The sequence below is a fragment of the Serratia ureilytica genome, assembly GCF_013375155.1.
GTDB classification, from domain to species: domain Bacteria; phylum Pseudomonadota; class Gammaproteobacteria; order Enterobacterales; family Enterobacteriaceae; genus Serratia; species Serratia ureilytica.
Genome location: NZ_JABXOF010000008.1, coordinates 225,440 through 280,038, shown reverse-complemented (window position 1 = coordinate 280,038; position 54,599 = coordinate 225,440). Strand labels below are relative to the sequence as shown.

At 60.1% G+C, this 54,599-nt stretch carries 59 protein-coding genes and 1 tRNA gene (1 of these 60 cut by a window edge); 38 read left to right on the top strand and 22 right to left on the bottom strand.

All coding sequences use genetic code 11. From position 1 onward, the window contains the following. Nucleotides 1–192, top strand: partial view of a class II glutamine amidotransferase gene (locus HWW83_RS16580; protein WP_019454310.1) — the 3' end only. The gene continues 612 nt to the left of window position 1, outside the view; only the last 192 of its 804 coding nucleotides appear in the window; its start codon lies beyond the left edge, outside the window; the stop codon is at nt 190–192. On the opposite strand, the gene dpaA is transcribed toward HWW83_RS16580, so the two are convergent. Beyond that, nucleotides 127–894, bottom strand: a complete 768-nt coding sequence (gene dpaA / locus HWW83_RS16575) for a peptidoglycan meso-diaminopimelic acid protein amidase (RefSeq protein ID WP_033641973.1) — start codon at nt 892–894, stop codon at nt 127–129. The two genes, HWW83_RS16580 and dpaA, sit on opposite strands and share 66 nt — an antisense overlap. A gap of 552 nt (nt 895–1,446) precedes the next feature. On the opposite strand from dpaA, the gene HWW83_RS16570 reads away from it, so the two are divergent. Genes HWW83_RS16570 through nqrM form a run of 8 tightly spaced genes read left to right on the top strand, consistent with a single transcriptional unit; the run spans nt 1,447 to nt 8,556 of the window. Continuing rightward, on the top strand, nt 1,447–2,796 hold the full coding sequence (locus tag HWW83_RS16570) for a Na(+)-translocating NADH-quinone reductase subunit A (protein WP_042783737.1): 1,350 nt from the start codon (nt 1,447–1,449) through the stop codon (nt 2,794–2,796). 3 nt (nt 2,797–2,799) lie between these two features. Continuing rightward, a complete protein-coding gene (locus tag HWW83_RS16565) occupies nt 2,800–4,041 on the top strand; it encodes an NADH:ubiquinone reductase (Na(+)-transporting) subunit B (RefSeq protein WP_016928991.1) in 1,242 nt (413 codons plus the stop codon). Further along, entirely contained in the window at nt 4,031–4,825 is a 795-nt protein-coding gene (locus HWW83_RS16560) for a Na(+)-translocating NADH-quinone reductase subunit C (protein ID WP_033641975.1), read from the top strand. The genes HWW83_RS16565 and HWW83_RS16560 overlap by 11 nt, the downstream gene beginning before the upstream one ends. Beyond that, on the top strand, nt 4,818–5,447 hold the full coding sequence (locus tag HWW83_RS16555) for an NADH:ubiquinone reductase (Na(+)-transporting) subunit D (protein WP_004930232.1): 630 nt from the start codon (nt 4,818–4,820) through the stop codon (nt 5,445–5,447). Before HWW83_RS16560 ends, HWW83_RS16555 begins: the two co-directional genes overlap by 8 nt. A 6-nt stretch (nt 5,448–5,453) precedes the next feature. Further along, nucleotides 5,454–6,050, top strand: a complete 597-nt coding sequence (nqrE, locus tag HWW83_RS16550) for an NADH:ubiquinone reductase (Na(+)-transporting) subunit E (RefSeq protein WP_004930235.1) — start codon at nt 5,454–5,456, stop codon at nt 6,048–6,050. A gap of 15 nt (nt 6,051–6,065) precedes the next feature. Next, nucleotides 6,066–7,289 (top strand): NADH:ubiquinone reductase (Na(+)-transporting) subunit F, encoded by a 1,224-nt coding sequence (gene nqrF, locus HWW83_RS16545; protein WP_033634097.1) that lies wholly within the window; start codon nt 6,066–6,068, stop codon nt 7,287–7,289. After that, nucleotides 7,290–8,321 (top strand): FAD:protein FMN transferase, encoded by a 1,032-nt coding sequence (locus HWW83_RS16540; protein WP_149542540.1) that lies wholly within the window; start codon nt 7,290–7,292, stop codon nt 8,319–8,321. A gap of 7 nt (nt 8,322–8,328) precedes the next feature. Further along, nucleotides 8,329–8,556: a (Na+)-NQR maturation NqrM gene (gene nqrM / locus HWW83_RS16535; protein WP_016928987.1), complete on the top strand. Its 228-nt coding sequence runs from the start codon at nt 8,329–8,331 to the stop codon at nt 8,554–8,556. 32 nt (nt 8,557–8,588) lie between these two features. Here the strand turns inward: nqrM and HWW83_RS16530 are convergent, their stop codons facing one another. Then, complete coding sequence (locus tag HWW83_RS16530) at nt 8,589–9,479, bottom strand: glycerophosphodiester phosphodiesterase family protein (protein WP_149542541.1); 891 nt, start codon at nt 9,477–9,479, stop codon at nt 8,589–8,591. A 183-nt stretch (nt 9,480–9,662) separates the two neighbouring features. Here HWW83_RS16530 and dinB point away from each other — a divergent pair, with 183 nt between their 5' ends. Then, nucleotides 9,663–10,724: a DNA polymerase IV gene (gene dinB / locus HWW83_RS16525; RefSeq protein ID WP_033641978.1), complete on the top strand. Its 1,062-nt coding sequence runs from the start codon at nt 9,663–9,665 to the stop codon at nt 10,722–10,724. 42 nt (nt 10,725–10,766) lie between these two features. Here dinB and pepD read toward each other — a convergent pair whose 3' ends face one another. Next, a complete protein-coding gene (gene pepD / locus HWW83_RS16520; protein WP_042783741.1) occupies nt 10,767–12,227 on the bottom strand; it encodes a beta-Ala-His dipeptidase in 1,461 nt (486 codons plus the stop codon). A 338-nt stretch (nt 12,228–12,565) separates the two neighbouring features. On the opposite strand from pepD, the gene gpt reads away from it, so the two are divergent. The 8 genes from gpt (at nt 12,566) to HWW83_RS16480 (ending at nt 19,412) form a co-directional block, all read left to right on the top strand. After that, entirely contained in the window at nt 12,566–13,024 is a 459-nt protein-coding gene (gene gpt, locus HWW83_RS16515; RefSeq protein WP_025301674.1) for a xanthine phosphoribosyltransferase, read from the top strand. Between the two features lie 141 nt (nt 13,025–13,165). After that, entirely contained in the window at nt 13,166–14,413 is a 1,248-nt protein-coding gene (gene frsA / locus HWW83_RS16510; protein WP_176589431.1) for an esterase FrsA, read from the top strand. 60 nt (nt 14,414–14,473) lie between these two features. After that, nucleotides 14,474–14,875, top strand: coding sequence for a sigma factor-binding protein Crl (gene crl / locus HWW83_RS16505; RefSeq protein WP_033641981.1), 402 nt, complete (start codon nt 14,474–14,476; stop codon nt 14,873–14,875). Nucleotides 14,876–15,114: 239 nt separating this feature from the next. After that, complete coding sequence (proB, locus tag HWW83_RS16500; RefSeq protein WP_033651028.1) at nt 15,115–16,218, top strand: glutamate 5-kinase; 1,104 nt, start codon at nt 15,115–15,117, stop codon at nt 16,216–16,218. Between the two features lie 9 nt (nt 16,219–16,227). After that, on the top strand, nt 16,228–17,481 hold the full coding sequence (proA, locus tag HWW83_RS16495; protein ID WP_176589430.1) for a glutamate-5-semialdehyde dehydrogenase: 1,254 nt from the start codon (nt 16,228–16,230) through the stop codon (nt 17,479–17,481). A 190-nt stretch (nt 17,482–17,671) separates the two neighbouring features. Then, nucleotides 17,672–17,747: transfer RNA gene (locus HWW83_RS16490), tRNA-Thr, on the top strand. Nucleotides 17,748–18,009: 262 nt separating this feature from the next. Then, nucleotides 18,010–18,789: an alpha/beta hydrolase gene (locus HWW83_RS16485; protein ID WP_089196618.1), complete on the top strand. Its 780-nt coding sequence runs from the start codon at nt 18,010–18,012 to the stop codon at nt 18,787–18,789. A gap of 404 nt (nt 18,790–19,193) precedes the next feature. Further along, entirely contained in the window at nt 19,194–19,412 is a 219-nt protein-coding gene (locus HWW83_RS16480; RefSeq protein ID WP_033641985.1) for a TM2 domain-containing protein, read from the top strand. A gap of 50 nt (nt 19,413–19,462) precedes the next feature. Here the strand turns inward: HWW83_RS16480 and HWW83_RS16475 are convergent, their stop codons facing one another. Beyond that, nucleotides 19,463–19,996 (bottom strand): hypothetical protein, encoded by a 534-nt coding sequence (locus tag HWW83_RS16475; protein ID WP_122016489.1) that lies wholly within the window; start codon nt 19,994–19,996, stop codon nt 19,463–19,465. A gap of 502 nt (nt 19,997–20,498) precedes the next feature. On the opposite strand from HWW83_RS16475, the gene HWW83_RS16470 reads away from it, so the two are divergent. Beyond that, entirely contained in the window at nt 20,499–21,596 is a 1,098-nt protein-coding gene (locus HWW83_RS16470; RefSeq protein WP_122016488.1) for a hypothetical protein, read from the top strand. A gap of 3 nt (nt 21,597–21,599) precedes the next feature. Here the strand turns inward: HWW83_RS16470 and HWW83_RS16465 are convergent, their stop codons facing one another. From HWW83_RS16465 to HWW83_RS16440, 6 genes are all read right to left on the bottom strand, one after another. Beyond that, nucleotides 21,600–22,304 carry a hypothetical protein gene (locus HWW83_RS16465; RefSeq protein ID WP_047572518.1) on the bottom strand — a complete coding sequence of 235 codons (705 nt, stop codon included), beginning with the start codon at nt 22,302–22,304 and terminating at the stop codon, nt 21,600–21,602. Nucleotides 22,305–22,320: 16 nt separating this feature from the next. Further along, nucleotides 22,321–23,496, bottom strand: a complete 1,176-nt coding sequence (locus tag HWW83_RS16460; protein WP_176589429.1) for a hypothetical protein — start codon at nt 23,494–23,496, stop codon at nt 22,321–22,323. Further along, on the bottom strand, nt 23,493–24,779 hold the full coding sequence (locus HWW83_RS16455) for a hypothetical protein (protein ID WP_176589428.1): 1,287 nt from the start codon (nt 24,777–24,779) through the stop codon (nt 23,493–23,495). Before HWW83_RS16455 ends, HWW83_RS16460 begins: the two co-directional genes overlap by 4 nt. 53 nt (nt 24,780–24,832) lie before the next feature. Beyond that, nucleotides 24,833–25,357, bottom strand: coding sequence for a cytochrome b561 (cybB, locus tag HWW83_RS16450; protein ID WP_176589440.1), 525 nt, complete (start codon nt 25,355–25,357; stop codon nt 24,833–24,835). Between the two features lie 269 nt (nt 25,358–25,626). Next, the gene (locus HWW83_RS16445; protein ID WP_033641991.1) at nt 25,627–27,228 is read right to left on the bottom strand and encodes an ABC transporter substrate-binding protein; all 1,602 of its coding nucleotides are present in this window, start codon (nt 27,226–27,228) and stop codon (nt 25,627–25,629) included. 128 nt (nt 27,229–27,356) lie between these two features. Further along, nucleotides 27,357–27,737 (bottom strand): winged helix-turn-helix transcriptional regulator, encoded by a 381-nt coding sequence (locus tag HWW83_RS16440; RefSeq protein WP_046688317.1) that lies wholly within the window; start codon nt 27,735–27,737, stop codon nt 27,357–27,359. A gap of 84 nt (nt 27,738–27,821) precedes the next feature. Between HWW83_RS16440 and HWW83_RS16435 the strand changes: the two genes are divergently transcribed. Continuing rightward, nucleotides 27,822–28,589, top strand: a complete 768-nt coding sequence (locus HWW83_RS16435) for an NAD(P)H-dependent oxidoreductase (RefSeq protein ID WP_176589427.1) — start codon at nt 27,822–27,824, stop codon at nt 28,587–28,589. Here the strand turns inward: HWW83_RS16435 and HWW83_RS16430 are convergent. Continuing rightward, complete coding sequence (locus HWW83_RS16430; protein ID WP_016928938.1) at nt 28,586–28,834, bottom strand: hypothetical protein; 249 nt, start codon at nt 28,832–28,834, stop codon at nt 28,586–28,588. The two genes, HWW83_RS16435 and HWW83_RS16430, sit on opposite strands and share 4 nt — an antisense overlap. 192 nt (nt 28,835–29,026) lie before the next feature. On the opposite strand from HWW83_RS16430, the gene HWW83_RS16425 reads away from it, so the two are divergent. From HWW83_RS16425 to feaR, 3 genes are all read left to right on the top strand, one after another. Then, nucleotides 29,027–29,431 carry an Exc2 family lipoprotein gene (locus HWW83_RS16425; protein WP_176589426.1) on the top strand — a complete coding sequence of 135 codons (405 nt, stop codon included), beginning with the start codon at nt 29,027–29,029 and terminating at the stop codon, nt 29,429–29,431. A gap of 233 nt (nt 29,432–29,664) precedes the next feature. Next, a complete protein-coding gene (locus HWW83_RS16420) occupies nt 29,665–30,306 on the top strand; it encodes a DsbA family protein (RefSeq protein WP_033651040.1) in 642 nt (213 codons plus the stop codon). 139 nt (nt 30,307–30,445) lie between these two features. Further along, on the top strand, nt 30,446–31,345 hold the full coding sequence (gene feaR / locus HWW83_RS16415) for a transcriptional regulator FeaR (RefSeq protein WP_069099977.1): 900 nt from the start codon (nt 30,446–30,448) through the stop codon (nt 31,343–31,345). Between the two features lie 33 nt (nt 31,346–31,378). On the opposite strand, the gene HWW83_RS16410 is transcribed toward feaR, so the two are convergent. Both HWW83_RS16410 and leuE read right to left on the bottom strand, forming a co-directional pair. Continuing rightward, a complete protein-coding gene (locus tag HWW83_RS16410) occupies nt 31,379–32,878 on the bottom strand; it encodes an aldehyde dehydrogenase family protein (RefSeq protein ID WP_060659902.1) in 1,500 nt (499 codons plus the stop codon). 159 nt (nt 32,879–33,037) lie between these two features. Beyond that, nucleotides 33,038–33,676: a leucine efflux protein LeuE gene (gene leuE / locus HWW83_RS16405; protein ID WP_004940625.1), complete on the bottom strand. Its 639-nt coding sequence runs from the start codon at nt 33,674–33,676 to the stop codon at nt 33,038–33,040. 237 nt (nt 33,677–33,913) lie between these two features. Here leuE and ada point away from each other — a divergent pair, with 237 nt between their 5' ends. Further along, complete coding sequence (gene ada, locus HWW83_RS16400; protein ID WP_069099948.1) at nt 33,914–34,969, top strand: bifunctional DNA-binding transcriptional regulator/O6-methylguanine-DNA methyltransferase Ada; 1,056 nt, start codon at nt 33,914–33,916, stop codon at nt 34,967–34,969. Then, nucleotides 34,966–35,673: a 2OG-Fe(II) oxygenase gene (locus tag HWW83_RS16395; RefSeq protein ID WP_176589425.1), complete on the top strand. Its 708-nt coding sequence runs from the start codon at nt 34,966–34,968 to the stop codon at nt 35,671–35,673. Before ada ends, HWW83_RS16395 begins: the two co-directional genes overlap by 4 nt. Here HWW83_RS16395 and tehB read toward each other — a convergent pair. Further along, the gene (gene tehB, locus HWW83_RS16390) at nt 35,668–36,531 is read right to left on the bottom strand and encodes an SAM-dependent methyltransferase TehB (RefSeq protein WP_176589424.1); all 864 of its coding nucleotides are present in this window, start codon (nt 36,529–36,531) and stop codon (nt 35,668–35,670) included. The two genes, HWW83_RS16395 and tehB, sit on opposite strands and share 6 nt — an antisense overlap. 178 nt (nt 36,532–36,709) lie before the next feature. On the opposite strand from tehB, the gene HWW83_RS16385 reads away from it, so the two are divergent. After that, nucleotides 36,710–37,813 carry a DUF1615 domain-containing protein gene (locus HWW83_RS16385; RefSeq protein ID WP_042783757.1) on the top strand — a complete coding sequence of 368 codons (1,104 nt, stop codon included), beginning with the start codon at nt 36,710–36,712 and terminating at the stop codon, nt 37,811–37,813. 52 nt (nt 37,814–37,865) lie between these two features. Here HWW83_RS16385 and HWW83_RS16380 read toward each other — a convergent pair whose 3' ends face one another. Beyond that, nucleotides 37,866–39,545 carry an alpha-keto acid decarboxylase family protein gene (locus tag HWW83_RS16380; RefSeq protein WP_033642005.1) on the bottom strand — a complete coding sequence of 560 codons (1,680 nt, stop codon included), beginning with the start codon at nt 39,543–39,545 and terminating at the stop codon, nt 37,866–37,868. A gap of 1,047 nt (nt 39,546–40,592) precedes the next feature. Between HWW83_RS16380 and pagP the strand changes: the two genes are divergently transcribed. The 3 genes from pagP (at nt 40,593) to HWW83_RS16365 (ending at nt 42,113) form a co-directional block, all read left to right on the top strand. Continuing rightward, nucleotides 40,593–41,183 carry a lipid IV(A) palmitoyltransferase PagP gene (pagP, locus tag HWW83_RS16375; RefSeq protein ID WP_033642007.1) on the top strand — a complete coding sequence of 197 codons (591 nt, stop codon included), beginning with the start codon at nt 40,593–40,595 and terminating at the stop codon, nt 41,181–41,183. A 126-nt stretch (nt 41,184–41,309) separates the two neighbouring features. Next, complete coding sequence (locus HWW83_RS16370) at nt 41,310–41,798, top strand: YjjA family protein (RefSeq protein ID WP_033651046.1); 489 nt, start codon at nt 41,310–41,312, stop codon at nt 41,796–41,798. A gap of 51 nt (nt 41,799–41,849) precedes the next feature. After that, a complete protein-coding gene (locus tag HWW83_RS16365) occupies nt 41,850–42,113 on the top strand; it encodes a putative hemolysin (RefSeq protein WP_019454261.1) in 264 nt (87 codons plus the stop codon). Between the two features lie 35 nt (nt 42,114–42,148). Here HWW83_RS16365 and HWW83_RS16360 read toward each other — a convergent pair whose 3' ends face one another. After that, on the bottom strand, nt 42,149–42,766 hold the full coding sequence (locus HWW83_RS16360) for a hypothetical protein (RefSeq protein ID WP_033642009.1): 618 nt from the start codon (nt 42,764–42,766) through the stop codon (nt 42,149–42,151). A 106-nt stretch (nt 42,767–42,872) separates the two neighbouring features. Then, nucleotides 42,873–43,562 (bottom strand): ZIP family metal transporter, encoded by a 690-nt coding sequence (locus tag HWW83_RS16355; protein ID WP_033651048.1) that lies wholly within the window; start codon nt 43,560–43,562, stop codon nt 42,873–42,875. Nucleotides 43,563–43,700: 138 nt separating this feature from the next. On the opposite strand from HWW83_RS16355, the gene HWW83_RS16350 reads away from it, so the two are divergent. Together HWW83_RS16350 and HWW83_RS16345 are read left to right on the top strand one after the other, a co-directional pair. Continuing rightward, a complete protein-coding gene (locus HWW83_RS16350; protein WP_033642011.1) occupies nt 43,701–44,483 on the top strand; it encodes a DeoR/GlpR family DNA-binding transcription regulator in 783 nt (260 codons plus the stop codon). 2 nt (nt 44,484–44,485) lie between these two features. Further along, nucleotides 44,486–44,869, top strand: a complete 384-nt coding sequence (locus HWW83_RS16345) for a VOC family protein (RefSeq protein WP_089194336.1) — start codon at nt 44,486–44,488, stop codon at nt 44,867–44,869. On the opposite strand, the gene HWW83_RS16340 is transcribed toward HWW83_RS16345, so the two are convergent. Next, the gene (locus HWW83_RS16340) at nt 44,870–45,778 is read right to left on the bottom strand and encodes a LysR family transcriptional regulator (protein WP_043135578.1); all 909 of its coding nucleotides are present in this window, start codon (nt 45,776–45,778) and stop codon (nt 44,870–44,872) included. Between the two features lie 125 nt (nt 45,779–45,903). Between HWW83_RS16340 and HWW83_RS16335 the strand changes: the two genes are divergently transcribed. From HWW83_RS16335 to HWW83_RS16315, 5 genes are all read left to right on the top strand, one after another. After that, on the top strand, nt 45,904–46,785 hold the full coding sequence (locus HWW83_RS16335) for a pirin family protein (protein WP_176589423.1): 882 nt from the start codon (nt 45,904–45,906) through the stop codon (nt 46,783–46,785). A 116-nt stretch (nt 46,786–46,901) separates the two neighbouring features. Continuing rightward, nucleotides 46,902–47,528 carry an isochorismate family cysteine hydrolase YcaC gene (gene ycaC / locus HWW83_RS16330; protein WP_004928476.1) on the top strand — a complete coding sequence of 209 codons (627 nt, stop codon included), beginning with the start codon at nt 46,902–46,904 and terminating at the stop codon, nt 47,526–47,528. Between the two features lie 151 nt (nt 47,529–47,679). Then, nucleotides 47,680–48,009: a hypothetical protein gene (locus HWW83_RS16325; protein ID WP_033651052.1), complete on the top strand. Its 330-nt coding sequence runs from the start codon at nt 47,680–47,682 to the stop codon at nt 48,007–48,009. Between the two features lie 75 nt (nt 48,010–48,084). Further along, nucleotides 48,085–48,537, top strand: coding sequence for a thiol-disulfide oxidoreductase DCC family protein (locus tag HWW83_RS16320; RefSeq protein WP_033642016.1), 453 nt, complete (start codon nt 48,085–48,087; stop codon nt 48,535–48,537). 86 nt (nt 48,538–48,623) lie between these two features. Continuing rightward, entirely contained in the window at nt 48,624–48,875 is a 252-nt protein-coding gene (locus HWW83_RS16315; protein WP_033642017.1) for a hypothetical protein, read from the top strand. On the opposite strand, the gene HWW83_RS16310 is transcribed toward HWW83_RS16315, so the two are convergent. The 3 genes from HWW83_RS16310 to HWW83_RS16300 all read right to left on the bottom strand — a co-directional run bounded on the left by HWW83_RS16310 (nt 48,866) and on the right by HWW83_RS16300 (nt 51,152). Then, nucleotides 48,866–49,414, bottom strand: a complete 549-nt coding sequence (locus HWW83_RS16310) for a GNAT family N-acetyltransferase (protein ID WP_060659894.1) — start codon at nt 49,412–49,414, stop codon at nt 48,866–48,868. The two genes, HWW83_RS16315 and HWW83_RS16310, sit on opposite strands and share 10 nt — an antisense overlap. A 95-nt stretch (nt 49,415–49,509) precedes the next feature. Beyond that, entirely contained in the window at nt 49,510–50,241 is a 732-nt protein-coding gene (locus HWW83_RS16305; protein WP_033642019.1) for a DUF2076 domain-containing protein, read from the bottom strand. A gap of 107 nt (nt 50,242–50,348) precedes the next feature. Next, on the bottom strand, nt 50,349–51,152 hold the full coding sequence (locus HWW83_RS16300) for a helix-turn-helix transcriptional regulator (protein WP_033642020.1): 804 nt from the start codon (nt 51,150–51,152) through the stop codon (nt 50,349–50,351). A gap of 117 nt (nt 51,153–51,269) precedes the next feature. On the opposite strand from HWW83_RS16300, the gene HWW83_RS16295 reads away from it, so the two are divergent. Then, nucleotides 51,270–52,040 carry a class I SAM-dependent methyltransferase gene (locus HWW83_RS16295; RefSeq protein ID WP_089196630.1) on the top strand — a complete coding sequence of 257 codons (771 nt, stop codon included), beginning with the start codon at nt 51,270–51,272 and terminating at the stop codon, nt 52,038–52,040. A gap of 56 nt (nt 52,041–52,096) precedes the next feature. Here the strand turns inward: HWW83_RS16295 and aqpZ are convergent, their stop codons facing one another. Then, a complete protein-coding gene (aqpZ, locus tag HWW83_RS16290; protein WP_033642023.1) occupies nt 52,097–52,792 on the bottom strand; it encodes an aquaporin Z in 696 nt (231 codons plus the stop codon). 425 nt (nt 52,793–53,217) lie between these two features. Between aqpZ and HWW83_RS16285 the strand changes: the two genes are divergently transcribed. Beyond that, nucleotides 53,218–54,579 (top strand): esterase-like activity of phytase family protein, encoded by a 1,362-nt coding sequence (locus tag HWW83_RS16285; RefSeq protein ID WP_129993209.1) that lies wholly within the window; start codon nt 53,218–53,220, stop codon nt 54,577–54,579. Nucleotides 54,580–54,599: the final 20 nt, after the last annotated feature.

Genomic DNA, 54,599 nt, shown 5'->3' with positions numbered 1-54,599 from the left:
CTGGATCAGGACGTGGAGATCGATTTTCAGCAGCAGACCACACCGAACGATGTGGTCACGGTGATCGCCACCCAACCGCTGACCGCCAACGAAACCTGGCACAAGATTGAGCCAGGCGAGTTCGCGTTATTTCACTTCGGTGAGCGGCTTGTTCTGAGCGAAGGGATTGGTGTTGGGCGTCGGGCTGGTTGACGCGTACTGCGTCATCTGGCCGCTGCTCATCAACGGTTGACCCAGCACATACTGGCCGTTGTCCACGGTCATCATCGGCGGCTGGTGGTTCTTCGCGAAGTAATCATAGCCCGGCTTCAGCTGGCGCCAGAAGGCGATATAGCTGGATGACGCATGGCGCTTCAGGTTCTGTTCGGTCATGCGGAACGGGTAGATGCTGATGTCGACGCGGCTTTGGCCATAGGCGAAGGCGGCTTCGACGTAGCGATAGATCTCATCCATATAGGTGTTGGTCATCGCGTAACAGCCGATCGATTTACATTCGCCGTGGATCATCAGATAAGCGCCGGAATAGCCCTGCGACTTATCGTAATCATTAGGGAAACCGATATTGATCGCCCGATAATACTTGCTGTCGGGTTTCAGATGGCGCGCGTCAACGCTATAAAAGCCTTCCGGACTTTTAAAGTCGCCTTCACGACGTTTAGGACCCAGCCCGCCGGAGAAATTACAGATCGGGAACGTATTGACCAAGCGGAATTCATTGCCCATTTTGGCATACAATTCCAGCTTGCGTTCCTCTTTGAAGATCTGAATATAGACCGGCGACCCCAATAATTGCTGTTTAACTACCGGCGCTTCGGGTACCTGCTCGCTGGCGCTGCAGGCCGTGATCATCGGCATAGAAACAAGCATCGCAAACAACAGCGCGATTTTGCTCATTATTATTCCTGCTTATATTTATCTGCCGGCGCAATGAGATTGGCCAGCGTGCCACTGATTATTGTTTTTACTGCTGCAAAACACCGCCAGATTACCAGCGCGTTTATTTTTAGCAATACGTGATATGTATAAAAAAACGACAAAGCTCGATAAAAGTGAAATGACCGGCAGATTTTAACGATAAGTAGTGAAAAACAGGCGAAATTTAATTGCGTTTGCTTGACACAAGTCACGACGGAACGCAGAACAATGTTGCGAACAATGTTAATATTCTCTCTTCAATTTAACGCGCTGTGGCGATTGAAGCGGCAGGAGTTATTGCATATAACCCGGCCGTTTTGATGGTTATTTGGCTACATGCCGTTAACACATCGACTGTCGCGCAAACAACGGAAGGGGGATTCAAGGGAATGCGCGTTACCCCAGTTTTTCACTGCGAGAAAGTTCATGTTGGGCGTGCCGTTGTGCGCACTGCCCGGCAATCCTGGCATCGTCAGCACCCGCCTCTGGGGCCGGTCAGACGTGTAAACCAAACTACATCGTATAAATCCTATGATTAAGATCAGAAAAGGGTTAGATCTGCCGATAGCCGGAGCCCCGGTTCAGGCGATCCAAGATGGCCCGAACATTCAGCATGTCGCCCTGCTTGGGGAAGAGTATGTCGGAATGCGTCCCTCCATGCTGGTGCAGGAAGGCGATACCGTTAAGAAAGGCCAGGCGTTGTTCGAAGATAAGAAAAACCCCGGGGTTTTCTTCACGGCTCCCGCCAGCGGCCGCATCGTCGCGATTAACCGCGGCGAGCGGCGCGTCTTGCAATCGGTGGTGATTGCGCTGGAAAACGGCGGCGACGATCAGCTCGAGTTTGCGCATTATCCGTTGGGTGAACTCAGCCAACTGCCGCGCGAACAGGTCGAAAGCGAACTGATCGCCAGCGGCCTGTGGACCGCGCTGCGCACCCGCCCGTTCAGCAAAACGCCAAGCCCCGGCAGCGAACCGCGCGCCATTTTCGTCACCGCGATGGATACCCAACCGTTGGCCGCAGATCCGCAAGTGATCATCGCCGAACAGCAGGCGGCGTTCAACGCCGGGCTGGTGGTCTTGGCGCGTCTGACGGCGGGTAAGGTACACGTATGCCACGCCGCCGGCGCCTCGGTTGGCCAGCAGAGCGGCCCGCAGATCGCCTACAGCGAATTTGCCGGCCCGCATCCTGCCGGGCTGGTGGGCACCCACATTCACTTCCTTGAACCGGTCAGCCTGAAGAAAACCGTTTGGCACATCGGTTACCAGGACGCGATCGCCATCGGCACCCTGTTCACCACCGGGAAGCTCGATACCCGCCGGGTCGTGGCGCTGGCCGGGCCGCAGGTGGCGCAGCCGACGCTGCTGCGCACCCGCCTGGGAGCCAGCCTCGATGAGCTGACCGCCGGCCGCCTGAAAGAGGGCGAGAACCGGGTGATCTCCGGTTCGGTGCTGAACGGTATGCAGGCCGCCGGGCCGAACGCCTGGCTGGGCCGTTTCCACTCGCAGGTGTCGGTGCTGGAAGAAGGGCGCGACAAAGAGCTGTTCGGCTGGATCGTGCCGTCGCCGAACAAGTTCTCCATTACCCGCACCACGCTGGGCCACTTCCTGAAAAACAAACTGTTCGCCTTCTCGACCACCACTAACGGCGGCGAACGCGCCATGGTGCCGATCGGCAACTATGAGCGGGTGATGCCGCTGGATATTTTGCCGACGCTGCTGCTGCGCGATTTGCTGGCGGGCGACAGCGACAGTGCGCAGGCGCTGGGCTGCCTGGAGCTGGACGAGGAAGATCTGGCGTTGTGCACCTTCGTTTGCCCCGGCAAGTATGAGTACGCGCCGGTGCTGCGCGAGGTGCTGACCAAGATTGAGCAGGAAGGATAACCGATGGGCCTGAAGAATTATTTTGAGAAGATAGAGCATCACTTCACGCCGGGCGGCAAACTGGAAAAGTGGTACCCGCTGTATGAAGCGACCACCACGGTGTTTTATACCCCCGGCACGGTGACGCGCGGCGCTTCGCACGTGCGCGACGCCATCGATTTGAAACGCATGATGATCCTGGTGTGGCTGGCGGTGTTCCCGGCGATGTTCTGGGGCATGTACAACGTCGGCCAGCAGGCGATCCCGGCGCTGCACCATCTGTACAGCGGCGACGCGCTGCAACAGGTGCTGGCGGGCGACTGGCATTATCGCCTGGCGCAGTGGCTCGGCGCCTCGCTGGCGGCCGACGCCGGCTGGGTCAGCAAGATGGTGCTGGGCGCCTGTTACTTCCTGCCGATCTACGCCGTGGTGTTCGTCGTCGGCGGCTTCTGGGAAGTGCTGTTCGCCATTATCCGCAAGCATGAGGTCAACGAAGGCTTCTTCGTCACTTCTATCCTGTTCGCGCTGATCGTGCCGCCGACCCTGCCGCTGTGGCAGGCCGCGCTGGGCATCACCTTCGGCGTGGTGGTGGCCAAAGAGATCTTCGGCGGCACCGGGCGCAACTTCCTCAACCCGGCGCTGGCCGGCCGCGCCTTCCTGTTCTTCGCCTATCCGGCGCAGATCTCCGGCGACTTGGTGTGGACCTCCGCGGACGGTTTCTCCGGCGCGACGCCGCTGGCGCAGTGGAGCGCAGGCGGGGCGCACAGCCTGAGCAACGTGGCCACCGGCCAGTCCATCAGTTGGCTGGACGCCTTCCTCGGCAACATTCCCGGCTCCATCGGTGAAGTCTCCACGCTGATGATCCTGATCGGCGGGGCGATTATCCTGTTCGGCCGCGTGGCCTCCTGGCGCATCGTCGCCGGCGTGATGCTCGGCATGGTGGCTTCCGCCCTGTTGTTCAACGCCATCGGTTCGGACACCAATCCGATGTTTGCCATGCCGTGGTACTGGCATCTGGTGCTGGGCGGCTTCGCCTTCGGCATGATCTTTATGGCGACCGACCCGGTTTCCGCCTCCTTCACCAACAAGGGGAAATGGTGGTACGGCATTCTGATCGGCGTGATGTGCGTGCTGATCCGGGTGGTCAACCCCGCCTATCCGGAAGGCATGATGCTGGCGATCCTGTTCGCCAACCTGTTCGCGCCGCTGTTCGATTACCTGGTGGTGCAGGCCAACATCAAGCGGAGAAAAGCCCGTGGCGAATGAAGCGAAAAACGACGGCATCGGTAAAACGCTGCTGGTAGTGCTGCTGCTGTGTCTGGTGTGTTCAGTGGTGGTGGCGGGCTCCGCCGTCGGCCTGAAGTCCAAACAGCAGGAGCAAAAGCTGCTCGACAAGCAGCGCAATATTCTCGACGTAGCCGGCCTGTTGCAGCCGAAAATGGAGAGCGAGCAGGTCAAGCGCCTGTACAGCGAGCGCATCGAACCGCGCCTGGTGGATCTGAACAGCGGCGAATTTGTCGCCGGCAAGGCGGCGGCGTTCGATCTGGGCGCCGCGCTGCGCGACGACGCCAAAAGCGTGGCGTTGCCCGCGGGCGACGATCCGGCTGGCATCAAGCGCCGCAGCAACCAGGCGGAAATCTACCTGGTGCGCGATGAAAGCGGCCAGGTGAACAAGATTGTGTTGCCGGTATACGGCACCGGTCTGTGGTCGATGATGTACGCCTTCGTGGCATTGGATAACGACGGCAACACGGTCAAGGGCATCACTTACTACGACCAGGGGGAAACGCCGGGGCTGGGCGGTGAGGTCGAGAACCCGTCCTGGCGCCAGCAGTGGGTCGGCAAGCAGCTGTTCGACGACAACGGCCAGCCGGCGATCCGCGTGGTGAAAGGCGGCGCGCGTCAGGGGGACGTACACGGGGTGGATGGCCTGTCCGGCGCCACGCTGACCTCCAACGGCGTGCAGCATACGTTTGATTTCTGGTTGGGCGAGCACGGCTTCGGCCCGTTCCTGAAAAAAGTTCGTGAAGGAGCGTTGAAAAATGGCTGATTCCAAAGAGATAAAGCGGGTCCTGCTGGGGCCGCTGTTCGACAATAACCCGATCGCCCTGCAGGTGCTGGGCGTCTGTTCGGCGCTGGCGGTGACCACCAAGCTGGAAACGGCGGTGGTGATGACCATTGCGGTGACGCTGGTGACCGCGTTCTCCAGCTTCTTCATCTCGCTGATCCGTCATCATATTCCCAACAGCGTGCGCATCATCGTGCAGATGGCGATCATCGCCTCGCTGGTGATCGTGGTCGATCAGCTGTTGCGCGCCTATGCGTTCGAGATCTCCAAGCAGCTGTCGGTGTTCGTTGGCCTTATCATCACCAACTGCATCGTGATGGGGCGCGCCGAGGCCTACGCCATGAAGTCGCCGCCGATCGAGAGCTTTATGGACGGCATCGGCAACGGGCTGGGTTACGGGGTGATCCTGGTGCTGGTCGGTTTCCTGCGCGAGCTGATTGGCTCCGGCAAGCTGTTCGGCGTTCCGGTGCTGGAAACGGTGCAGAACGGCGGCTGGTATCAGCCGAACGGCCTGTTCCTGCTGGCGCCGAGCGCGTTCTTCATCATCGGCCTGCTGATCTGGGTGCTGCGCACCCTGAAGCCGGCGCAGATCGAAAAGGAGTAAAGGCCGATGGAACACTATATCAGCCTGTTTGTGCGCGCGGTGTTCGTCGAGAACATGGCGCTGGCGTTCTTCCTCGGGATGTGTACCTTCCTGGCGGTGTCGAAGAAGGTGTCGACCGCCTTTGGCCTGGGCATCGCGGTGACCATCGTGCTCGGCATTTCGGTGCCGGTGAATAACCTGGTCTACAACCTGATCCTGCGCGACGGCGCGCTGGTGGAGGGCGTCGATCTGAGCTTCCTCAACTTCATCACCTTCATCGGCGTGATTGCGGCGCTGGTGCAGATTTTGGAGATGATCCTCGATCGCTTCTTCCCGTCGCTGTATAACGCGCTCGGCATCTTCCTGCCGCTCATCACCGTGAACTGCGCCATCTTCGGCGGCGTGTCCTTCATGGTGCAGCGCGACTACAACTTCGCCGAATCGGTGGTGTACGGCTTTGGTTCCGGCACCGGCTGGATGCTGGCGATCGTCGCCATGGCGGGGATCCGCGAAAAACTCAAGTATGCCAACGTGCCGGCAGGGCTGCGCGGTCTGGGCATTACCTTTATCACCACCGGACTGATGGCGCTGGGCTTCATGTCCTTCTCCGGTGTTCAGTTGTAAAGGCGGGAAGAATTTATGGAAATTATTTTAGGCGTAGCGATGTTCACCGCCATCGTGATGGTGCTGGTGTTGCTGATCCTGTTCGCCAAATCGAAGCTGGTGAACACCGGCGACATCGCGGTGGAAATCAATGGCGATCTGGATAAAAGCTTCCATGCGCCTGCGGGCGACAAGCTGCTCAACGTGCTCTCCAGCCAGGGGATCTTCGTCTCCTCGGCCTGCGGCGGCGGCGGCTCCTGCGGCCAGTGCCGGGTGGTGATCAAAGAGGGCGGCGGCGATATCCTGCCGACCGAGCTCTCGCACATCAACAAGCGCGAAGCGAAAGAAGGGTGCCGCCTGGCGTGCCAGGTGAACGTGAAGCAGAACCTGAAGATCGAGCTGCCGGAAGAGATCTTCGGCGTGAAGAAATGGGAGTGCGAGGTTATCTCCAACGATAACAAAGCCACCTTTATCAAAGAGCTGAAGCTGAAGATCCCCGATGGCGAAGACGTGCCGTTCCGCGCGGGCGGTTTCATCCAGATCGAAGCGCCGGCGCACGACATCAGTTACGCCGACTTCGACGTGCCGCAGGAGTATCGCGGCGACTGGGACAAGTTCAACCTGTTCCGCTACCGTTCGACGGTGAACGACACCACGGTGCGCGCCTACTCGATGGCCAACTACCCGGAAGAGAAGGGCATCATCATGCTCAACGTGCGTATCGCCACGCCGCCGCCGAACAATCCGGACGTGCCGCCGGGCATCATGTCTTCCTATATCTGGTCGCTGAAGCCGGGCGACAAGGTGACCATCTCCGGGCCGTTCGGCGAGTTCTTCGCCAAGGACACCGACGCCGAAATGATCTTTATCGGCGGCGGCGCGGGCATGGCGCCGATGCGTTCGCACATCTTCGATCAGCTCAAGCGTTTGAACTCGAAACGCAAGATCACCTTCTGGTACGGCGCGCGTTCGCTGCGCGAGATGTTCTATGAAGACGACTTCAACCAGCTGCAGGCGGAGAACGAAAACTTCACCTGGCACGTGGCGCTGTCGGATCCGCAGCCGGAAGATAACTGGACCGGCTACACCGGCTTTATCCATAATGTTCTGCTGGAGAACTACCTGAAGAACCACCCGGCGCCGGAGGACTGCGAGTTTTACATGTGCGGGCCGCCGATGATGAACGCCGCGGTGATCAAGATGCTCAAAGATCTGGGCGTCGAAGACGAAAACATCATGCTGGATGACTTTGGTGGCTAAATGCGCGCATTGGCGATGAAGAACTGGCTGACGGGCGTGGCGCTGAGCGCCACCCTGCTGCTGACCGGCTGCGGGCCGGAACAGGTGGACCTGACGGGTAAAACCATGGGCACCTCGTATTCGATCCGTTACGTGACCGGCGAAGATACGCCGTCGGCGCGCGAGATGCAGGCGGAGATCGACAAACGGCTGGAGCAGGTGAACGATCAGATGTCCACCTACCGGCCGGACTCCGAACTGAGCCGCTTCAACGCCAGCCGCGACATTGACCGGCCGTTCCCGGTTTCGCCGGCCACCGCTGAGGTGGTGCGCGAAGCGCTGCGCATCAACCGCGTCACCGACGGCGCGCTGGACGTGACCGTCGGGCCGCTGGTCAACCTGTGGGGCTTCGGCCCGGAAGGGCGGCCGGATAAAGTGCCGAGCGAGGCGGAGCTGGCGCAGCGCCGCGCCTGGACCGGGGCCGACAAACTGTCGGTGCAGGGCAGCGCGCTGGTGAAAAGCATCCCCGAGCTGTATGTCGACCTGTCGTCGATCGCCAAAGGATACGGCGTGGACGTGGTGGCGGAGTACCTGCAATCGCAACACGTGCAAAACTACATGGTGGATATCGGCGGGGAGGTGCGCACGCGTGGGCATAACGGCGAGCAAAAGCCGTGGCGCATCGCCATCGAGCGCCCGACCGCCGGTACGCAGCAGCAGGCGCAGCTGGTGATCCAGCCGGGGGAGATGTCGATCGCCACCTCGGGTGACTATCGCAACTACTTCGAGCAGGACGGAGTGCGCTATTCGCACACCATCGATCCGGTCACCGGCAGGCCAATTCACCACCGTTTGGTGTCGATCACCGTGCTGAGCCCGACCTGCATGACCGCCGACGGCCTGTCCACCGGCCTGAACGTGATGGGGCCGGAGCGCGGCCTGGCGCTGGCTAACCTGCTCGGCATCCCGGTGTTCATGATCGTGAAAACCGCCGACGGGTTTGAGGAGCGTTATTCAGACGCGTTCAAGCCCTATCTGAAAAAGCGTTCGTGAGGTTGCTATGTTGACGGTATTCGCCGCTACCTTCGTGTTGTTTCTGCTGATCGTCGGCGGGATGTCGCTGGGTTACGTGTTCAAACGCAAAAGCCTGCAGGGCAGCTGCGGCGGCATCACCGCGCTGGGCATGGAGAAAGTCTGCGACTGCCCGGAGCCGTGCGATGCGCGCAAAAAACGCGAAGCCAAAGCGGCGCAGAGGCGCGAGCAGTTGGAAAAGCACCGCATTCTTTAGCTGTAGCGCAAACCCGGCCTTGGCCGGGTTTTTTATTTCGCCTTGCGGAAGCTTTTCGCCTCGGCCGGGGAGTTAACCATCACGCCGTCGGCGCCCAGCGCCAGCGCCTGCTGATATTCCTGCGGCGAGTTGACGCCGAACAGAATGATGTGCGCCGGGCCCTGCGAGCGGAAACAGTCTATCGACTCTTTATCCCAGGTCAGAAACGCCTTAGAACGCCCTTCGCCGAGGGTATATTTCTCCACCACTTCCACCTCGCGCTTCAGCTCCAGTCCGTACCAGCGCTGCTGGCGGTTGTCCGGTTTGACGTCGCACTGGTGCGCCATGGTGATATTGGCCAGCAGCGTGCGGGTTTCGTCGCGGCTTTCAAAGCGCGGGATGGCCGGTGGCAGCGCCTGCAGGTATTTGGCGTCGGTAGAGTAGACGCGGGTGCGATTCAGGCTGTCGGTGCTTTCCAGCGTCGCCAGCAGCGCCTGGCCAAACTGCGTCGGATCGGCGTCCGGGGATTTGATGTCCAGATAAAAGGTGACGTGCGGAAACGCTTTAAGCACGTCGTCGAGCCGTGGAATGCCGATACCCTGGCCGCGAAACGGGTGCGCATCACCCTTGGCGAAGGCCCAACCGGCGTCGGTCTCGGCCAACTGGGCGGCGGTATAGGCAGAAACCGGGCCCTGCCGGTTGGTCAGCGCTTTTAGGTCCGAGGGGCGATACAGCACGATGACGCCGTCTTTGGATGCTTGCAGGGTGATCCAGATGGCGTCGGCGCCGTTTTTCAGCGCGGTTTCGATGGCGATGCGGGTGTTCTCCGGCGCATCGGCGGTGCCGCCGCGGTGGGCGACGATCGCCGGCGCATGACCGGCGCTGGCCGCCAGCGCGCTCAGCGACAGTGCGGAAGCCAGCAGCAAATAAGAAAATCTGATCATGTAGGGTACCTTGTCGTTATCGTTGTGGTGAGCCGCACGGGATGGCAGAAATCATACTATTGAAAAATTAAGCTTTTTTAACAACGCGGAAATATCTGGCGGAAACGGTGCTTTCGTCGAATCCTTCGGCCTTGAGCTTTCGGTATCTGACTGTATACTTATACAGTGTTACTGGAGGGTGCGATGCGTAAAATCATTCATGTCGATATGGACTGCTTCTTCGCGGCGGTGGAAATGCGCGACGATCCCAGCCTGCGCGATATCCCGCTGGCGATTGGCGGCAGCGCCGATCGCCGCGGGGTGATCAGCACCGCCAACTATCCGGCGCGGCGCTATGGCGTACACAGCGCCATGTCCACGGCGATGGCGCTCAAGCTGTGTCCGCATCTCACCCTGCTGCCGGGGCGCATGGCGGCCTATAAAGAGGCTTCGCTGCACATCCGCGAAATCTTCGCCCGCTATACCCCGTTGATCGAGCCGCTGTCGCTCGATGAAGCCTATCTCGACGTGACCGACAGCCCGCAATGCAACGGCTCGGCGACGCTGATCGCCCAGGAAATCCGTCAAGCGATTGCCGACGAGCTGAACCTCACCGCGTCGGCCGGCGTCGCGCCGATCAAGTTTCTCGCCAAAATCGCCTCCGAGATGAACAAGCCGAACGGGCAATACGTGATCACGCCGGCGCAGGTGCCGGCGTTTTTGCAGCAACTGCCGCTCAGCAAGATCCCCGGCGTCGGCAAGGTGACCGCCAAACGGCTGGAGGAAGTGGGGCTCATCACCTGCGCCGACGTGCAGCAATACGATTTGGCGCAGCTGCTCAAGCGCTTCGGCAAGTTTGGCCGGGTGTTGTGGGAGCGGTGTCAGGGCATCGATCGGCGCGAAATCTCGGCGGAGCGGCTGCGTAAATCGGTGGGGGTGGAGCGCACGCTGGCGGAAGACATTCACGACTGGGAAGACTGCGAAACGCTGATTATCGACAAACTCTATCCCGAGCTGGAGATGCGGCTGCGCAAGGTAAAGCCGGATCTGCACATCGCCCGGCAGGGCGTGAAGCTGAAGTTTCAGGATTTTCAGCAAACCACCCAGGAGCACGTCTTCCCGGTGTTGAACCGGCAGGATTTGCTGGAGGTGGCGCGGCAGGCGTGGCGCGAGCGGCGTGAAGGGCGCGGCGTGCGGCTGGTGGGGTTGCATGTGACGCTGCTCGATCCGCAGCTGGAGCGGCAGCTGGCGCTGCCTTGGGAATAAAAAAGCCGGCGAGTCGCCGGCTTTTTGCGTTAAGCGCGCAGATTACGCGCGCTCAGGGATCGCTTTCAGCAGCGAGGTCAGCAGCTTCCAGTACAGACCGACGCTTTCGATATGCACTTGCTCATCCGGCGAGTGCGGGCCGGTGATGGTTGGCCCGATCGATACCATGTCCATGTTTGGATACGGCTTTTTGAACAGACCGCATTCCAGACCGGCGTGGATCACCATGATGTTCGGCGTCTTGTTGAACAGCTCCTGATACAGCTCGCGCACCAGGTGCATCACCGGCGAGTCGGCGTCCGGCTGCCAGCCCGGGTAGCCCCCCTTCGGCGCCACCTTGGCGCCGGCCAGCTGGCCCAGCGCGGTCAGCATCTCGACAACGTAATCTTTGCCGCTGTCGATCAGGGAGCGGATCAGGCAGATGATTTCCGCTTCGTTTTCGCTGGTGGTGACTACGCCGACGTTCAGCGAGGTTTCCACCACGCCTTTGACCGCGTCGCTCATGCGGATCACGCCGTTCGGCGTGCCGTTCAGCAGCGCCAGGAAGCGTTGCTGGCTGTCGGCGCTCAGCGCCTGCGAAGCGCTGGTGGTCGGCTCCAGCAGCACCGTGATGTTCTTCTCTTTGGCGGAGAGTTCGTTCTGCAGCACGGCCAGGAACTCTTGGCTCAGCGCTTTCAGCGCGTCGGCTTTTTCTGCCGGCACCGCTACCACCGCGGAGGCTTCACGCGGGATGGCGTTGCGCAGGGTGCCGCCGTTCAGGTCCAGCACGCGCAGGTTCAGCGCCTCCGCATGGGCGAACAGGAAGCGCGCCAGCAGTTTGTTGGCGTTGCCCAGCCCGACGTGGATCTCGGCGCCGGAATGGCCGCCTTTCAGGCCCTTGAGAGTCAGCTTCAGGGTTTGGTAACCGGCCGGCACCGCTTCGCGCTGCAGCGGCAGGGTGGTGATGAAGTCGATACCGCCGGCGCAACCCATGTAGATTTCGCCTTCTTCTTCGGAATCGGTATTGATCAGGATGTCCGCCTGCAGCCAGTTCGGCTGCAGCCCGAAGGCGCCGTCCATCCCCGCTTCTTCGGTCATGGTCAGCAGGACTTCCAGCGGGCCATGCTCAACGCTGTCGTCGGCCAGCACCGCCAGGGCGGAGGCCATGCCGATGCCGTTATCGGCGCCCAGCGTGGTGCCGCGCGCTTTCACCCACTCGCCGGCGATATAAGGCTGGATCGGATCCTTGGCGAAGTCGTGCACGGTGTCGTTATTCTTTTGCGGCACCATGTCCAGGTGCGCTTGCAGCGCCACCGGCTTGCGATTTTCCATGCCTTTGGTGGCCGGTTTGCGCAGCAGAATATTGCCGACCTGATCGCGCTCGGCGTGCAGGTTCTTTTCTTTGGCCCAGGTGAGGATGTGCTGCGCCAGCGCTTCTTCATGATAAGAAGGGTGTGGGATAGAACAGATCTTGGCGAAAATATCCCACAGCGGCTGTGGCGAAAGCTGAGACAATTCAGACACTATAAGTCTCCTGTGACGGCAGGCTCCGACAGGACGGGCGTGCCGCGCGGTTAAGGTGAGTGGGCATCTGTGCGTCGTGGCACGATCATCAGAGAATATCACTTTATTTCCGGCGGTGCGCGCCCCGTATTGTGCGGTTTAAGCGCTTGATCACACGGCTTCGCTGCGGGAACGTTCGTTTTTTCAGCATCAATCACCGGAAAGCTGCGCGGCGGAAATCACGAGGTTTTCCTCGGTACAGCTGGAATTCAATGCGGCCAGTCTCTATAATCTCGCGCAACCTTTTTTCCCCTGAACTATAAAATAAGCCGCTTCACCGCCGGCTGGGACACGATTCTATGAGCGAAAAATACGTTGTTACCTGGGATATGCTGCAAATGCACGCACGCAAGCTGGCGCACCGCCTGCTGCCTGCCGACAAATGGACAGGCATCATTGCCGTAAGCCGCGGCGGTCTGGTACCGGCGGGCCTGCTGGCGCGCGAACTGGGCATCCGCTATGTGGATACCGTCTGCATTTCCAGCTATGACCATGACAACCAACGCGAAATGAAAGTGCTCAAGCGCGCCGAAGGCGACGGTGAAGGCTTCATCGTGGTGGACGATCTGGTGGATACGGGCGGCACCGCGAAAGCGATCCGCGATATGTACCCGAAAGCGCATTTCGTCACCATCTTCGCCAAACCGGCGGGCCGTCCGCTGGTGGACGACTATGAGGTCGACATCCCGCAGGATACCTGGATCGAACAGCCGTGGGACATGGGCGTCAGCTTCGTTCCCCCGATCGGCGGCCGCTAAGCCTAGCCAGTTCTAAGTCAGCGCCCGGTTATGCCGGGCGTTTGCGTTATCTTGGTTTATCCCGCCAGAGTTAGGTACACTACCTCCAGTTAAGTAGGCCTTTTGCGGCCTATCGCCAGATTTACGGAGGCTGTTGTTACCATGGCACAGGCCAACCTTTCTGAAATTCTTTTCAAGCCCAAATTCAAACACCCCGAAACCTCGACGCTGGTGCTGCGTGCGCGTAACAAAGTGAGCGCCGCCATGCATTCCGCATTGGAAGGCGACACCACCGGCAGCTGGTACCGCATGCTGAATCCGCTGCTGTGGGCCTGGCGCGGCGTCAGCCCGATCGAAATCCACGAAGTGCTGGCGCGCATCGCCGCCTCCGACGCCGAGCGCAGCAACTCGCAGCGGCTGGATACCGTGGTGGGCTACCGCAACGGCAACTGGATCTACGAGTGGATCCATCAGGGCATGCAGTGGCAGCAGCGGGCGACGGAGCAGCAGGATCCGCTGCTCGGCGGCGAATACTGGCTGAAGGCCGCGAGCCTGTACAGCATCGCCGGTTACCCGCACCTGAAGGGCGACGAGCTGGCCGAACAGGCGGAGATGCTCGCCAACCGCGCTTACGAAGAGGCGGCGCTGCTTCTGCCGTATCAGCTGAAAGAGCTGGAGTTTCGCATTGAAGGCGGCGCCAGCGTCACCGGCTTCCTGCACATGCCGGAGAAGGGCGAAGCGCCGTTCCCGACGGTGCTGATGTGCGGCAGCCTCGACACGCTGCAGACCGACTACCACCGCCTGTTCCGCGACTACCTGGCGCCGTACGGCATCGCCATGCTGACGCTCGACATGCCGTCAATCGGTTCTTCGTGCAAATGGAAGCTGACGCAGGACTCCAGCTACCTGCACCAGCAGGTGCTGATCCAGCTGGCCTCGGTGCCGTGGGTGGATCATCAGCGGGTGAGCGCCTTCGGCTTCCGCTTCGGCGCCAATGTGGCGGTGCGGCTGGCTTATCTGGAGCCGCAGCGGCTGCGCGGCGTAGCCTGCCTGGGGCCGGTGGTGCATCGCCTGCTGTGTGACAGCAGCACCCAGCTGAACGTGCCGGACATGTATATGGACGTGCTGGCCAGCCGCATGGGCATGGCCAACGCTTCCGACAACGTGCTGAAGGTGGAGCTGAACAGCTACTCGCTGAAAATGCAGGGGCTGCTGGGGCGCCGTTGCCCGACGCCGATGATCTCCGGCTACTGGGAGCGCGATACGCTCAGCCCGAAAGAGGAGTCGCAGCTGATCGTCACCTCCTCGGTGAGCGGCAAGCTGGTCGCCATCCCGCGCACCCCGGTTTACGACAGCTTCCACCGGGCGCTGCTGCAGATGTCCGGTTGGCTGAGGGACAAAATGCGTTAATTAGTTGCTAAATTTTAACAGTTTGTTAAAAAGAGTGGTCTACATTGAGGAGGTTAGAGAATGACGTTACCGAGTGGTCACCCTAAAAGCCGACTAATGAAACGTTTTGCCAGCTTGGGGCCGTACCTGCGTGAAGGGCAATGTGAAAACGACCGTTTTTTCTTTGATTGTTTGGCCGTCTGCGTCAATGTAAAGCCCGCTCCGGAGAAGCGCGAGTTCTGGGGCTGGTGGATGGAGCTGCAGGCGGAAGAGGCGCGCTTCACCTATTCCTACCAATTCGGCCTGTTCGACAAGGAAGGCGACTGGACGGCGCAAAACATTAAGGATGATGAAGTGAGCGCCAAGCTGGAAGACACCCTGCGCGACTTCCATCGCCGCCTGGGCGAGCTGCTGGCGACCATGGAACTGGGGCTGGAACCCGCCGACGATTTCAAAGAAAAACTGATCAAACTCTCCGCCTGACCCCGTTTGACCACGTATTGTGCTGATTTCGCGTTGTGCCTGTTGGCATAACGCGTCTCTCCTGTTACAAAGACCTTTGCACCCTTATTCTCATCATACCCTATAGCTTTCGAGTTGCGGCTAGGCGGCAAGCGCGGGAATCCCCAGGAGCTTACTGAGGTAAGTGACTGGGGTGAGTGCGTGCAGCCAACAACGCTGCGGCTTGAAAGATGACGGGTATATTACACGGCAGAAATACTATGAACGGCAGCCAGACATTGGTTGTGAAATTGGGCACCAGCGTGTTGACCGGCGGATCGCTGCGTCTGAACCGCGCCCACATCGTCGAATTGGTGCGCCAGTGCGCGCAGCAACACGCAGCGGGCCACCGCATTGTCATCGTCACCTCCGGCGCCATCGCCGCCGGGCGCGAACACCTGGGCTACCCCGAGCTGCCCGCCACCATCGCCTCCAAGCAGCTGCTGGCGGCGGTGGGGCAGAGCCGGCTGATCCAGCTATGGGAACAGCTGTTCTCCATTTACGGCATCCACGTCGGGCAGATGCTGCTGACGCGCGCCGATCTGGAAGACCGCGAGCGCTTCCTCAACGCGCGCGACACCATGACGGCGCTGCTGGACAACCGCATCGTGCCGGTAATCAATGAGAACGACGCCGTCGCCACCGCCGAAATCAAGGTGGGCGACAACGATAACCTGTCGGCGCTGGCGGCCATTCTGGCCGGGGCCGACAAACTGCTGCTGCTGACCGATCAGCAGGGCCTCTACACCGCCGATCCGCGCAACAACCCGCAGGCCGAACTGATCCGTGAAGTGCACGGCATTGACGACGCGCTGCGCGCCATCGCCGGCGACAGCGTCTCCGGTCTGGGCACCGGCGGCATGGGCACCAAGCTGCAGGCGGCCGACGTGGCCTGCCGCGCCGGCATCGACGTAGTGATCGCCGCGGGCAGCAAGCCGGGCGTGGTGGCGGACGTGATCGAAGGCAAACCGGTGGGCACCCGTTTCCACGCGCTGGAAACCCCGCTGGAAAACCGCAAGCGCTGGATCTTCGGCGCGCCGCCGGCCGGTGAAATCACCGTCGACGACGGTGCGGTAGAAGCGATGATGGCGCGCGGCAGCTCGCTGCTGCCGAAAGGCATCCGCGAAGTGAAGGGCGACTTCTCGCGCGGCGAAGTGATCCGCATCCGCAACCAGGCGGGGCGCGATCTGGCGCACGGCGTCAGCCGCTACAACAGCGACGCGATGCGTATGATCGCCGGGCACCACTCGCAGGAAATCAGCGAAATCCTCGGTTATGAATACGGTCCGGTGGCAGTGCACCGCGACGATATGATTGTCAGTTAAGGAGTGAGCATGCTGGAGCAGATGGGGAAGGCCGCCAAGCAGGCCTCCTGGCAGCTGGCGGTGCTGAGCACGGCGAAGAAGAATCAGGTGCTGTCGGTGATGGCCGACAGGTTGGAAGCCAACAGTGAAGCGATCCTGCTGGCGAACGAACAAGACATGGTGCAGGCGCGCGCCACCGGCATGAGCGAAGCGCTGCTCGATCGCCTGTTGCTGACCCCGGCGCGGCTGGCGGCGATCGCCAACGACGTGCGCCAGGTGTGCCGCCTGAACGATCCGGTCGGCCACGTGCTGGACGGCAACCTGCTGGACAGCGGGCTGAAGCTGGAGCGCCGGCGGGTGCCGCTCGGCGTGATCGGCGTGATTTACGAGGCGCGGCCGAACGTCACCATCGACGTCGCCAGCCTGTGCCTGAAAACCGGCAACGCGGTGATCCTGCGCGGCGGTAAAGAGACGCACAACACCAACCAGGCGACGGTGAAAGTGATCCAGCAGGCGCTGGAACAGTGCGGCCTGCCGGCGGCGGCGGTGCAGGCGATCGACAGCCCGGATCGTGCGCTGGTGAACGAACTGCTGCGCCTGGATCGCTATGTCGACATGCTGATCCCGCGCGGCGGCGCCGGCCTGCACAAGCTGTGCCGCGAGCAATCGACCATCCCGGTGATCACCGGCGGCATCGGCGTGTGCCATACCTATGTGGATGCCGACGTTGATTTCGACAAGGCGCTGACGGTGATTGAAAACGCCAAGATCCAGCGCCCGAGCGCCTGTAACTCGTTGGAGACGCTGCTGGTGAACCGCAGCATTGCCACCGAGTTCCTGCCGGCGCTGAGCGCCAAAATGGCGGCGGCGGGCGTGACGCTGCACGCGGCGGAAAACGCGCTGCCGCTGCTGCAGGGCGGCCCGGCGACGGTGGTGCCGGTGAACGCGGAGGATTACGACGACGAATGGTTGTCTCTGGATCTGAACGTGTTGCTGGTGGACGATATCGATCAGGCCATCGACCACATCCGCACCCACGGCACCAACCACTCCGACGCGATCCTCACCCGTTCGCTCAGCAGCGCAGAGCACTTCGTGCGCGCGGTGGACTCCTCGGCGGTGTACGTCAACGCCAGCACCCGCTTCACCGACGGCGGCCAGTTCGGTCTGGGCGCGGAAGTGGCGGTGAGCACCCAGAAACTGCATGCCCGGGGCCCGATGGGCCTGGACGCGCTGACCACCTACAAGTGGATTGGCTACGGCGACGATCTGGTGCGCAGCTAAGGCCGCATTGCGGTCATAAAGAGGTCAGGGCGCAGCATGCTGCGCCCTGATTGTTTTTGGAAAAGGGGGACTGCACGACAGTCTGGTTGCTTGCAAAACAACCAAACGCCCCGGCGGCTATTGACTCATTTCGCGCGCAGGTCTACCTTGTTCAACGCACTTCCGGCTTGCCCCGCAGGCCCGGCTCGATGCCGATATAGCTCAGTTGGTAGAGCAGCGCATTCGTAATGCGAAGGTCGTAGGTTCGACTCCTATTATCGGCACCATTTCAAGTTTCACTGCCTTCCTTAGTAAAAATACGCAGCACTGGCGTCTGCAACGCTTGCGGTTGATATTTCTGCTTATCGCTATGTGGCAATATGCTGCAAGGTATAATACAAACGTGTTTGTTTAATCATTCACACAACCAGCAAGCGTCGTAAGCAGAATAATACGTTGCTACGGTTGAACCTCACCGTCTTTTTTTATCTGGGAAAAGACATTATCGCCAATGTTAAATCACTGGCTTATTTATAAAGTGAGGTTGTTATGTGTGGATGTTTGATTTCAAGAACGAAGGACTTTAACTTTAATGGTCAACGTTATAGGGTTTTTATTGCTCATGACAAGCAAGCGCATGGCGATTTAAAAGCGCTTTACTTTCTCGATGCCAATACTCAATTCTCCAAGCTGACCGAACGCCATCAGAGTAGAAACAACGACAATATTCTTTATGTGGGCATCGGCTATCAGGATGGGGTGGATATACTAAAAGCAAGAACCCGCGACTATACGGTTCCCTCTGATGATAAAGAGTTTATTGACGGTGGCGGAGCGCCGGCATTTTATCAGTTTATCACCGCATGCGTTAAGCCCTGGGTTGAGTCACGCTACTCAATCAATACAGACAAACAAACGCTGGCAGGTCATTCACATGGCGGGCATTTTGTACTTTATACGCTGTTGAACCATCCTGACGCGTTTCAAAATTATCTGGCGGCCAGTCCATCGATCTGGTGGGGGAATGGGGCGTTGCTTCCTGATGGCAAGTTAACAATCGCTGAAAGCGTTAATAAAATAACCCTGATGATTGGCGAGTATGAGGAAAAGGTTCATCCGCAAAGTAATGAAACTGAAAGAGGGCGGGTGACCAGAATTAATGCAACACCCAAATTGCGAGTCAGGCATCTGGCAAAAAAACTGATCGAAGATGAGCAACGCTGTGATTTTATTTTCTGCTCAGGGCGTCGTCACCAAGGGGTCATCAAGGATTATGCACTGATGGCGAATGCGATTGCGGCGCATAATACTCAACGTGATGGGCTTTAGCGTCGTGATATAATCATTTTTTGAACACCTGCAAGTGAGCTGCTATTAATCGTCTGCAGGCATTCACCAGGGAAACTAAAAATTAGAACGATATGCCGATATCAGGCAATGAAAATCTGTTTTAACCTTATCTCTTACAATGACCGCTATGCCGACGAGATCCTGGCTGCGTGCGTGTTTTTTTGAGCCGAAACCGAGTATCTGTAGCCTCGCTTCCCCTGCTTCCCGCAGCTTACCCTTTCGCCGGTTAAACAACCGTTTAATTAATCGCTGTTATAATTACCCCTGTTGAGCCTTGATGGATGAATGTTTTCCTCCTCAAGCATTGCGATGCGGCGCTCTGCGGAGCGGCATCCGTTTTTGGACATGCCGGTGGTTCGGTGAGAAGTTAGGAGAAGTGAACTATGAGCAGAAAAGACAAGCTCGCGGCGGCCCTGTTGGCCATCTTCCTGGGCGGACTGGGCATTCACAAGTTTTACCTGGGGATGAAGTGGTGGGGGCTGTTCTACCTGCTGTTCTGCTGGACGGGGATCCCATCGATTGTCGGCTTTATCGAAGGCATTATTTATCTGTTTCAATCGGAAGAGAAGTTCAACCAGAAATACAATCCTGGTCTGATTTAAGGCTTTTCTGACGGCGCTTCCTGTTGCGGGAAGCGCCGTTTTTCATTCCGCTACTGTTTCTTCATCATCATCTTGCCGCGCATCTCTTTGCTCATCATTTTATTCGAGCTGGAGATCACGCAGTTATATTGCTTGCCTTGGTTAATGATCATAAAGGTGCTGACCGGATTTTTAAAATCCTTGTCGATGGTGAAGTAAATATAGGCCTGCGGTAGTGCAGCCGGTTTAAAGGCGCCGAAAGCATAGATATCCGCCAGGCCCAGCGCAGAGAGATCGACCGTCAGCTCCATGGGTTTCATGGAATCCGGCGATGGGAATATCGACTTGGCCGACATCATCATGGTGCTGCTGTTGATGGTGTAATCGGTTTTGACCTTCATGCCGATATATTTCGATTCCGGCATGGAAAGTTCTTTTTGGCAGGCGGCGTCGTGCTGCGGCGCCGGGCTGCCGTTTTCCATCACGGCGTGCACGTGTTCCAGCATCACTTCCGCGTTGCCGGTGGTAGGTTGTGCATCGGCCGCGTAAGCCGCGCCGCTGAAGGCGGCTACAGAGGTAAGGATAATGCCCGTAACGATTTTCATTGTCGGTCTCCGGAATGCTAATAATGATATTAATTGCGGTGTGTAGCCTATTGGCCTGATAAAACGCAAAGTGACCCGTTCCGTGGAGATAAAATATCCTCGGAATATTGCTGGAAAAGAGTTTTTCTTCCTCGCGGTAAGCAAGGTGGTGTTAATTTTTTAAGCGCCTGTCTGATTTTTTATTCGGTATTTTTTCCTGCATATAAATAGTATGTCTAAACATAGTCAATGTTTAGAATATGTACAAATCATTGCGATTTTTTTCCTCGTTACGCTTTCTGTTTCTTAATCGAGTAATAAATATTTATTGAGATACAGAGGGTTATGTTTTTATGTTGGAATCACGCAGTGAAGCATTATTTATGTGATCTTCATAGTCACAGAAATAACGCTGAAATTATTACCTTTCTATTTAACGGCTAATTATTCATGGCATAGGCTTCAACCCCACTAACCGCCTGAGCTAGAATCAGGCGGTTTTCTCTTCGAAAAGGATATCGCCATGGCCGCCTGGGCGCTTTTGATCGTCGGTTGGTTATTGATTTGGCAGGATCACTCGGTTTGGGGTGTGCTGTGCATCGCGCTGTTTGCCGTGCTGCAATGGGCGAAGCGCGCCGCTAAAAGCGGGCAAGAACCCGAAGAGGCGACAGAGTGGCGTAAGACCGACTGGCTTTCGCAGCCGATTGAGATGGCGCACGCCGGCGACAGCGACCGGCAGATTGGCGGCGTGGGGGAACTGGGCATGGGCGGCCCCAGCTTTTGGACGCTGCTGCTGCGCGACGGGGCGATTGTGCATGGCGCCTGTGCCGCGCCGCAGGACGTGGACGATGGCAAGCTGCGCCTGATACCGACCCGCAGCCGCGAGGGAGAGGAGCTGACGGTATACGAGCCCGCCGCCCGGGCGATGTATGCGCTGCCTGCGTTGACCGATCGCGAGCTGGGAGCCTTGGCCGCCGGTTCCGTTGAGGCGTTGGTGCGGCTGCGGGCGACGTGTCGGCAGGTGGAAGCCACGCCGTTGCACCTTGTGCGCGGTCTGTGGGTGCCGCAGTGGGTAGCGGATCCGGCGGATCGGCTGGAGATCACGTTGCCCAGCGGCCGCGTGCTGGCGGCGCGCGCGATGTTGCCGGCGGATCTGCGCCAGGCGGACGATCCTGCCGCGCTGCTGCACACGCCGCCTTATGAACTGTTGTTGGATAACAGGCCGACCGATCGCTTCGTGCGCGATCTCGAACGCGTGGCGGAATCCCCGTCGGGTGACGGTTTGAGCGTCGGCGGCTGCCAGTTCCGCGGCGAGCATATCGTCGATGGCCTATACCATCTCTACTTCGCCGGCGAGTGGTTCAGCCTGCTCTCTTATGCGCATAAACCGGCGGGCGGGCGCGGTTCGGACACCACCTTTTTCGTCGAGCGGGTCGAGCCGCAAGACGGCGGGGTGTTTGTGATTGAATGGGATGCCTACAGCGTGGGGCCAGGCGGGCGTGAGCCGCGCGTGCCGGCCCCGCCGGTATTGGTTATCGCGGTAAGTTGGCAGGAAACGCCGCTGCAGTTGCCAACGGCCAACAACCGCGTGACCGTGCGTTTGCCCAACGCCACGGCGTAAGGCTTAGGGCAGCACCCTGACTTCGCCGTCGTGCAAGGTCAGCACCGCGATCGGGCTGCCGGAGAAGCACTCCCTAAAGATCCAGTCGCTGGGCCGAAACGCCGCCGCAGGCAGCCCGGCCTGCCACTCCTCCCACTGCGGGGCCGGCCGATCCGGCGGCAACAAGAAGGTGACCAGCCAACCGGCTTCGCAGTGCACCCTTTGGCCGCTCGGGCGGGTAAAGGTGTGCGCGCTCGCCAGCTCCATCACCGGCGGTAAAACCTCGAAGGCGATGATCGGCACGCCGGCTACGCTCTGTGGCTGAGGAAAACGCACGGCGGTCACGCCGTTCATCGTGATAGGGCTGTCTTCGGTGCCGGGCAGGCGTGGATCCTGGCGGTTTACCCAACTGCCTTTCGGCAGCGTCGTTTCACCGAACGGCTTTGCCTCGTCGAGCGTCAGGTAGCTGCGTTGATTCCAACGATCTTCCGCCCGCTGGCTCTTGATGTCCTGGATGGCAATGTCGATCAGCATCAGCGCGCACGCCACCGGGTAGACCGCCAGCGCCGAGGCCAGCAGATAGCCGCCCCAGGAGAGCGGCGGTCGCGGTCGGCCGCAGCGGGCGGCGATGTAGCGCCGGCCCCACCAGGCGATCAGGATGCCGGCGAGCAGCAGGGCCAACAACAGCGCCAGCAATCCTGCGGCGCCGGCGCCATAGCCTAACAGCATGGCAAGTTCCTTCTGTTCATGGCGTAGTGGAACGATAGCGAACGAAGTAGGGCAGTGGCGGGGTCTTCCCGTCATCGCCATAGTGGCTTTCCGGTTCGATCACGGTTTGGCGTGCGTCGTCGCGCCCGTTGTAGCGGTACTCCAACGGCTGTCGGTAGCGCACGTCGGATGAGCGCAGATCGAAAATCAGCGAAAGGCGCGCATCGCCGTTATCCGTTTGGGCGACCAGCTTGTCGTTGCCCGCCCACAGCTGATACAGCGATTTATCGCCGTTTTCCAACAGCACCGCCAACTGCCCGTCGGATTGATAACGCAGAAGCTGATACAGCCCTCTGTCCAGCGTTTGGGCGATCAGGTAGATGCCGCCATCCGGGGCCTGCGCGCTTTCCTTGACGCGCACCGTTAGCCAATGCAGTTCGACCACCTCGCCGGTTTTGCCGTTAACGGCAATGTGCAAGGCGCCGGAACCGAGCACCGGGTTCATCCAAAACAGCACGAGATCGCCATCAACGGCGGTAAAGATCTCGGGCATGGATTTGCGCTTACCGGAGGCGTAAGCCGTCGGTGACTCCTCCTCGCCGCGCTCAAAGCCCAGCAGCTGTCGCTCATCCAACAGCGCCGGCAGATCCAGCGTCTGCCGCCAATGGGCGCCAAAGTCCGGGCTGTAGAATACGCCTTCGGTGCTGATGAAATACAGCGCGCGCTTTCCCGACAGCGCCGCCAGTTTGCCGCCGATAAAGGAAGGCAGATTGTCGTCGCCCTCTGGCCAGGGGATCAGCGCCCCGATGGTGCCCCGTTGCACATCGACCAGCCGGCGCCCTTTGGACAGAAAAAGCACGCACTCCTGCTCGACGCAAACCGCATCGTAGATTGATTCGTCGAGTTGCCCCAGCATCTGCAACCCCTTCGGGCCGGTGAATAACACCTGGCTGAGATAGTTGGCCGCCCAGCCGTAGAAGCTGTTGTAGGCGCTGGTCTCACTTCTTTTGCTGATGAGCAGCAGAGCGCCGTTCTGCGCCGGGTAGCTGTGGATGAGATCGTAACGGGCTATTGTCGGCAACGCCTCGTCGCTCTGGGTCCATTGCCACTGCGCATAGCGTTGTTCAGGGGCGAGGAAATAGACGCCCAGCGCGCTGGCCAAAAACAGCGTCAGGATAATAAGGGGTCTTTTATAAAGCGCTAGCGTCATCATTTCAGCTCCGTCACCTGTTCCTGCCGCCATAGCCTGCGGCGCAGATTGCGCAGGTATTTGAACGTCTTAAACGTGCGGTGCTGTTCAAAAGCGTAGAGGCGGCAGATCTGGGCGAAGCCCTCGATCAGCAGCGCCAGGCCGCTGACCATCAGCATCATCAGCAGCAGAATCGGCGGCAACTCACTGCCGAGGCGCTTCAGGGTCCAGGCATCCAGGTAAAAGCCCGCTGGGGTATCGGCGTTATCCCACACGATCAGACCGAGCATCAAACACATCATGATCGCGCCCAGGATGAAAACGACACGCGCGCTCAGGTTAAGGCCGGCTTCGGTGAAGTAGCGATTGCCGCCGATGAGATAGGTTTGGTGGTCGCGATGATTGATGATCCCACGTACCGTAGGCAACTCGGGGACGGTGTCGTTCTCGCAGTACAACACCTGCAGCGGATCGCCCTTAGCGATGAAAAGCGGATGCTGCCGACGAAATACCGGATGCAGTTTGGTCGTGGGGACGTTGAGCGCGCGGGTCGTCACCGCGAAGTGCGTCTCGTTCTGACGCCACGCGTAAGTGTCCAAATACTGCACCTGCCGCGGGATCTCATAGTGGCGAAGTTCGTAGCTCAGGGCGTTGACCGTCTCGATGCCGGAGGCCTCGACGCCGTCCGGGAGCGGAGGCGCGGTCTGCAGCGGTGCGGCCGCCGGCACGGCGTCTGTGCGGACGGCCCGGTATTTGATGCCGGGGATTTTCAGGCTGAGCGAATCGGGCGGTGTGACGTCTTGCCCCAGCAGCACGCGATCCAGCGCCCTGAGCAGGCGCCTGCGGCCGCGATGCCCGATCAGCAAGAGCTCTGAACCGACGAACAGCACCATGCCGATGCCGATGAGGCCGGCGATGATGGCGATAAAGAACAGGACAATGGTCAGCCAGGAGTCTTCCCGGTCCATGATGAAAAAGGCGGCCGGGAAGCCACCGGCCAGCGCCGCGCCCAGCACCAGCAGGGCGAAATATTTCAGCTTGTATTTCAGCGTTCTGTCGGGTTCCAGCCGGCCTTTTGTCCCGTGCAGCAGCCAGTGCAGCCAGTAGCTGCCGTCTTGCAGGCGGTGGGCGCCGATCTTCACCCGATCGCCGGCGGCGAGCGTGGCCAGCAGATTTTCGCTGTCGCTGAAGTCGTCACGGTAAAAAAAGAACGTCTGGCCGGAGGCGATGATCCTCACCAGGTTGTCGGGCGCCGTCTGCTGGCAGGCGCATTGTTCGACGGTCACATTAAAAAATTGGGTTTGCATGTCATTCCCTGTCAGCGGGCGTGGCCCGAAAATTCATCCCTGGCGCCGGGTATTCAGCGTTTTTTCATCAATGGCAGCATGCGCACCAGCGCATTGTCCTTGACGATGTAGTGATGGAACAGCGCGGCGGCGGCATGCAGGCCGATCAGCCAGTAGCCGAATAAGGCCAGCGTTTTATGCCAGCCGATAATCATCCGCGCCTGCGGCCGATCGGCCACGTCGGTGAACGGCATCGACAGGCCGAACAGATACCACTCCTTGCCGCCCAGATAGCGCGAATACACCCCCAGCACTGGCAGCGTCAGCAGCAGCAGATAAATCAGGGTATGCGTCAGGTGCGCCATGCCGGTTTGCCACTTCGGCGGTTTGGGCACGATGGCGGGCGAGGCGTGGCGCCAGCGCAGGAACAGGCGGGCGATCATCAGCGCAAATACCGTTACGCCGCAGCTGAAGTGGGTGACAACCAGCACGTACCAGGGGGCGCTGCCCGGTTCGGCAAAGCCCCGCAGCTCGATGGTGACGCAGGTGATGACCAGCAGGATCGCCACCAGCCAGTGCAGGCGAATTTGCCACGGCATGTAGGTGTTCTGCACCGGGTTACCTTTTGATGTTAAAGGGTCTGTGCGCCGATGGTAACGAAATGTTACATCGGAGGAAAGCGCGTGCGCGCAATTTAGGCAAAACGCCAGGCTCAACTCACTTATTAAGCGATTGGTTTAGTGGGGTATGCGCCAGGCGGTAGAGGGGCATCGTAAGTTGAGAAGCTAATGGACGACAGTTTCAGAGGCTGGCAGCTTATTAAGCGATGAAGCGGATTACGCCGCAGCCCTCGCTGCGGCGCCTGGGATCAGTTCAATTTGGCCTTGGCGAAATCGCTGCCGTTCACGTCCACCACGTAGCCGCTCAGGTTGCTGCGGGTGGCGTAGAATACTTTGCCGGTGGCCAGCGGCAGCCACGGCGCCTGTTTGGCGAAGATCACCTGCGCCTGTTGGTACAGCTTGGCGCGCGCCTGCGGCTGGTTCTCCTGGATCGCCTGCTGGATCAGCCGGTCGTAATCCTTATCGCACCAGCGCGCCACGTTGGCGCCGCTCTGCACCCCGGCACAGCCGAGCAGGGTGGCGAAGTTGTCCGGATCGCCGTTGTCCGATACCCAGCCGTACAGCGCGCTCTGCTGCTCGCCTTTGCGCAGCCCGGCCAGATACTGGCCCCACTCCCAGGTGACGATCTTGGCCTTCACGCCCACCTTCGCCCAGTCGCTCTGGATCATCTCGGCGATGCGCTTCGAGTTCGGGTTGTAAGGGCGCTGTACCGGCATCGACCAGATGTCGGTCTCAAAGCCCTGCTCCAGCCCGGCTTGCTTCAGCAGCTCGCGCGCCTTCTGCGGATCGTAGGCGTACTCCGGCAGTTTATCGTTGTAGCCCAGCATGCCCGGCGGCAGCAGCGAATTGGCCGGCGTGCCGCTGTCTTTGAACACCGCGGCGACGATCGCTTTCTTGTCCACCGCATAGCTCAACGCCTGGCGCACCAGCAGGTTGTCGAACGGTTTTTTCTGGGTGTTGAACGCCAGATAGCCGACGTTCAGCCCGGTAATGTCGTGCAACTGCAGGTTGCCGTCGGCCTTGATGGCGGCGAACTGTTCCGGCAGCGGCGCGGGGATGATCTGGCATTCGTTGGTTTTCAGCTTGGCCAGCCGGGTTTGCGGATCCGGCGTGATGGAGAAGATGAGGTGCTTGCTGGCCACTTCGCCCTGCCAGTAGTGCGGGTTGGCGATGTAGCGGATCAGCGAATCCTGCTTGTACTGTTGCAGCGCAAACGGCCCGGTGCCGATCGGCCAGTTGTCGACGTATTCCGGCGTGCCCTTTTTCAGCATCGCGTCGGCGTACTCGGCGGACAGGATCGAGGCGAAATCCATCGCCCAGTCGGCGACGAAGGCGGCGTTGGGCTGGCTCAGCGTGAAGCGCACGTGGTGTTCGTCCACCGCTTCCACCTTGGTGATCAGCTTATCCAGACCCATGTCGGTGAAGTATTCATAGTTGCCGCCGGAGACCTTGTGATACGGGTTGGCGGGATCCTTCTGCCGCATCACGGTGAACACCACGTCTTCGGCGTTGAAGTCGCGCGTTGGGGTGAAGTATTTGTTGCTGTTGAATTTTACCCCCTGGCGCAGGGTAAAGGTGTAGGTCTTGCCGTCCGGGCTGACGCTCCACTCGGTGGCCAGCGACGGGGCGGGCGTTTTATCGCTTTCGCGCAGCGTCACCAAGCGGTTGTACAGCACCTGCGAGGTGGCGATAAAGGTCGGCCCGGAGCTGGAGAGCTGCGGGTTGAACGATTCCGGCGAGGCAACGGTGCAGTACACCAGCGCATCGGAAGCGGCCAGCGCGCCGCCCGCCGACAGCAGGCCGCAGCCAGCCAGCACCAGCGCGGCGATTGGGTGTTTTAAAAACGTCAAGGCAAGATCCTCAGGTGGAGTGGGCCGTTACCGGCGAATTGAATTAACTATAGATAACGGATGGCGAGACCGGGAACAAGCGTCTCACCTGCGCATTCTGTGCGCCGCGCGTTGCTTGCCAAACCGTTTTACTCGCTCTCGCGCTTGCGGTCGGCATCATAGCGCTCGCGGGCGGCGTCCAGCTCGGGGAAATGGTATTCCGCCCAGCGGTCCAGCGCCGTCAGCGTCTCGACCAGCGAGCAGGCGACGGCGCTGAGCCGATATTCCACATGTGCCTGATTCTTTTCACTTAAATCCAGCCGCTCGAGCAGCCCGTTGCGTTCCAACTGGCGCAGCGTTTGCGTCAGCACCTTCTGCGAAATGCCATCGATGCGGCGCAGCAGTTCGCCGTTGCGCATCGGCCGCTGCGCCAGCGCAGGCAGGATCAGCATCACCCACTTGCCGGAGATCAGCGCCAGCGCATCGCGCGCGGAGCACTTGCTCGAATAGACGTCGCCGGGATAAGCCATTGGGGGTTACCTTCAGATGCGTAATTGCCAAGGGGGCGATAAAGCCACAGCATAGCAGCACCACCTTACAACGGGAGAAACAGGATGAACGTGCTGATTGTGCTGGCTCACCCCGAGCCGCATTCCTTCAATGCCCATTTGGCCGAACAGGCGCGGCAGGTCTGCCTGGCACAGGGGCATCAGGTGAAGACGGTCGATCTGTATCAGGAGGGATTTGATCCGCGCGAGGGCGCCGGCCATTACCCCAGCAGAAAGCAGGCGGACAGATTTGATGCGATGCAGGAGCAGCGCCATCACTGGACGACTCAGGCGCTGCCGGCGGAGATCCGGCGGCATATTGAGCTGCTGCACTGGGCGGATACGCTGGTGCTGCAGTTTCCTTTCTGGTGGTTCGGCGCGCCGGCCATCATCAAGGGCTGGATGGATCGGGTGTTCGTTTACGGCGGGATCTACGACAGCCGCCACCGCCATGAGAACGGCGTAATGCGCGGCAAACGGGCGCTGCTGACCGTCACCGCCGGCGCTTCCGCACAGGCCTGTGCGCCAGACGGGCGCGACGGCGACATGCGGCTGATGCTGTGGCCAATCATGCATGCGCTGCACTATATCGGCTTTAGCGTGCTGGAGCCGTTCCTGGTCTATGGCGTGCGCGGCGGGTTGGCGGGTGAAGCTCTGCAGGCGCAAAACGCCGCGTTGGCGCAGGTGACACAGGCGTACCGGGACGGTTTGAACGCGTTTTCCGCCTGGCCGGCGGTGCCGTTCAATCGCAATGAAGATTTTGACGCCGATCTGGCGCTGAAGCCCGGCGCGCCGGTGTACAGCCCGTTCGTGCGGCACTGCGATCCGGCTTAGAACCCGGCCTTCAGCAGTTCCTCGCGCAAATCGTCGATAATCGCCGGTTCGATGTCGGGGAACTGCTGCTGAATATCGGCGATGGCTTCGGCCACGCTGGGGCCTGCGAAAGTGCCGGAGAAGGGCACCAGCGGCAGATTCGCGTCGCTGTCCGGCAGTTCACCGCGGATGGTGCCGGTGATCATGCCCGCTTTTTTTTCCGCCGTGAGGTCGTACTCCCCCACGTTTTTGTCGATCGGTTTCATTGGCCGCCTCGCTGTCGGTGAGTGTTTACCCTGTCTGTTAAAGCATAGTGTTTCAGGCAATGAATACCAATCAATGTATATAATATTAATATAAAACAAGGTGATGCGCGTTTTGTCGTTTGACGTTCGCCGGGGGCCGGCGCTATGCTCTTGGCGCTAAAGGAACCTTCCTCACTGACAGGGACAGACGACATGAAAAGACTGAAAAGCGCGGCGCTGTTGTTGCCGCTGTTGGCGCTCAGCGCCTGCACCCATCACCTCAGCAGCGCCGAGCTGCATGCCAAGCACTACATTTATCAAACCCGCGACGATTTCGATCCGCAATTCCGCACCGATGTGAACGGCAGTATTAAGAACGCCGTGCCGATGTTCGAACAGTTCTACCAGCTGGGGAAAAAGGATCGCGCGGCAGGCGTGGTGCGCAGCGAGGCGCAGAAAAAGGCCGACTATCTGGCCAGCCCGGAATTCCAGCAGAACATGGAACACAAAACCATTTTCATCAACCGCACTTACAGCAGCGCCGACAATCCTAAACGCCGCCAGGTGTTCTCGCAGGAAGCGGTAGGCGCGTACTGGGACGGTTACGAAGGGCGCTGAACATAATCCCTCACAAATATACCCGTCATACTTGAAGCTGCATCTGTGTTGACTGCGAGCGCTCACCCCAGTCACTTACTTGAGTAAGCTCCTGGGGACTCCCGCTCTTGCCGCCGTGATGCAACTCCAATTATTTAGGGTATAGAAGGTAATAAAAACTGGTCTTCTGGCGGTTATTTGATTATAAAAACCGCCGCTAAGGACGATGTTCATAGATGAAACCAGGAGTGTTTATGTTGGCAAAAGTTAAGCGTTCGTTCGCCGCCGCCGTCGTATTGATGTTGGCGCTGCCCGCGGTTCAGGCCGCGGATTACCGCGCGGGCGAGCAATACACCCGGCTGGATAAGCCGGTGGCCGCCGCGCCGGCGGTGGTGGAGTTCTTCTCCTTCTACTGCGGCCCTTGCTATCAGTTCGCCGAAACCTACCGCGTGGGCAGCACCGTGGCGCAGGCGCTGCCCGCGGGCGAGAAGGTCACCAAATATCACGTCAGCCTGATGGGCAAACTGGGCAATGCGCTGACCGAAGCCTGGGCGGTGGCGACGGTGCTGGGCGTGGAAGACAAGATTGAAGGGGCGATGTTCGACGCGGTGCAAAAACAGCGCGCCGTCAACAGCGCCGACGATATACAGCGGGTGTTCACGGCGGCCGGCATCGATGCCGCCACCTATGAAAACGCGCGCCACAGCCTGCTGGTCAAAGGGTTGATCGCCAAGCAGAATGAAGCGGTGAAAGCGTTTGACGTGCGCGGCACCCCGTCGTTCTACGTGGCCGGCCAATACAAGATAGACAATGCCGGCATGGCCGCCACCAGTGTTGAAGGCTACGCCAAAGAGTACGCGGCGGTGGTGCGTTACCTGTTGGACAAACAGCCTTAAGGTGGTTCTCCCTTCGGCACCCGATGATCTGTGATCGCGGTGCCAAATCCCCCGCTCGCCATTGATTGTGTGTTAACGGGTTGTTATGGTGATTTTCTGTTCAACGGCGCAGCGCCGCCGGCGTTTGAAGGGAGAGATCATGACGGCATTGGCAACGCTCCGCGACGCCGGCTTCGAAGAGTGGCTGGGCAAAATCAACACCGCCTGCGGCAGGTTCTGCGCGAAAACGCTGGGGCCGGGTTTCAGCGGGGCGATGCAGGAGTTCCGCGCCCATGCGCTGCGTCTGAGCGTGGTCGACGTGGCCCAGGCCCGGCTGTATCGCACGCCGCGTGAAATCGCCCGCAGCGACGGCGCGCACTTTTTTACCGTCTTCCAGCTGCGCGGCAGCGCGTTGATGGAGCAGGGCGATCGTCAAACGATGCTCTCTCCCGGCGACATGACGCTGATCGACGCCTCACAGCCCAGCAGCTTCACCTTCCAGCGCGATTCGCGCCAAATCTCTTTGCTACTGCCGCGTGGCTGCCTGCCGCTGCCGCCGCCTTGCGCGCAGCGTCTGGGGGCGGAGCTGAGCGCGGTGCGCCTCAGCCGCCAGCTGGTGCTGAGCAGCATGCAGGATCCTCAGCTCGCCGCGGCGGAAAGCGAGGCGGTGCTGAATGCGCTGGCGGCGCTGCTGCGCCCGGCTCTGGCGCTCGAACAGGCGCGGCCGGAAGGGCAGCACCCGGTCTTTGACAAGGCGCTGGCGTTGATCGACAGGCATATTCAGTCGGCGCAACTGCGTCCTGAGTGGGTAGCGGCCGAGCTGGGGGTATCGTTACGCAGCCTGTATCGGCTGTTCGCCCGTCAGGGGCTGGTGGTGGCGCAGTACATCAGGAACCGCAGGTTGGATCTGTGCGCGCAGGCGCTGCGCAGCGCCGCCGGGCAGGAAAAGCTGGCCGGCGTCGGCCTCGACTGGGGCTTCGCCGATCACAGCCATTTCTCGACCGCTTTCAAGCAGCGTTTCGGCATGTCGCCGAGCGAGTACCGTCGGCAGTATCAGTAAATCAGGGCGCGGGCCAGGCCCGCGCCGCTTCACTCAATAGCGGATGCAGACCGATTTCGATTCGGTGTAGGCATCCAGCCAATCCGGGCCGAAGTCACGGCCGCTGCCCGACTGTTTGAACCCGCCGAACGGCATATTCGGGTCGATCAGCGTATGGGTGTTGACCCACACGGTGCCGGCCTGAATGCGCGGCGTCAGCGCCATCGCCTGCTGCAGGCTGGTGGTCCACAGGCTGGCGGTCAGCCCGAAGTCGGTGTCGTTGGCCTTGCTCAGCGCCTCTTCGGCGCTCGCCACCCGAATCAGGTTGACCACCGGGCCGAACACTTCCTCGCGCGTCAGGTTCAGCCGATCGTCCGGGTTGATCACCAGCGTTGGCGGAATGTAGAAACCGTTGCTGTCCGGCCCGGCCGCGCCGCCGATAAGCTCGGCGTTTTTCGCCCGGGCGTCGTCCAGGTAGGCCGCCACCTTGTTGCGGTGCGCGAGCGACACCAGCGGGTTGATTTGCGCGCCGGTATCCATCCCCGGCCCGACCGACAGCGATTTCACCGCCTGCTCGAATCCGGCCACCAGCCGATCATAAATCGGTGCTTCAATATAAATTCGCGAGCTGGCGGCGCACACCTGCCCTTGGTTGAGGAAACTGCCGAGCATCAGGCCTTCGATCACCTGCTGCGGATCGGCATCTTTCAGCACGATGGCCGGGTTTTTGCCGCCCAGCTCCAGCGTCACGCGGGTCAGGCGATCCGCCGCCGCGCGCGCGATGCTTTTGCCCACCGGCGTGGAGCCGGTAAAGCTGACTTTGGCGATCAGCGGATGTTCGGTCAGCGCCTTGCCGCACACGGTGCCGCGGCCGGTGACCACGTTGAACACGCCCGGCGGCACGCCGGCTTCGCTCGCCAGTTCGGCGATGCGCAGCAGGGTGAGCGGGGTGGTTTCCGACGGCTTGATGACGATGGAGCAGCCCGCCGCCAGCGCCGGCATCACTTTCCACATGCCGATCATCAGCGGGAAGTTCCAGGGCACGATGCCGGCGACCACGCCGATCGGCTCTTTGCGGGTATAAACCTGATATTTGGCGCCCGGCGGCATCGGAATGGAGACGTCCAGCGTCTGGCCGGTGATTTTGGTCGCCAGCCCGGCGGTGTAACGCATCCAGTTCAGGGTGCTGCCGACTTCGAAAGCGCGGGCGATGTTGATGGATTTGCCCTGCTCCAGGGTTTCGAGCTGCGCCAGCTCTTCGGCGTGCTGCTCCACCAGATCGGCGAAGCGCAGCAGGATGCGTTCGCGCTCTACCGGCAGACGCTGCGCCCAGACGCCTTCGCTGAAGGCTTTGTGGGCGGACTGCACCGCCAGCGCGACGTCGTGTTCGTTGGCGTCGGCGGTGGTGGCGATCTGCTGCCCATTGGCGGGGTTATACACCGCCAGGCGGCCTTCCGCAGCGGACGCGCGCCACTGGCCGTCGATATACAGCCCATGCTGACGATCGAGAAAACGCGACACGCTATCCAGCACGGCTACGGTATTGTCAGACATACATCCTCCGATCAGGCTCATCAGGTTATCGTTAACCCTGAGAGTCTAGATCAGCGGTAAAGCGGCGGCTTTGCTCTGCCTGACATTCGATTTGTCCTGCGTGTCATTTTGCCGTGACGGAACAGTAAACCGCGGCCGGCGGGCGCCGGCCGGGAAGGATTACGAACTCAGGGTTGCCAGACGGGTGGCGAAACCGAGGAACAGCAGGCCGATCAGGCCATTGCCGAGCTTCGCCAGGCCTTTCTTGTGGTTGAAGAAATGCGCCAGCATCGCGCCGGAGAAGATCAGCGTGCTCATGTAGATAAAGCTGACGGCTTCGAGGATCAGCGCCAGAATGGTGAACGACAGCCCGGTGTGCGCGTAGTTGAAATCGATGAACTGCACGAAGAACGACACGTAAAACAGAATAGCTTTCGGGTTGGTCAGGCTCAGCGTCAGCGATTTGCGCAGAATGCTGTGGCCGCCTTCAATTTGCTGCTGTTGCGCCTGCGCCTTCTGCACGAAGGTGGCGTAGAGGATTTTTGCGCCAAGGAACAGCAGGTAAATCGCGCCGAGAAAACGCACCAGGGTAAACAGGAACGGCGTGGTGCGGATCAGCGAAGCCACGCCGATATAGGCGCAAAAGATCAGGATCGCATCGCCGATAAACACGCCCAGCGCCGCGGTATAGCCGGCGCGCACGCCGCGCGATATGCCGGTTTTCAGCACGTACAGCGTATTCGGCCCCGGCAGAATGATGATGAAGACCACCCCGGCCAAATAGGTCCATAAATTCAGGACGCCAAAACTCTCTAACACAATAACCTCTCCATGCGCGCAACTAACAGGCAGAAACACTGGCCACGCCCGTGGCCGGCCGCGATCCTAACGCCGTGCAACCGGGTTGGCAACGTAATAAACTTCATGTTGTTGGTTAAAAATTGTCGAAAGATTGTTGAAAACGTCGGCGCCGAATTAAAAAGCAAGAGTCGGCGTGTTTCGCCAACGGCCCGTCACTATGCTGGTTAACATCGAAACCGCAGTGAGGAACGGATGATGAAAAACGTAATCGACAGCGCCGATCCGCGCTGGCTGGCGATTGTCAGCCGCGACAAGCACGCCGACGGCCGCTTTATCTACGCGGTGAAAACCACCGGCGTGTATTGCTCGCCTTCCTGCCCGTCACGCCAACCGAATCGGCAAAACGTGGAGCTGTTTGACGACGCGGAGCAGGCGGAGGCGGCCGGCTATCGGCCCTGTAAACGCTGCCGGCAGGGGCTGACGCCGCTGACGGAACAGCATGCGCGGCAGATAGCTGAGGCCTGCCGCTATATCGAGCAGGCGGAAAAAGCGCCGTCGCTGCAGACGCTGGCGCGCCACGTCGGGTTGAGCCAATACCATTTCCACCGGCTGTTCAAAGCGATCACCGGCCTGACGCCGAAAGGCTACGCCGACGCGCAGCGCAGCCAACGCTTACGCGCCGGTCTTACGCAGCGGGAAACGGTGACCGACGCGATCTTCGACGCCGGTTATGGCGCCAACGGCCGCTTCTACCAGCAGGCCAACGCCGCGTTGGGCATGACGCCGAAGGCCTATCGGGCGGGCGGCAAAGGCATGCGCATCCATTTCGCCGTCGGGCGCTGTTCGCTGGGCGAGATCCTGGCGGCCCAGAGCGAGGTGGGCATCTGCGCCATTCTGCTGGGGGACGATGCGCAGCAGCTGGTGCAGGATCTGCAGGACAAATTCCCCAACGCCGAGCTGATCGGCGGCGACGCGCAGTATGAAGCGCTGATGGCGCAGGTGGTGGGCCTGATTGAAGCGCCGGAGAACGGGTTGGCGCTGCCGCTGGATATTCGTGGCACCGCGTTTCAACAGCGGGTCTGGCGGGCGCTGCAGGCGATATCGGTCGGCGAAACCGTCAGCTATGCCGATATCGCTCGGCGCATTGGGGCGCCCAAAGCGGTGCGCGCGGTAGCCGGCGCCTGCGCCGCCAACATGCTGGCGGTGGCGATCCCCTGCCACCGGGTGGTGCGCAACGACGGCACGTTGTCCGGCTACCGCTGGGGCGTCGATCGCAAGAAAGCCTTGCTGGAAAAAGAGGCGCAGCGATGAGCGGCGCGCTGGCGACCCGGCTGGCCGAATTGGACTGGGCGGCAATTGAACGTGAACTCGATGCGCAGGGCTGCGCGCGTCTGCCGGGCGTGCTCAGCCAAGACCTGTGCCGCGAGCTTTCGGCGCTTTACCCGCAGGATGCGCATTTTCGCAGCCGCATCGTGATGGCGAAGCACGGTTTTGGCCGCGGCGAGTACCGCTATTTCACCTATCCGCTGCCGGTGGCCGAAGCGCGCAGCCTGATGTATGCGCGGCTGGCGCCGGTGGCCAACCGTTGGAACGCCTTGTTGGGGCTGGAGACGCGTTATCCCGCCGCACATGAAACCTACCTGGCGGAATGCCACCGGGCCGGCCAGCGGCGGCCGACGCCGCTGCTGTTGCGCTACGAAACGGGGGATTACAACTGTCTGCATCAGGACCTGTACGGCGAGCGAGTGTTTCCGCTGCAGGTGGCGTTTCTGCTCTCCGCCCCCGAGCAGGACTTCACCGGCGGCGAATTTGTGCTGACCGAACAGCGGCCGCGGATGCAGAGCCGGGCAGAGGTGGTGCCACTGCAGCAGGGCGACGCGGTGGTGTTCGCCGTGCATCACCGGCCGGTGGCGGGAATGAAAGGTTACTATCGGGTCAATCTGCGCCATGGCGTCAGCCGAATACGCGCCGGCCAACGCCACACGCTGGGGGTAATCTTTCACGACGCGCTATAGCTTGCGCGCCAGCAGGGTGGCGAAGCGCAGCGAGATGCGGTTGCCGGCGGCGTCGGTCTTGTGCAGTTGGCCGACGTCTTCGTTGTATTTGAGGATCTCCCAGTCGCGATAATAATGCTTCAGCTCACCCGGCCGGAAGGTAAACGGGAACGGCAGCGGGCAGGGATAATCCTCGGTATCCATCGCCGCCACGATCAGGTTATGGCCGCCGCGCACGGTGCTGTCCTGCATGTCTTGCACGATATGCGGGATCTGTTGCCGCTCGAGGAACATCAAGACCACGGTGGACAGGATGAAGTCGTAGTCGCCGCTGAAGCGGTGAGTATTGAGATCCTGCACCCCGGCGCTCAGGCGGGTCAGTTGCTCGGCGTCGATGATCTGATTGAGGCGGGCTATCGACGGCGCGTGTTTGTCCCAGGCGGTGACGTCGAAACCTTTCAAATTGAGATAGAGCGAATTGCGCCCGCCGCCGCAGCCCAGATCCAGCGCCTTGCCCGGCGCGATGCGCGCTGCCGCCTCGATCACTTCAGAGTGGGTGCGCGTCAGTTCGTATTTCTTGTTGTAGTAATCTTCCGGCGTGCAGTAAAACGCCAGCCGGCAGGTCATGTCGTCCGAGAAGGAAACGATGCGATGCCACTGCTGCGGCGCGATAAACGGCGGCTGGCTTTCGGGGCTGAACTGCCAGGTTTCGGTGGTGGCGCCGTCTTCGGTCATCATGGCGAACGTCAGGCTGCCGCTCAGCACGGTGAGCTTCGCCCAGGTGCCGCTCTGGGTGTTGTGGCGCTGACGAAAGGCTTCCGGCAGCGTTTCGCTGTTCCATTCCGGCAGGGTTTTATAGCAAAGCAACTGCTGCTCCATAGGGGGCTCCTCTGGCTGGGCAAGCAAAGTGATTTATATGATGTATATAAAATACATCTTTATCGATCGTTTGAACATAGCAGCCTGAAGGAAAGGCGCGGGGAGATCTTTATACTGGATTGTGCGCGGCGGCTGGGCTAATTTCAGTGCTGTTCATGTCATCACGTTCAGGGAAAAGATGCCGATACGCCGTTTATGCCACCCGAAGCCCCTCCGTTTGCTGAGCCTGGCCGCGCTGCTGGCGCTGGCGGGCTGTACCAGCAAAACCACCACCACCTCGCCGGCGGCGCGCCCCGCCGACGTCAAAGCGCGACTGATGACGCTGATCCCGGCCAATGCCGGCGATCGTCAGGGTTGGGCCACCGATATCACCGCCGCGTTTGCCGCGCAGGGCATCGAGCCGAGCGATGAGAACCTGTGCTCGGTGCTGGCGGTGACCGAACAAGAGTCGACGTTCCAGGCTAACCCGCAGGTGCCGGGGCTGCCGAAGATCGCCTGGAAAGAGATCGACCGCCGCGCCGATCAGATGCACATCCCTAACTTTTTGGTGCATACCGCGTTGAAGATCTCGTCGTCGAACGGCCAGAGCTACAGCGAGCGCCTGGATAAGGTGCGCACCGAAAAGGATCTGAGCGATATCTTCGATGACATGATCGACCGCGTGCCGATGGGGCAGAAGCTGTTCGGTCATTTGAACCCGGTTCATACCGGAGGCCCGATGCAGGTGAGCGTCGCCTTCGCCGAGGCGCATGCCAAAGGGTATCCTTATCCGGTTGACGGTTCGATTCGGCGCGAAGTCTTCAGCCGACGCGGCGGCATGTACTTCGGCATTATGCATTTGCTGGGGTACCCGGCCGACTATAGCCGGCCAATCTACCGCTTCGCCGACTTCAACGCCGGCTGGTATGCCAGCCGCAACGCGGCGTTCCAAAACGCGGTCAGCCGGGCGAGCGCCATTCCGCTGGCGCTGGACGGCGATCTGATCGACTTTGGCAGCGACAAGCCCGGCTCCACCGAGCTGGCGGTGCGCACGCTCGGCAAGCGCCTGAACATGAGCGACAGCGCCATTCGCCGGGCGCTGGAGAAAGGCGACACGGCCGGCTTTGCCGATACCGACCTGTATAAGAAGGTCTATGCGCTGGCGGGCGGCAAGCTGCCGCGCGAGATGCTGCCGGGCATCCAACTGGAAAGCCCGAAAATCACCCGTAAGTTGACTACCGCCTGGTTCGCCAAGCGGGTGGATGAACGCCGCCAGCGCTGCATGGCGCGCGCCGGCGGTTAACCCTAAAGAAAACGCCGCCGGTGGCCTGAGTCACCGGCGGCGCGATCGCGCATCAGGCGCTGCGGCGCGGGTTGGTCAGGCCGAAGTTAAAGCTGTTGCAACGGTTGCAGAACTCTTTCATCACCGGCGGCGTGTCCATCATCGGCACTTTCACCTCGATAAACGCCAGCCTATCCTGCCGCGAGGCGTGTTCCAGGGCCATTTCCAGCTGTTGCGTGGTTTCCACCGCCACGCTGAACGGCTGCGATCGAGTATTCAGCACCGCCGGCAGTTTGGCGTAGTCCCACGGGCTGATGTCGTTGTAGGACGAGCTTTCGCCGAGGATATAGCGTTCGATGGTGTAGCCGTCGTTATTGATCAGGAAGATGATCGGCTTTTGCTCGCAGCGCAGCAGGGTGGACACTTCCTGCGCGGTCAACTGGAAAGAGCCGTCGCCGATGAACAGCAGGTGGCGGCGTTCAGGGGCCGCCATCAGGGTGCCGAGCAGCGCCGGCAGGGTATAGCCGATTGAGCCCCAAATCGGTTGGTTGACCACCTTGACGCCGTCCGGCATGCGCATGCCGCCGATGGCCGCGCCGGAGGTGCCGTTTTCCACCACCACCACGTCATCCGCCCGGATGAAGCGTTGGATGCGCCGCCACAGATAGGCCTGGTCGATAGGCGCGTCGCTCGGCGTCGCCAGCTTCTCATGCGGGCTGGCCAACGGCGCCAGGGGCTGCGCCGGCGCGTCTTCGCTCAGATCCAACAGCGCCTGCAGCAGATCCGCCGTCGACACCGCCGGGTAGGAGGTGTTGTCCAGCTTCATTGAGAACGGTTGGATGTCCACCTGAGCGGCAGCGGGAATGTGCTGCGAGAAATAGCCGGTGGTGGAATCCACCAAACGCACGCCGAAGCTCAGCACGCAGTCCGAGTGGGCCATGTGTTCATACAGTTCGGGGCGCGACAGATTGCCGCTGTAGCCGCCCATCCAACCGGCGGTGTTTTCCGGGATAATGCATTTGGCGGTGGGCATATTGGTCAGCGGAATGGCGAAGCGGTGAGCGACCGCGATGACCAACTGCTGCAACTGGTAGCGATCCACCATTTGATCGACCAACATGATTGGGCGCTGTGCGCGTTTGATTTTGGTTAACAGCGCCATCGCCGCTAATTGCACATTGTATTTATCGCTGGCCGGTAATTGCGGTGCCGTCGCCGCCGCGGCGATTTCAATTTCCACATCGCAAATATCCGACGGCAGCTGTAAATACACCGGTTTCTTCTCTATCCAGGCGCGGGAAATAACGCGTGGGATTTCTTGTGCGGCATTTTCCGGCGTAATCAAGGCTTGCGCAACGGTGAATTGTTTAAAGCAGTTCATGACGTTGTCGAAATTGCCATCGCCCAGGGTATGGTGCAACAGCTGGTGATTTTTCATCGCATGCAGCGGCGGCGTGCCGGCGATGCAGATAACCGGCGAAGATTCGGCATAGGCCCCGGCGATGCCGGACAGCGCGGCCAGATCGCCGACGCCGTAGGTGACGATCAGCGCGCCGGCGCCTTTCATGCGGGCGTAACCGTCGGCGGCGTAGGAGGCGTTCAATTCATTGCAGTTGCCGACAAACGCCAGCCGCTCGTCGTTTTCCAGCAGCTCCAGCAGGCTGAGGTTATAGTCGCCGGGCACGCCGTAAATACGATCGACGTTCAGGGCGTGAAGCTGTTGCAGAATGAATGACCCGATAGTTATTTTCATTGATTGCTCCGAATTATTTATCTTTATTTTGTCAGGCGAAAATCAGCAAAAATAAATTGCTGGCGATGTTGTGTCGTTAGCATTAACAGTTATTTAAAGTGTCGGCTTGTTCAAGACAGACGTGGCAGCCGTTGAATAGGCGGTTTGTATTCGGCGCTTTACGCGATTGAATAATGTATAAATAGTGTGGTTATTATGCAGGTGGACAGTGCGGTATTTTTCCCTGGCGGTATATCGACAGAAAAATGGCGGCGTATTGGCATTTATCATGATGCAGGGCGAAGCATCCGGTACTTTTGAGGTCGCGTTAAATCCCATCGGGTGGCGTAACGCTCTTTTGCTGGTAAAGAAAGGCAGAAGCCGGCGCAAAGAGGCATTTTGGTGATCCGCCGCACGCTTATTTCATGAAACCATCGCGCAACCAATCAAAAACAAAAAATTAACAATGTCGCTTTTTTATTCGCGTCGTGTTGTCAGTTTTACTTTACGGGGCTGCAATGCGCGCCGCCTCGGGCCGGCGTAAACAAGCGTCGTTACGAGCGCTAATATAACGTGGCGACCATCACATTCCTTGGGGCCGATACGTAAACTTTTCTCTACGTGCGCCTGGATGGCGTATACCTACCAAAGGGCCTGCGTCCCAGCGGGGCTCGTCTGAGGGGGAAATAGCCATGAAAAGCTATCGACATGTGCTGGTGCTGATCCACGACGAGCGTGATGGGTTGCCGTTGCCGCGCGTCACCCTTCGGCGTTTTAAAATCGACTGTTCGGCCTTATTCTCTGGCGTTCGTGAACCGCCTCGATGTCGATGTGTTGGTCAAGCACCTGGCCCGCGAGTAGCGAACGACAAAGCGGACTTTTCCCACGGTTTTGCCGTCCGAAAGGCGCTAACATGCAGATGTCGGTGCAACCCGTTATAAACCAATGCGAATTTTCCGATGCTAAGTTTAACCAAAGCGAAACGGGCGTTGGATAAATTGGATACAGCTTGATCTTGCCTGGGCTATCGGTAAAAATCTTCGGCCGTATTTTTACAGGAGCTTTACCATGTTTCTCAAACGGACTCTGTTGGCATGTTCTCTGGCGTTGATATTTCCTGCACTGCCTTCTTACGCTGAGGTTAGTACAGAAAGTGGCAATACCGCGCAGGCCGAAAAACCGGGTCTATGGCAGCGCTTTACCCATAACGTGTCGGAGACCTGGAACAATTCGCCGAACCACGATCTCTATATTCCGGCCATCACCTGGCATAACCGTTGGACTTACGATGACGAACATATCGATAAGTACAACGAGCGCCCGTGGGGCGCCGGTTATGGCATCTCCCGCTACGACAGCGACGGTGACTGGCACGGCATCTACATCATGGCGTTCAAGGATTCCTTCAACAAGTGGGAGCCGATCGGCGGCTACGCCTACGAGAAGATCTGGCGTCCGTTGGATGACAAGGATTTCCGCCTGGGGCTGGGTTTCACCGCCAGCGTCACCGCGCGCGATAACTGGAAATATATTCCTATCCCGGCGCCGCTGCCGCTGGCTTCTATCGGCTATCAGCGGCTGACGTTCCAGGCGACCTACATTCCCGGCACCTATAACAACGGCAACGTGTTCTTCGCCTGGCTGCGCTGGCAGTTCTAAACTTCCTGAATTCCGAAAAACGGCGCGGCGGCGAGATAAAAGGAACTTGTCGCCGCAGGCGGCGTCGGAGAGGTATCCCGGCGCGCTGCGCCGATTGCATGCCGTTCTTACAGGAGTTTTATCACTATGATCACCAAACATCGTTTACTGCTGGCTTTGGCGCTGTCCGCGACCCTGGCCAGCGGCGCCACCCAGGCCGCCGGTCTGATGGATTCTCTCAACAGCGCGGCGGGCGAACTGAGCAAGTCTGGCGGCGAAAGCGGCGGCGGCATGTCGCTCTCCTCGTTGACCGGCCTGCTGAACGGCGGCGACAAGGCGTTAAGCTCCAGCAGCATGACCAACGCCGCCGGCATCCTGCAGTACTGTGTGAAAAACAACGTGCTGTCGGCTAACGGCGCCGAAGGGGTGAAAGATCAGTTGCTCAGCAAACTGGGCATCACCAGCACTGAAAACGCCAAGAGCCAGGATTATCAGCAGGGCCTGGGTGGCTTGCTGCAGACCGGTGAAGGCAAGAGCCTGGATCTCAACAGCCTGGGCACCTCGCAGATCACCGAGAAGGTGAAACAAAAAGCCTGCGATCTGGTGCTGAAACAGGGCAAATCCTTTATTTCATGATCAACCCACGGCGGAGCGTTCCGCCGTGGGTATTTTGCATAAGCTGGAAAAATGAAAAAAACGTTGATGCTTTCCCTGCTGGCAGGGATGACGATGTTGCAGGGGTGTTCCGTGAAATCCAACGATGCGCCGCCACCGCCGCAGGTGAAACCGATCGGCATGGCGAACCCGGCCGACGTGTATTGCACCAAAATCGGCGGCAAGCTGAACGCCAAAGAAAACGCGGCGGGCCAGTATTCGACCTGTACGCTGCCGAATGGGCAGGAAATTGAAAGTTGGGAGCTGTTCCGCCGCGATCACCCGGTGAAAAAGTAACCTCTGCGGCGCCGGCGACTCTGCCCGGCGCCCGATCAGAATTGCCGATCGCCTATCGACTGCAGCTGCAGGCTGCCGTCCTTTTGCAGCGATAACGGTATGCGCCAATCGCTCCGTTTATCCAGGTTGAACGGCCTGGAGCGGAACATGCAGCCGGTCTTGATGTTCTTGATTTTCATCACGTGTTCCGCATCCGCATTCATTTTAACCTCGAAGCTGCCGGCGGCCGGAATAAAGACTTCCGCCAGCTGCTGCGGCGCGGCGGGCGTTTCCATTTTGACCAACACCGCGAAATCGTTGCCTTGATTGTCCAGCGTCAGCCGATGCAGGCCGGTTGCGGGCAGGCCGGTCGGCTGATGCAGATAGCCGGCTGACGCGGGCCAGGGTTGCCCGGCATTATCGTGCAGCGGCCCGCCGCATTGCTCACGCGCTTCGCGCTGCGGCATTTCGCGCTTGATGGCGCGGTTGTAATCGGTGGGGGCGGCGAGGCTGAATTCGTCGTCATACTGGTGGGTGAGCAGATAGCGCTTGACGCCGAGCACCCCGAGGGCGACCAGCATGAAGAACAGAAATACCCTCAGGCGATTTTTAAAAATCAGCCCAAACAGCTTCCCGGGTAATTGAAACAGCCACCTTGCGATCGTCAATAACATCGTTTTCCCTTTACGCCCAAGCCGTTACGTCTGCGGTAACTTCGCTTGCCTCAGTATAGCCAAAGCGTTGCCACCGGGCGGCATGCGCCATGAAATTCCTGTTTTTTTATCCTAAACCTTCTTCCAACAGCAACAGCAGCAGGAAGCCGGCAAAGAACATCGCGGCGGCGAACGGGGTTTCCTTTCCGCCTTCATGCGCTTCGACCAGCAGCTCTTCGGTCACCAGGTAGAGCAGGGCGATCAGGCCAAAGGCCAGAAAGGCGGTCAGCCAAAATGCGCCCAGCATGGCCACCGGCGCCCCCAGCAGGCCGCCGATGGGCAACAGCAGCGCCAGGCCGACTATCGCAGCCATGACGCGCAGCCGCCTGCCGAGAAAGTCTTGCAAATCGCCGACGATCGACAATCCCAGGAACAGCACTTCCAGCGTTAACGCCAGCGTCAACAGCAGGCCGGCTTTGGCGCCGGCCGCGAAGGCAATGCCCAGCACCAGCCCATCGATAAAGATATCGACGCCGACCGCGGCGATAAAACCGACCGGCCCCTGCGCTTTTTCGCCCAGCCGCCGAACCAGCAACATTAACAGCACCCCCACAGCGCCGCCCAGCAACACCGCCAAAGGCGACTGCTGTTTGAGATCGGGCAAGATTTCGGTGGCGGCGGCGGCGAACACGATGCCGGCGGTAAAGTGATGGATGACGCGCATCGCGGCGTCGCCGGGGCGGCGATAGAGCGCCACCGCTGCGCCGACGACGGTGGCTGCGGCGGGAAACAGCGTATAAAGCACGGCGGAAGTCATCGCGTCATAATCCCTTATCTGTGATGTCACTTTCAGTCTAGACGAGCGCCGCCGCTTGAGTGTTGCCAAAAAAGTGTTTGTTCGATTGTGTACGTTTGTGTACATTCATGATCACTTTAGCATCGCCGGATTGACATGATGTCCAAACTGTTACCGAATGAGCGCCATCAGGCCATTCTCGACACGCTCCGCCAACAGGGGCGAGTGCTGGCTCTGGAGATGGCGCAGCGGCTGAATACCACCGAAGCGACCATCCGCCGCGACCTGCGTCAGCTGGCGGCACAGAATCTGTGCAAACGCATCTATGGCGGTGCGCTGGCGCCGACGCCGGCCGAAGGCCCCGTTGCGGCGCGCATTGCCCTCAGCGGCGATGAGAAGCTGGCGCTGGCGCAGACCGCGCTGGGGGTGATCGGCGAAGAACAGCTGATCTTCCTCGATGCCGGCAGCACCCACCTGTATCTGGCGGATCTGTTGCCGCGCGATCGGCGTTTGACGGTGGTAACCAATGCGTTGAGCATCGCCGGCAAAATGCTGGAACGGCCGGGGATCCGCACCATCCTGATCGGCGGCGAACTGGATGCGCAGGTCGGCGGCTGCGTGGACGCCAAGGCGGCGGAAGAGATCGACGGATTTCATTTCGATCTGGTGTTCACCGGCATTTGCGCCTACGACCCGGCCGGCGGCTTCTCCGCGTTGAGTTACCAGGACGCCACGTTCAAAAAGCGGTTGCTGACGCGCGCCGGCAGCGTGGCGGTGCTGTGCACCCGCGACAAACTCAATACCTACGCCCCCTACCCCTTCCTGCCCGCCGGGCGGGTGGATCATCTGGTGACGGCGCGCGGCGCGCACCCGCAGCTTGAGCAGCAGGTGGCGCAGGGCGGCGGCCAGATCTGGCACAGCGATTTATCGACCGGAGAATGATGATGAAAATAGCCCATGTTGCCCTGTGGACCCGTGACATCGACGCGCAGCTGGCGTTCTGGCAGCGCTATTTCAACGGTGAAGCGGGGGAGGAGTACGTCAGCCGCAATCGGCCGGGGTTCGTTTCCCGCTTCGTCAATCTGGCGGCCGGGCCGACGCTGGAGATCATGCGCGTGCCGACGTTGCTGCCGGCGCAGGCGCAGGAGGAGCGGGTAGGCTGGGCGCACATCGCGCTGTCGCTGGGGGATGAGCTGCAGGTCGATCGGTTGGCGCAGCGCGCACGGCAGGAGGGCATCTTGCTGTCCGCGCCGCGCTGGACCGGCGACGGCTTCTACGAGGCCGTCATTCGCGATCCAGACGGCAACGCGATCGAAATCACCGCCTGATCACTCTTCTTCAATGCTGGCGAACTGCTCACCCAGATAGTCGAGCAGCAGCCGCACCGCCGGCAGCAGGCCGCGGCGCGACGGGTAGACCGCGTGCACCACGCCGCCCTGCGGCTGCCAGCCCGGCAACAGTTGCACCAGCTCGCCGCGCAGCATGTCGTCGCGCATCATCATCGCCGGCAGTTGTACGATGCCGGCGCCGGCGATGGCGGCGGTGCGCAGCATCAGCATGTCGTCGGTGACCAGCCGCGGCGTGTGCTCCCACTCCACCCGTTCACCCTGTGGGCCGGTCAGCCGCCATTGGTGCTGAGCGCGCGCCGGGCCGAGATCGAGCGTCGGGTATTTACGCAGGTCTTCCGGCGTTTGCGCCGGCCCGAGGGTGCGCACCAGCGCCGGGCTGGCGGCGACGCACCAGGTGCGCTGCGCGAGGATCTTCAGCACCAGATCGCTGTCCTCCAGCGGCGGCGGCCGCACGCGGATCGCCAGATCCAACCCTTCCCCCACCACGTCCACCCGGCGGTTGGTGGCCTCCAGATGCACCGTCACCTTGGGATAATCGGCCATAAAGGCTGCCACCATGCTGCCGACGCGAGTGTGCAGGATCGCCACCGGGCAGGACATGCGCACCGTGCCGCAGGGCTCGGCGCGCGTCTGTTCGATCGCCTGCTGCGCGGCTTCCGCTTCCACCAGCATCGCCTTGCAGTGCGCGTAATAGGTTTGGCCGAGTTCGGTCACCGAGAAGCGCCGCGTCGAGCGCTGGATCAGGCGCACGCCCAACCGCTCTTCCAGCAGCGCCACGCGGCGGCTGAGTTTGGATTTGGGAATGCCCAGCGCCCGGCCGGCGGGGGCGAATCCCTGGTGATCGACCACGCTGGCGAAGAAAAACAGGTCGTTCAGATCGGTCAGCATCGCATCCCTTATCGTTCTACCAGTAGAACGCTGAGTGTACATCTTGCCTACTACTGCAGCAAACCCCGGCGGATTAAACTTCTGACATCAACTTAAGGCCGTGAGGTCTGAAACGGGAGTTCAAGATGAAAAAAATCCTCGGTATTCACAACAGCCCGGAAGCACATTGGGTCGGTAACGGTTTCCTGGTGAATTCGCTGTTCTCTTATAACGATTTGGGAGCGGAAATGAGCCCGTTCCTGCTGCTGGATCACGCAGCGCCAACCAAATTCCGCTCCGCCTCCGGCACCCGTGGCGTGGGTCAGCACCCGCATCGCGGGTTTGAAACGGTGACCATCGTCTATCAGGGCGAAGTGGAACACCGCGACTCGACCGGCAGCGGCGGGGTGATTGGCCCCGGCGACGTCCAGTGGATGACCGCCGCCTCCGGCATTCTGCACGAAGAGTTCCATTCGCGGGACTTCTCGCGCAAGGGCGGCACCATGGAAATGGTGCAGCTGTGGGTCAACCTGCCGGCCAAGGACAAAATGGCCGAGCCGGGCTATCAGACGCTGCTGAACGCCGATATTCCGGTGGTTCCTCTGGCGGACGGCGCAGGGCAGGTGCGGGTGATCGCCGGTGACTTTGGCGGCCACGCCGGCCCGGCGCGCACCTTCAGCCCGCTTAACGTGTGGGACATGAAGCTGAATGCCGGCCATACCACCACGCTGACGGTGAAAGAAGGCCATACGCTGGCGCTGGTGATGCTGCACGGCGCGATCCTGGTTAACGGTGAAGACGTGGTGCGCGAAACCCAAATGATGCGTTTCGACCGGGCGGGGGATGCGATCACCATCGAAGCCAACAACGACGTCGCGCTGTTGGTGCTGAGCGGCGAACCGATCGATGAGCCTATCGTCGGCTACGGCCCGTTCGTCATGAACAGCGACGCGGAAATCCAGCAGGCGTTCCGCGATTTCAACAGCGGCAAGTTCGGCAGCATGAACGCCGAAGCGAGCGCCGGTTGAACCTTGGCGCCTGGGGCGGACCGTGTTCCCCGGCTCAGGCGCTACACTTAAACCTCAACGCCCCTCCCTGCGGCGGGGCGTTTCATCCGCAACATCAACCCCACAGGAGTAAAACCATGACTGCAAATTACAAGCGCCTCGACAAAGACCAGGCCGCCGTATTGCTGGTGGATCATCAGGCAGGGCTGCTTTCGCTGGTGCGTGATATCGATCCCGATCGGTTTAAAAACAACGTGCTGGCGCTGGGTGATTTAGCGAAGTACTTCAACCTGCCGACCATTCTTACCACCAGTTTCGAAAACGGCCCCAATGGCCCGCTGGTGCCCGAACTGAAAGCCCAATTCCCCGATGCTCCCTTCATTCCTCGCCCTGGCCAGATCAACGCCTGGGACAACGACGACTTCGTCAAGGCGGTGAAAGCCACCGGCCGCAAGCAGCTGATCATCGCCGGCGTAGTGACCGAAGTGTGCGTGGCATTCCCGGCGCTGTCGGCGCTCAATGAAGGTTTCGAGGTCTTTGTGGTGACCGACGCCTCCGGCACCTTCAATGAGCTGACGCGTCAGTCGGCCTGGAGCCGCATGGAGGCCGCCGGCGCGCAGCTGATGACCTGGTTCGGCGTCGCCTGCGAGCTGCACCGCGACTGGCGCAACGACATCGAAGGCCTGGGCACGCTGTTCTCCAACCATATCCCGGACTACCGCAATCTGATGACCAGCTACAACACGCTGACGAACGGCAAGTAACGCGACGGCCCTTTACCCAACCTTTTGCCTCTCATCACGTTAAGCGCGTGTAAGCAAAGCGCAGCGGGGCGAAAAGGTAGCGAAAAGCGGCTTTCTCATGGGCCGGGGGCGGGGTAGCGTAATCCCGAACCCGGCAAATGAGGCTAATTCAATGAAACAAGCAATCAAGATCCTGGCGCTGCCCTGCATGGGCATGGCGCTGTTGTTCAGCGCGAGCGCGATGTCTGCCCCCGAGGCGCCTGCGGCCAAAGCGTTGCCGCCTGTGGCGGATGAACCGATGCGCATGCCGCCTTTCCCGGGCGGGCACCCGCCCAAGCCGGGGTTCTGCCGCGGCGGTGAGCTGTTCTGCGCCACCTCGGCCAGCGACAATCCGGTGGAAACCATCAACAAACTGACGGCGGTGATCCCGGCGGGCAGCGCCAAACATTACGAAGTGCGCGTCGCGGTGGTGGCGGTGCCTGACGCACCGCCCGCGCCTTAACACGCCCCGTCATCCCGCTCTGGCCTGGGCGCACCAGGCGCGTTAGGCTAAGGCGAGCATTTTTCGGGAGGCGGGATGACCCCTTTATCACAGCTGCCTTATCTGCAGCCCGGCGATCGCGCGTTGTTGTTCGACGGCGAATGCAACCTGTGTCATGGGCTGGTGAGATACCTTGTTCGCGCCGATCGGCAGCGGCGCATTCTGTTGGCGACGGTGCAATCCGTCGAAGGACAGGCGATCCTGCAGGCGCTGGGATTGCCGACCGACCGTTTCGATTCCGTGGTCTATGTGGAACAGGGGCGCTGTTGGCTGCGTTCGGCGGCGTTGTTTCGGGCGCTGCGCCAAGTGGGATGGCCGTACCGCGCGCTGGCGCTGGCGCGTTGCTTGCCGCCGCGACTGGCGGACAAGATCTACGATGCGGTCGCCGGCAATCGCTACCGGCTGTTTGGCCGCAACGACGGCAGCGGCCTGCCGGGTGCCGACCAGCCCGGGCGCTATCTGCCTCGGCGGCGGGAGCCGCCGGCCTGAGCTTTACGCTTCTTTACCATCCAACCGCTTGAAATATCAGCACTCCAGCTCCATATAATGGGGCATTCAGCCAACAAGGAGCGCGTATGGGAATCAGTGAAGAAGAGCACATCCGCCGTTTGACCCAAGAGAAAAACGACATGGGCAATACGGCGAAATGGGTGGCGATCGTTTCCGCCGTCTACTTTGCCTTGATGGTGTTTTATGGCCATCCAACCGGCGTATTGGCGATGTCGGGCGCGGTATTCATTGTCTCTACCGCCACCTGGTTGAAAAAGCGCCAGAAGGTCAAATCTTACCGCATGGCGTTGGCCAAAATCAGCGACGATCAGCCCTGATAGTCGCAGCGCTTTAGCGTATACACCAGGCTCGGCGCCGCGCCGGGCACGTCATCCAGTGTATCCACCCGCTGCATGCCGATCTTTTCCAGCACTCGCCACGACGCCTGATTCTCCGCACGCACAATGGCGGAAATCTCCTCCAGCGCCAATCCGACAAAACCGTATTGCAGCGATGCCCGCGCCATCTCGGTGGCCAATCCCATGCCCCAAACGCGAGTATCGAAGCGATAGCCGAGGTTCACGGTGCGCTGCGCCCCGAGCGGTTTCCGGGACAATCCGCCAAAGCCGATAATCCAATCCGGCCGTTCGCGCAGAGCGATCGCCCAGGAACCGTAACCGTGTTGTTGCCACCCGGAAATCCTCTCTTGCAGCGCCGCTGCGGCCTGCGCTTCGCTGGTGAGTGGACCGGCGGGATTGAAACGCTGCGTTTGCGGATCGCCGAAGATGGCGTAGAAACGCGCGAGATCCGCCATCACCGGTGGGCGCATCTGCAGGCGTTCGCTGAAGAAAGGAGTGGAAGGATTAAAGCTTGTCATCGTTTCTCTCTGCTGGATAAATGAACAGTGTTCACTGTAGACCAGAATGGCGAAACGGGAAATCCCCCTCTGCGGGTGAGAGGGGGCGAAGGGAATTACAGGAAGGAGTCGTCGTCGTCGCTGTAATCGTCGTCGGCGTAGTCCGTGTCGTCCTGATAGTTGGCGTTCTGGAAGCCGTTGTCCTGGTTGAGGAAGCTACCGCCATCGCCGTTGTTGAAGGTATCCAGGTTGTTGGAGGCGTCGAAATTGCGCATTGCGCTGTCGTCCAGCGGCGCCGGGGTTTCCTCGATAATATTTACGATTTCCTGTGGTTGTGAATGGCGGAACATGCCGGTCAGCATGTCGGCCAATACTACGCCGCCGGCGACGCCCGCCGCCGTTTGCAAGGCGCCTCCCAGAAAGCCGCCGGCGCGTGAAGGCGCCGCCTGCTGCGGTGGGGCATAGGCCGGTTGCTGCGGCTGCTGCGCGTTGTTCCAGGCCGCCGTATTTTGCTGCTGCGCCTGATACTGTTCGCGCGGGCTTGGCGTACTGCGGCTGCCGCCGCCGAACAGGCCGGCCAGGAAGCCGCCGCTGCTCTGCTGGCCGTTGGCGGTTTGCTGCAGCTGCGCCACCTGGGCCTCCAGCTCTTTGACCCGCTGATCCATCTGCTTGAGCGCCGCTTCCTGAATAATCATCGCCTGCGCCATGTAATAAGGGGCGGAAGGCTGCTCGCGAATATGCTGGTTGATTTGCTGCTCTGCCTGGAGATCCCGTGGGCCCGTCTTGGTCTCGGCTTCTTTCAGGCGGCCAAACAGACCATCGATAAGGCGTTGTTCTTCGGATTGCATAGGAGTACCTCAGGAGATAAATAACGGTGCTGGATGATCACTATCATCGGTATCAATTACCCTAGCGCGTTTACATGAACCAATAAATAAATGGCGGGTAAACCTGCCTATGAATTTGTTACCAATTGCGGCAGCGGGATCAGCATCACCAGCTTCAGACCGGCGTGCTCCGCCGGATGGAAGGTGAGTTGGCGATAGCGCAGCGCGCCTCGCTGAGGATGCTCGAACGCTCTTTCGCCGCCTTCGCGCGCCATGACGTCATGTTGCTTCCACCAGTGATTAAAGTCCGCGCTGTTGTGCGTCATGTTGCGCACGAAGGCGCGCATCTCTTCGGTATTTTGATGATGGCTGGTCTCGGCGCGAAACTCGGCCACCACGCGGCGCGCGCGCTCTTCCCAATCGCTGACCAGCGTTTTCGCCAACGGGTGGAAGAACATGAAGTGCAGCAGGTTGGGGCTGTTGGCCACATCCAGCCAGCCGCTGAACAGCGCCGCCGCCTGCGGGTTCCAGGCGACGACGTTCCAGCTCACGTCCAGCAGATAGCAGGGCACCGTCATCTGATGCACGCTTTGTAGTACCGCGTCATTGGCGGTTTCGCGGTGCGCTTCCTGCTCGGGGTCGGCGATACGCGCCAGGGTAAACAGGTAGTGGCGTTCGGCCGGGCCGAGCCGCAGCGCTTTGGCGATGCGCGCCAGCGTGAAAGGGGAAATGGACACCTCGCGGCCCTGTTCGATCCAGGTATACCAGGTGGCGCTGATGCCGCTGATTTGCGCCAACTCTTCGCGGCGCAGGCCGCTGGTGCGGCGGCGCGAAGAGCTGGGCAGGCCGATCATTTCCGGCGTGATGCGTTCGCGGTGCGCGCGCAGAAACGCGCCGAGGGCTTTTGGCCCGGATAAGGCTTCTGATGACATAGCATGGTACCTATTTATACCAGGATAACTGCTCATATTGTACCCGTATAGTAGCCTGATTATAGTAGCCGAAAGCCTTCAGGCACAGGCGCAAGCCGGATAATAACAGGAGCAAACATGAGCAACAGCAACAGCCATAACAATGCGGTAGACCGGCAGTTCGGCGAGCAGGCCAACGCCTATTTAACCAGCGCGGTGCATGCGCAGGGCAAGGATTTGCAACGTCTGGCGCAGTTACTGGCGCCGCACGCCGAAGCGCGCCTGCTCGATCTGGGCTGTGGCGCCGGGCATGCCAGCTTCACCGCGGCGGCCAGCGTAGCGCAGGTGGTGGCCTACGATCTGTCGGCGCAAATGTTGGCGGTGGTGAAGCAGGCGGCGGCGGAAAAAGGCCTGAACAACATTCAGCAGCAGCAGGGCGTGGCGGAGTCTTTGCCGTTTGAGGATGCCAGTTTCGATCTGGTCATCAGCCGCTATTCGGCGCACCACTGGCGCGATGTCGGCCAGGCGCTGCGCGAGGTCAGGCGTGTACTCAAACCGGGCGGCAGCGCGATATTTATGGACGTGGTCTCGCCGGGGCACCCGCTGCTGGATATCTACCTGCAAACCGTGGAAGTGCTGCGCGACACCTCGCACGTGCGCAACTATGCGCCGGGCGAGTGGCTGACGTTGCTGACCGAGGCCGGGCTGGTGGTACGCGAGGTGACGGCGGATCGATTGACGCTGGAGTTCGGCAGTTGGGTGGCGCGTATGCGCACGCCGGCGCATTTCGTCACCGCGATCCGCGCGCTGCAGCAAAGCGTGTCGCAGGAGGTGGTGGAGCATTTCGCCATCCAGCCGGACGGCTCCTTCACCAGCGATATCATGATGTTTGAAGTGACGAAGGGCTGAAAGCAACGGGGCAGCCGATGAAGGCTGCCCCGTGAAACGCGTCGACTGCGATACGCTTATTTTTTGTCTTCCAGCAGGCAGCGGTAGATCAGGCCGCCGATAATGCCGCCGACCAGCGGCACCAGCCAGAACACCCACAGCTGCTGCAGCGCCCAGGTGCCCTGGAAGATCGCTACGCCGGTGCTGCGCGCCGGGTTGACGGAGGTGTTGGTCACCGGGATGCTGATCAGGTGGATCAGCGTCAGCGTCAGGCCGATAGCCAGCGGGGCAAAGCCTGCCGGCGCGCGCTTGTCGGTCACGCCATGAATAACGATCAGGAAGAAGGCGGTCAGCACCAGCTCAATCACGATTGCGGCTTGCAGAGAGTAACCGCCCGGTGAGTGTTCGCCGTAACCGTTGGAGGCGAAACCGCCTGCCGTGGCGTCGAAACCGGCTTTGCCGCTGGCGATCAAATACAGCACCGACGCTGCGGCGATACCGCCGATCACCTGTGCGATAACGTAAGGGATCACGTCTTTCGCCGCGAAACGGCCGCCGGCGAATAAGCCGACGGTGACCGCCGGGTTAAAATGCCCGCCGGAAATATGGCCGACGGCATAGGCCATCGTCACTACGGTCAGACCGAAAGCGAGCGCGACGCCGAGGAAACCAATACCCAGCTGTGGGAATGCCGCTGCCAATACTGCGCTACCACAACCACCAAACACCAACCAAAATGTGCCAAAAAATTCAGCAAAAAGTCGCTTTGACATAGATTCCATCCTGCGGAATAGACTAACGGGCGTTAGCACTAAAAACTATAGAACAGCTTTTTAAGTTCATGCAGATATTCTATAGAATTTTCTTAATGCACCTTGAATAACGGCGGTATTAAATCCCTGACATTTTATTTTGTCTATGAGAAAAACACCGTTTTTCGCCGTGTTGACGCGCGTTTGCCGATTTTTTTATCTTTGCTATAAGAATTTACCCTAAGCAAAACGGCGGGCTATTTCCGGGCGGTTTTTTCCAGCGGCTTTCTCCATTCAATACGCTCAGGTTAATTGCTCATTTCTATTTGCCAGCCACCCTTATTGCCTGATGTGCATTTGACGAATTGCCTATTGTCATCTAAGTGTCATGCTAAATTAATATCGTCTTCTGCCTGACAACGCTTCATTTGACCTCGGGTAAAAATATGAAAATAAAATCGCTCTCCCTGCTGTTGGCTTCACTGTTTCCGGTATTGGCTCACGCTGCCGACATTGAGGTGGCGCGTTATGTGGTCGGCTTCCCCGGCGGGGAACGCGTCGCCTATCAGGGGGCGTTTGCCAAGCATTTCCCGCAGGGATTGCCGGTAGGGATCGGCTCCGGATTGATGTTCAACAAGAAGCAGGGCGACGATTTGGTGCTGACGACGCTGACCGATCGCGGCCCGAATGCCGATGCCCCGGCGGTAGACAAGCAAGAGGCCAAGATTTTCGCCAATCCGCAATTCACGCCTCTGTTGATGGACATTCGTATCGGCGGCGGCAAGGCCGTAGCCGAGAATGCGCGGCCCTTGCACGACGAAAAAGGGCCGATCGGCGGGCTGCCGTTGCCGGGCGAGCTGATTGGCTCCACAAATGAAGTGGCGTTGAATGATGTGCTGCAACCGCTGCCCGGCGATCGCCGCGGGCTGGATACAGAAGGCATCATCGGTGACGGCAACGGCGGCTATTGGCTGTGTGATGAATATGGCCCGTTTCTGATCCATGTCGACGGCAAAGGTAAAATCCTCGCCAAATATGGCCCAACGCCGCAGGCCGGCGAACAAGCGGTGGCGGGCGGTTTGCCGAACATCCTGAAATGGCGTCAGCCTAACCGAGGTTTTGAGGGGCTGACCCGGATGCCGGACGGGCGCATTCTGGCTGCGGTGCAGAGCACGCTGGATGTCGACGGCAAAAGCAAAAACAAGGCGCAGTTTACCCGGCTGGTGAGCTTCGATCCGCGCAGTGGCAAAACCGCCATGTACGGCTATCCCATCGATATCGACAGCTATAAAAAAGCCAAAGACGCCAAAATTGGCGATGTCGTGGCGTTGGACAACCAGCGCATCCTGTTGATTGAACAGGGAACCGGTAAAGATAAGTCGATGATCAACAAGATCTATCTGGTGGATCTCGCGCAGGCCAGCGATCTGAGCGCGTTTGACGGCCAGGGTAAAGCGCTGGAGTTCGACGATGCGAAAGATCTGGCTAAACGCGGCGTGAAGCTGGCGCAGAAACGGGAAGTGGCGGATCTGCGTCAGTTGGGCTGGCGCCAGGAGAAAGCGGAAGGGTTGGCGCTGATCGACGATCGCACGCTGGCGGTGATCAATGACAACGATTTCGGCTTGCAGGCCACGCTGGTGGATGCGTCGCCAAAGAGCAAGAAAATCGGCGACTATCAGCTGGAGAAAGGAGGGCGGTTGAGCCTCGACGGTGACAAAACCGACGCCCACATCGAATTGCGCCCTCTGGAGCAGCCGGAATCGCTGAGTGAGCTCTGGGTGCTCACCTTGCCGCAATCCTTGAAGTGACCGATATCGGGGGCGATTGC

Excerpts from the sequence above, each read along its gene's own strand:
- dinB (WP_033641978.1), top strand. The coding sequence starts at position 9,663 with ATGCGTAAAATCATTCATGTCGATATGGACTGCTTCTTCGCGGCGGTG.
- HWW83_RS16335 (WP_176589423.1), top strand. The coding sequence starts at position 45,904 with ATGAAAAAAATCCTCGGTATTCACAACAGCCCGGAAGCACATTGGGTC.
- HWW83_RS16385 (WP_042783757.1), top strand. The coding sequence starts at position 36,710 with ATGCCGATACGCCGTTTATGCCACCCGAAGCCCCTCCGTTTGCTGAGC.
- HWW83_RS16420 (WP_033651040.1), top strand. The coding sequence starts at position 29,665 with ATGTTGGCAAAAGTTAAGCGTTCGTTCGCCGCCGCCGTCGTATTGATG.
- HWW83_RS16325 (WP_033651052.1), top strand. The coding sequence starts at position 47,680 with ATGAAACAAGCAATCAAGATCCTGGCGCTGCCCTGCATGGGCATGGCG.
- crl (WP_033641981.1), top strand. The coding sequence starts at position 14,474 with ATGACGTTACCGAGTGGTCACCCTAAAAGCCGACTAATGAAACGTTTT.
- dpaA (WP_033641973.1), bottom strand. The coding sequence starts at position 894 with ATGAGCAAAATCGCGCTGTTGTTTGCGATGCTTGTTTCTATGCCGATG.
- HWW83_RS16285 (WP_129993209.1), top strand. The coding sequence starts at position 53,218 with ATGAAAATAAAATCGCTCTCCCTGCTGTTGGCTTCACTGTTTCCGGTA.
- HWW83_RS16440 (WP_046688317.1), bottom strand. The coding sequence starts at position 27,737 with ATGGCTTATCCCGGCGACGTCTATTCGAGCAAGTGCTCCGCGCGCGAT.
- HWW83_RS16410 (WP_060659902.1), bottom strand. The coding sequence starts at position 32,878 with ATGTCTGACAATACCGTAGCCGTGCTGGATAGCGTGTCGCGTTTTCTC.
- cybB (WP_176589440.1), bottom strand. The coding sequence starts at position 25,357 with ATGCCGTGGCAAATTCGCCTGCACTGGCTGGTGGCGATCCTGCTGGTC.
- tehB (WP_176589424.1), bottom strand. The coding sequence starts at position 36,531 with ATGGAGCAGCAGTTGCTTTGCTATAAAACCCTGCCGGAATGGAACAGC.
- HWW83_RS16455 (WP_176589428.1), bottom strand. The coding sequence starts at position 24,779 with ATGCAAACCCAATTTTTTAATGTGACCGTCGAACAATGCGCCTGCCAG.
- HWW83_RS16460 (WP_176589429.1), bottom strand. The coding sequence starts at position 23,496 with ATGATGACGCTAGCGCTTTATAAAAGACCCCTTATTATCCTGACGCTG.
- HWW83_RS16465 (WP_047572518.1), bottom strand. The coding sequence starts at position 22,304 with ATGCTGTTAGGCTATGGCGCCGGCGCCGCAGGATTGCTGGCGCTGTTG.
- HWW83_RS16540 (WP_149542540.1), top strand. The coding sequence starts at position 7,290 with ATGCGCGCATTGGCGATGAAGAACTGGCTGACGGGCGTGGCGCTGAGC.
- HWW83_RS16570 (WP_042783737.1), top strand. The coding sequence starts at position 1,447 with ATGATTAAGATCAGAAAAGGGTTAGATCTGCCGATAGCCGGAGCCCCG.
- HWW83_RS16475 (WP_122016489.1), bottom strand. The coding sequence starts at position 19,996 with ATGAAAATCGTTACGGGCATTATCCTTACCTCTGTAGCCGCCTTCAGC.
- HWW83_RS16350 (WP_033642011.1), top strand. The coding sequence starts at position 43,701 with ATGTCCAAACTGTTACCGAATGAGCGCCATCAGGCCATTCTCGACACG.
- proA (WP_176589430.1), top strand. The coding sequence starts at position 16,228 with ATGCTGGAGCAGATGGGGAAGGCCGCCAAGCAGGCCTCCTGGCAGCTG.
- HWW83_RS16345 (WP_089194336.1), top strand. The coding sequence starts at position 44,486 with ATGAAAATAGCCCATGTTGCCCTGTGGACCCGTGACATCGACGCGCAG.
- HWW83_RS16530 (WP_149542541.1), bottom strand. The coding sequence starts at position 9,479 with ATGATCAGATTTTCTTATTTGCTGCTGGCTTCCGCACTGTCGCTGAGC.
- HWW83_RS16370 (WP_033651046.1), top strand. The coding sequence starts at position 41,310 with ATGATCACCAAACATCGTTTACTGCTGGCTTTGGCGCTGTCCGCGACC.
- nqrM (WP_016928987.1), top strand. The coding sequence starts at position 8,329 with ATGTTGACGGTATTCGCCGCTACCTTCGTGTTGTTTCTGCTGATCGTC.
- HWW83_RS16470 (WP_122016488.1), top strand. The coding sequence starts at position 20,499 with ATGGCCGCCTGGGCGCTTTTGATCGTCGGTTGGTTATTGATTTGGCAG.
- HWW83_RS16360 (WP_033642009.1), bottom strand. The coding sequence starts at position 42,766 with ATGTTATTGACGATCGCAAGGTGGCTGTTTCAATTACCCGGGAAGCTG.
- nqrE (WP_004930235.1), top strand. The coding sequence starts at position 5,454 with ATGGAACACTATATCAGCCTGTTTGTGCGCGCGGTGTTCGTCGAGAAC.
- proB (WP_033651028.1), top strand. The coding sequence starts at position 15,115 with ATGAACGGCAGCCAGACATTGGTTGTGAAATTGGGCACCAGCGTGTTG.
- HWW83_RS16435 (WP_176589427.1), top strand. The coding sequence starts at position 27,822 with ATGAACGTGCTGATTGTGCTGGCTCACCCCGAGCCGCATTCCTTCAAT.
- HWW83_RS16480 (WP_033641985.1), top strand. The coding sequence starts at position 19,194 with ATGAGCAGAAAAGACAAGCTCGCGGCGGCCCTGTTGGCCATCTTCCTG.
- HWW83_RS16380 (WP_033642005.1), bottom strand. The coding sequence starts at position 39,545 with ATGAAAATAACTATCGGGTCATTCATTCTGCAACAGCTTCACGCCCTG.
- pagP (WP_033642007.1), top strand. The coding sequence starts at position 40,593 with ATGTTTCTCAAACGGACTCTGTTGGCATGTTCTCTGGCGTTGATATTT.
- HWW83_RS16555 (WP_004930232.1), top strand. The coding sequence starts at position 4,818 with ATGGCTGATTCCAAAGAGATAAAGCGGGTCCTGCTGGGGCCGCTGTTC.
- HWW83_RS16355 (WP_033651048.1), bottom strand. The coding sequence starts at position 43,562 with ATGACTTCCGCCGTGCTTTATACGCTGTTTCCCGCCGCAGCCACCGTC.
- HWW83_RS16295 (WP_089196630.1), top strand. The coding sequence starts at position 51,270 with ATGAGCAACAGCAACAGCCATAACAATGCGGTAGACCGGCAGTTCGGC.
- frsA (WP_176589431.1), top strand. The coding sequence starts at position 13,166 with ATGGCACAGGCCAACCTTTCTGAAATTCTTTTCAAGCCCAAATTCAAA.
- HWW83_RS16425 (WP_176589426.1), top strand. The coding sequence starts at position 29,027 with ATGAAAAGACTGAAAAGCGCGGCGCTGTTGTTGCCGCTGTTGGCGCTC.
- HWW83_RS16300 (WP_033642020.1), bottom strand. The coding sequence starts at position 51,152 with ATGTCATCAGAAGCCTTATCCGGGCCAAAAGCCCTCGGCGCGTTTCTG.
- HWW83_RS16485 (WP_089196618.1), top strand. The coding sequence starts at position 18,010 with ATGTGTGGATGTTTGATTTCAAGAACGAAGGACTTTAACTTTAATGGT.
- aqpZ (WP_033642023.1), bottom strand. The coding sequence starts at position 52,792 with ATGTCAAAGCGACTTTTTGCTGAATTTTTTGGCACATTTTGGTTGGTG.
- HWW83_RS16305 (WP_033642019.1), bottom strand. The coding sequence starts at position 50,241 with ATGCAATCCGAAGAACAACGCCTTATCGATGGTCTGTTTGGCCGCCTG.
- HWW83_RS16430 (WP_016928938.1), bottom strand. The coding sequence starts at position 28,834 with ATGAAACCGATCGACAAAAACGTGGGGGAGTACGACCTCACGGCGGAA.
- HWW83_RS16315 (WP_033642017.1), top strand. The coding sequence starts at position 48,624 with ATGGGAATCAGTGAAGAAGAGCACATCCGCCGTTTGACCCAAGAGAAA.
- gpt (WP_025301674.1), top strand. The coding sequence starts at position 12,566 with ATGAGCGAAAAATACGTTGTTACCTGGGATATGCTGCAAATGCACGCA.
- HWW83_RS16340 (WP_043135578.1), bottom strand. The coding sequence starts at position 45,778 with ATGCTGACCGATCTGAACGACCTGTTTTTCTTCGCCAGCGTGGTCGAT.
- HWW83_RS16565 (WP_016928991.1), top strand. The coding sequence starts at position 2,800 with ATGGGCCTGAAGAATTATTTTGAGAAGATAGAGCATCACTTCACGCCG.
- ada (WP_069099948.1), top strand. The coding sequence starts at position 33,914 with ATGAAAAACGTAATCGACAGCGCCGATCCGCGCTGGCTGGCGATTGTC.
- HWW83_RS16320 (WP_033642016.1), top strand. The coding sequence starts at position 48,085 with ATGACCCCTTTATCACAGCTGCCTTATCTGCAGCCCGGCGATCGCGCG.
- HWW83_RS16395 (WP_176589425.1), top strand. The coding sequence starts at position 34,966 with ATGAGCGGCGCGCTGGCGACCCGGCTGGCCGAATTGGACTGGGCGGCA.
- HWW83_RS16365 (WP_019454261.1), top strand. The coding sequence starts at position 41,850 with ATGAAAAAAACGTTGATGCTTTCCCTGCTGGCAGGGATGACGATGTTG.
- feaR (WP_069099977.1), top strand. The coding sequence starts at position 30,446 with ATGACGGCATTGGCAACGCTCCGCGACGCCGGCTTCGAAGAGTGGCTG.
- nqrF (WP_033634097.1), top strand. The coding sequence starts at position 6,066 with ATGGAAATTATTTTAGGCGTAGCGATGTTCACCGCCATCGTGATGGTG.
- ycaC (WP_004928476.1), top strand. The coding sequence starts at position 46,902 with ATGACTGCAAATTACAAGCGCCTCGACAAAGACCAGGCCGCCGTATTG.
- HWW83_RS16310 (WP_060659894.1), bottom strand. The coding sequence starts at position 49,414 with ATGACAAGCTTTAATCCTTCCACTCCTTTCTTCAGCGAACGCCTGCAG.